Annotated in this window: 61 protein-coding genes (1 of these 61 running past the window's edge); 43 read left to right on the top strand and 18 right to left on the bottom strand. The window is 63.0% G+C overall.

What is annotated here, in order from left to right; translation table 11 throughout:
* On the top strand, positions 1-1,240 hold the 3' portion of the coding sequence (locus B9A19_RS23320) for a DUF8426 domain-containing protein (protein ID WP_084091427.1). It extends 632 nt beyond the left edge of the window; the window shows 1,240 of its 1,872 coding nt (coding positions 633-1,872); the start codon falls outside the window, past its left edge; the stop codon is at positions 1,238-1,240.
* Positions 1,240-2,559 (top strand): McrC family protein, encoded by a 1,320-nt coding sequence (locus B9A19_RS13985; RefSeq protein ID WP_084091426.1) that lies wholly within the window; start codon positions 1,240-1,242, stop codon positions 2,557-2,559. The genes B9A19_RS23320 and B9A19_RS13985 overlap by 1 nt, the downstream gene beginning before the upstream one ends.
* Positions 2,560-2,672: 113 nt before the next feature.
* Here B9A19_RS13985 and B9A19_RS13980 read toward each other — a convergent pair whose 3' ends face one another.
* Both B9A19_RS13980 and B9A19_RS13975 read right to left on the bottom strand, forming a co-directional pair.
* The gene (locus B9A19_RS13980) at positions 2,673-3,947 is read right to left on the bottom strand and encodes a hypothetical protein (protein WP_084091425.1); all 1,275 of its coding nucleotides are present in this window, start codon (positions 3,945-3,947) and stop codon (positions 2,673-2,675) included.
* 187 nt (positions 3,948-4,134) lie between these two features.
* On the bottom strand, positions 4,135-4,971 hold the full coding sequence (locus B9A19_RS13975; protein ID WP_084091424.1) for a hypothetical protein: 837 nt from the start codon (positions 4,969-4,971) through the stop codon (positions 4,135-4,137).
* Positions 4,972-5,557: 586 nt separating this feature from the next.
* Here B9A19_RS13975 and B9A19_RS13970 point away from each other — a divergent pair.
* From B9A19_RS13970 to B9A19_RS13960, 4 genes are all read left to right on the top strand, one after another.
* Positions 5,558-5,758, top strand: coding sequence for a hypothetical protein (locus tag B9A19_RS13970; protein WP_084091423.1), 201 nt, complete (start codon positions 5,558-5,560; stop codon positions 5,756-5,758).
* The gene (locus B9A19_RS13965; RefSeq protein ID WP_139798849.1) at positions 5,752-6,315 is read left to right on the top strand and encodes a hypothetical protein; all 564 of its coding nucleotides are present in this window, start codon (positions 5,752-5,754) and stop codon (positions 6,313-6,315) included. Before B9A19_RS13970 ends, B9A19_RS13965 begins: the two co-directional genes overlap by 7 nt.
* Entirely contained in the window at positions 6,315-6,464 is a 150-nt protein-coding gene (locus B9A19_RS22620) for a hypothetical protein (RefSeq protein ID WP_176216942.1), read from the top strand. The genes B9A19_RS13965 and B9A19_RS22620 overlap by 1 nt, the downstream gene beginning before the upstream one ends.
* 547 nt (positions 6,465-7,011) lie before the next feature.
* Complete coding sequence (locus tag B9A19_RS13960) at positions 7,012-7,554, top strand: hypothetical protein (RefSeq protein ID WP_084091421.1); 543 nt, start codon at positions 7,012-7,014, stop codon at positions 7,552-7,554.
* Positions 7,555-8,171: 617 nt separating this feature from the next.
* Here B9A19_RS13960 and B9A19_RS13955 read toward each other — a convergent pair.
* Positions 8,172-8,435, bottom strand: coding sequence for a hypothetical protein (locus tag B9A19_RS13955; protein ID WP_139798848.1), 264 nt, complete (start codon positions 8,433-8,435; stop codon positions 8,172-8,174).
* A gap of 478 nt (positions 8,436-8,913) precedes the next feature.
* On the opposite strand from B9A19_RS13955, the gene B9A19_RS13945 reads away from it, so the two are divergent.
* Entirely contained in the window at positions 8,914-10,875 is a 1,962-nt protein-coding gene (locus B9A19_RS13945) for a fibronectin type III domain-containing protein (protein WP_139798847.1), read from the top strand.
* Between the two features lie 262 nt (positions 10,876-11,137).
* On the opposite strand, the gene B9A19_RS13940 is transcribed toward B9A19_RS13945, so the two are convergent.
* Both B9A19_RS13940 and B9A19_RS13935 read right to left on the bottom strand, forming a co-directional pair.
* Positions 11,138-11,644 carry a hypothetical protein gene (locus B9A19_RS13940; protein ID WP_084091417.1) on the bottom strand — a complete coding sequence of 169 codons (507 nt, stop codon included), beginning with the start codon at positions 11,642-11,644 and terminating at the stop codon, positions 11,138-11,140.
* A 30-nt stretch (positions 11,645-11,674) separates the two neighbouring features.
* Positions 11,675-12,085, bottom strand: a complete 411-nt coding sequence (locus B9A19_RS13935; protein WP_139798846.1) for a hypothetical protein — start codon at positions 12,083-12,085, stop codon at positions 11,675-11,677.
* Between the two features lie 53 nt (positions 12,086-12,138).
* Here B9A19_RS13935 and B9A19_RS13930 point away from each other — a divergent pair, with 53 nt between their 5' ends.
* Positions 12,139-12,540, top strand: a complete 402-nt coding sequence (locus B9A19_RS13930) for a hypothetical protein (RefSeq protein WP_139798845.1) — start codon at positions 12,139-12,141, stop codon at positions 12,538-12,540.
* 368 nt (positions 12,541-12,908) lie between these two features.
* On the opposite strand, the gene B9A19_RS13925 is transcribed toward B9A19_RS13930, so the two are convergent.
* The 3 genes from B9A19_RS13925 to B9A19_RS13915 all read right to left on the bottom strand — a co-directional run bounded on the left by B9A19_RS13925 (position 12,909) and on the right by B9A19_RS13915 (position 15,118).
* Positions 12,909-13,142 carry a hypothetical protein gene (locus B9A19_RS13925; protein WP_084091414.1) on the bottom strand — a complete coding sequence of 78 codons (234 nt, stop codon included), beginning with the start codon at positions 13,140-13,142 and terminating at the stop codon, positions 12,909-12,911.
* A gap of 383 nt (positions 13,143-13,525) precedes the next feature.
* Positions 13,526-13,945: a hypothetical protein gene (locus B9A19_RS13920; RefSeq protein WP_084091413.1), complete on the bottom strand. Its 420-nt coding sequence runs from the start codon at positions 13,943-13,945 to the stop codon at positions 13,526-13,528.
* 198 nt (positions 13,946-14,143) lie between these two features.
* Positions 14,144-15,118 carry a hypothetical protein gene (locus tag B9A19_RS13915; RefSeq protein WP_084091412.1) on the bottom strand — a complete coding sequence of 325 codons (975 nt, stop codon included), beginning with the start codon at positions 15,116-15,118 and terminating at the stop codon, positions 14,144-14,146.
* 117 nt (positions 15,119-15,235) lie between these two features.
* Between B9A19_RS13915 and B9A19_RS13910 the strand changes: the two genes are divergently transcribed.
* Genes B9A19_RS13910 through B9A19_RS13900 form a run of 3 tightly spaced genes read left to right on the top strand, consistent with a single transcriptional unit; the run spans position 15,236 to position 16,410 of the window.
* A complete protein-coding gene (locus B9A19_RS13910; protein WP_084091411.1) occupies positions 15,236-15,532 on the top strand; it encodes a MafI2 family immunity protein in 297 nt (98 codons plus the stop codon).
* Positions 15,533-15,567: 35 nt separating this feature from the next.
* Positions 15,568-15,945: a hypothetical protein gene (locus B9A19_RS13905; RefSeq protein ID WP_084091410.1), complete on the top strand. Its 378-nt coding sequence runs from the start codon at positions 15,568-15,570 to the stop codon at positions 15,943-15,945.
* Positions 15,946-15,987: 42 nt separating this feature from the next.
* Positions 15,988-16,410, top strand: coding sequence for a hypothetical protein (locus B9A19_RS13900; protein WP_084091409.1), 423 nt, complete (start codon positions 15,988-15,990; stop codon positions 16,408-16,410).
* 116 nt (positions 16,411-16,526) lie between these two features.
* Here B9A19_RS13900 and B9A19_RS13895 read toward each other — a convergent pair whose 3' ends face one another.
* On the bottom strand, positions 16,527-17,483 hold the full coding sequence (locus B9A19_RS13895; protein ID WP_176216941.1) for an SPFH domain-containing protein: 957 nt from the start codon (positions 17,481-17,483) through the stop codon (positions 16,527-16,529).
* Positions 17,480-17,743: a hypothetical protein gene (locus B9A19_RS13890; protein ID WP_084091407.1), complete on the bottom strand. Its 264-nt coding sequence runs from the start codon at positions 17,741-17,743 to the stop codon at positions 17,480-17,482. Before B9A19_RS13890 ends, B9A19_RS13895 begins: the two co-directional genes overlap by 4 nt.
* A 519-nt stretch (positions 17,744-18,262) precedes the next feature.
* Here B9A19_RS13890 and B9A19_RS13885 point away from each other — a divergent pair.
* Both B9A19_RS13885 and B9A19_RS13880 read left to right on the top strand, forming a co-directional pair.
* Positions 18,263-18,742, top strand: coding sequence for a GNAT family N-acetyltransferase (locus tag B9A19_RS13885; RefSeq protein ID WP_176216940.1), 480 nt, complete (start codon positions 18,263-18,265; stop codon positions 18,740-18,742).
* A gap of 106 nt (positions 18,743-18,848) precedes the next feature.
* Entirely contained in the window at positions 18,849-20,633 is a 1,785-nt protein-coding gene (locus B9A19_RS13880) for an endonuclease/exonuclease/phosphatase family protein (RefSeq protein WP_084091405.1), read from the top strand.
* Positions 20,634-20,786: 153 nt separating this feature from the next.
* On the opposite strand, the gene B9A19_RS13875 is transcribed toward B9A19_RS13880, so the two are convergent.
* The 4 genes from B9A19_RS13875 to B9A19_RS13860 form a co-directional block, all read right to left on the bottom strand.
* Positions 20,787-21,425: a peptidoglycan-binding protein gene (locus B9A19_RS13875; RefSeq protein WP_217807068.1), complete on the bottom strand. Its 639-nt coding sequence runs from the start codon at positions 21,423-21,425 to the stop codon at positions 20,787-20,789.
* 190 nt (positions 21,426-21,615) lie between these two features.
* A complete protein-coding gene (locus tag B9A19_RS13870; RefSeq protein WP_084091403.1) occupies positions 21,616-21,876 on the bottom strand; it encodes a hypothetical protein in 261 nt (86 codons plus the stop codon).
* A 103-nt stretch (positions 21,877-21,979) separates the two neighbouring features.
* Positions 21,980-22,240 (bottom strand): hypothetical protein, encoded by a 261-nt coding sequence (locus tag B9A19_RS13865; protein WP_084091402.1) that lies wholly within the window; start codon positions 22,238-22,240, stop codon positions 21,980-21,982.
* 76 nt (positions 22,241-22,316) lie between these two features.
* The gene (locus B9A19_RS13860) at positions 22,317-22,619 is read right to left on the bottom strand and encodes a hypothetical protein (protein WP_139798843.1); all 303 of its coding nucleotides are present in this window, start codon (positions 22,617-22,619) and stop codon (positions 22,317-22,319) included.
* Positions 22,620-22,840: 221 nt separating this feature from the next.
* Between B9A19_RS13860 and B9A19_RS13855 the strand changes: the two genes are divergently transcribed.
* Complete coding sequence (locus B9A19_RS13855; RefSeq protein ID WP_084091400.1) at positions 22,841-23,275, top strand: hypothetical protein; 435 nt, start codon at positions 22,841-22,843, stop codon at positions 23,273-23,275.
* Positions 23,276-23,572: 297 nt separating this feature from the next.
* Here B9A19_RS13855 and B9A19_RS13850 read toward each other — a convergent pair whose 3' ends face one another.
* Together B9A19_RS13850 and B9A19_RS13845 are read right to left on the bottom strand one after the other, a co-directional pair.
* The gene (locus B9A19_RS13850; protein WP_084091399.1) at positions 23,573-24,259 is read right to left on the bottom strand and encodes a hypothetical protein; all 687 of its coding nucleotides are present in this window, start codon (positions 24,257-24,259) and stop codon (positions 23,573-23,575) included.
* A gap of 1,050 nt (positions 24,260-25,309) precedes the next feature.
* Complete coding sequence (locus tag B9A19_RS13845; protein WP_084091398.1) at positions 25,310-25,669, bottom strand: hypothetical protein; 360 nt, start codon at positions 25,667-25,669, stop codon at positions 25,310-25,312.
* 408 nt (positions 25,670-26,077) lie between these two features.
* Here B9A19_RS13845 and B9A19_RS13840 point away from each other — a divergent pair, with 408 nt between their 5' ends.
* From B9A19_RS13840 to B9A19_RS13735, 23 genes are all read left to right on the top strand, one after another.
* Positions 26,078-26,692: a hypothetical protein gene (locus B9A19_RS13840; protein ID WP_084091397.1), complete on the top strand. Its 615-nt coding sequence runs from the start codon at positions 26,078-26,080 to the stop codon at positions 26,690-26,692.
* Positions 26,679-28,088 carry a terminase large subunit domain-containing protein gene (locus tag B9A19_RS13835; RefSeq protein ID WP_217807067.1) on the top strand — a complete coding sequence of 470 codons (1,410 nt, stop codon included), beginning with the start codon at positions 26,679-26,681 and terminating at the stop codon, positions 28,086-28,088. Before B9A19_RS13840 ends, B9A19_RS13835 begins: the two co-directional genes overlap by 14 nt.
* Positions 28,089-28,311: 223 nt before the next feature.
* Complete coding sequence (locus B9A19_RS13830) at positions 28,312-30,543, top strand: portal protein (protein ID WP_084091396.1); 2,232 nt, start codon at positions 28,312-28,314, stop codon at positions 30,541-30,543.
* The gene (locus tag B9A19_RS13825; protein WP_084091395.1) at positions 30,540-30,749 is read left to right on the top strand and encodes a hypothetical protein; all 210 of its coding nucleotides are present in this window, start codon (positions 30,540-30,542) and stop codon (positions 30,747-30,749) included. Before B9A19_RS13830 ends, B9A19_RS13825 begins: the two co-directional genes overlap by 4 nt.
* A gap of 165 nt (positions 30,750-30,914) precedes the next feature.
* The gene (locus tag B9A19_RS13820; RefSeq protein ID WP_084091394.1) at positions 30,915-31,730 is read left to right on the top strand and encodes a hypothetical protein; all 816 of its coding nucleotides are present in this window, start codon (positions 30,915-30,917) and stop codon (positions 31,728-31,730) included.
* A gap of 15 nt (positions 31,731-31,745) precedes the next feature.
* Entirely contained in the window at positions 31,746-32,738 is a 993-nt protein-coding gene (locus B9A19_RS13815) for a N4-gp56 family major capsid protein (RefSeq protein ID WP_084091393.1), read from the top strand.
* A gap of 498 nt (positions 32,739-33,236) precedes the next feature.
* On the top strand, positions 33,237-33,614 hold the full coding sequence (locus B9A19_RS13810; protein WP_139798842.1) for a hypothetical protein: 378 nt from the start codon (positions 33,237-33,239) through the stop codon (positions 33,612-33,614).
* Positions 33,614-34,285: a phage adaptor protein gene (locus B9A19_RS13805; RefSeq protein ID WP_084091391.1), complete on the top strand. Its 672-nt coding sequence runs from the start codon at positions 33,614-33,616 to the stop codon at positions 34,283-34,285. The genes B9A19_RS13810 and B9A19_RS13805 overlap by 1 nt, the downstream gene beginning before the upstream one ends.
* Positions 34,282-36,015 carry a hypothetical protein gene (locus B9A19_RS13800; RefSeq protein WP_084091390.1) on the top strand — a complete coding sequence of 578 codons (1,734 nt, stop codon included), beginning with the start codon at positions 34,282-34,284 and terminating at the stop codon, positions 36,013-36,015. Before B9A19_RS13805 ends, B9A19_RS13800 begins: the two co-directional genes overlap by 4 nt.
* Positions 36,012-36,356, top strand: coding sequence for a hypothetical protein (locus tag B9A19_RS13795; RefSeq protein ID WP_084091389.1), 345 nt, complete (start codon positions 36,012-36,014; stop codon positions 36,354-36,356). The genes B9A19_RS13800 and B9A19_RS13795 overlap by 4 nt, the downstream gene beginning before the upstream one ends.
* A gap of 168 nt (positions 36,357-36,524) precedes the next feature.
* Positions 36,525-37,211, top strand: coding sequence for a hypothetical protein (locus tag B9A19_RS13790; protein WP_084091388.1), 687 nt, complete (start codon positions 36,525-36,527; stop codon positions 37,209-37,211).
* Between the two features lie 11 nt (positions 37,212-37,222).
* Entirely contained in the window at positions 37,223-38,395 is a 1,173-nt protein-coding gene (locus tag B9A19_RS22165) for a hypothetical protein (RefSeq protein ID WP_139798841.1), read from the top strand.
* Between the two features lie 278 nt (positions 38,396-38,673).
* A complete protein-coding gene (locus tag B9A19_RS22160; protein ID WP_139798840.1) occupies positions 38,674-38,877 on the top strand; it encodes a hypothetical protein in 204 nt (67 codons plus the stop codon).
* Positions 38,864-39,379, top strand: a complete 516-nt coding sequence (locus B9A19_RS13780; protein ID WP_084091387.1) for a lysozyme — start codon at positions 38,864-38,866, stop codon at positions 39,377-39,379. Before B9A19_RS22160 ends, B9A19_RS13780 begins: the two co-directional genes overlap by 14 nt.
* The gene (locus B9A19_RS13775) at positions 39,363-40,403 is read left to right on the top strand and encodes a hypothetical protein (protein WP_084091386.1); all 1,041 of its coding nucleotides are present in this window, start codon (positions 39,363-39,365) and stop codon (positions 40,401-40,403) included. The genes B9A19_RS13780 and B9A19_RS13775 overlap by 17 nt, the downstream gene beginning before the upstream one ends.
* A gap of 309 nt (positions 40,404-40,712) precedes the next feature.
* Positions 40,713-41,366, top strand: a complete 654-nt coding sequence (locus tag B9A19_RS13770) for a hypothetical protein (RefSeq protein WP_139798839.1) — start codon at positions 40,713-40,715, stop codon at positions 41,364-41,366.
* A gap of 4 nt (positions 41,367-41,370) precedes the next feature.
* Positions 41,371-41,808, top strand: a complete 438-nt coding sequence (locus B9A19_RS13765; RefSeq protein ID WP_084091384.1) for a hypothetical protein — start codon at positions 41,371-41,373, stop codon at positions 41,806-41,808.
* On the top strand, positions 41,808-42,293 hold the full coding sequence (locus tag B9A19_RS13760) for a hypothetical protein (protein ID WP_084091383.1): 486 nt from the start codon (positions 41,808-41,810) through the stop codon (positions 42,291-42,293). Before B9A19_RS13765 ends, B9A19_RS13760 begins: the two co-directional genes overlap by 1 nt.
* Positions 42,281-42,985, top strand: coding sequence for a hypothetical protein (locus tag B9A19_RS13755; protein WP_084091382.1), 705 nt, complete (start codon positions 42,281-42,283; stop codon positions 42,983-42,985). Before B9A19_RS13760 ends, B9A19_RS13755 begins: the two co-directional genes overlap by 13 nt.
* Positions 42,986-43,293: 308 nt before the next feature.
* Positions 43,294-46,962, top strand: a complete 3,669-nt coding sequence (locus tag B9A19_RS13750; protein ID WP_139798838.1) for a hypothetical protein — start codon at positions 43,294-43,296, stop codon at positions 46,960-46,962.
* Positions 46,962-47,318, top strand: a complete 357-nt coding sequence (locus tag B9A19_RS13745; protein WP_084091380.1) for a hypothetical protein — start codon at positions 46,962-46,964, stop codon at positions 47,316-47,318. The genes B9A19_RS13750 and B9A19_RS13745 overlap by 1 nt, the downstream gene beginning before the upstream one ends.
* Before the next feature lie 126 nt (positions 47,319-47,444).
* Entirely contained in the window at positions 47,445-48,614 is a 1,170-nt protein-coding gene (locus B9A19_RS22155) for a toxin glutamine deamidase domain-containing protein (protein ID WP_139798837.1), read from the top strand.
* Positions 48,615-48,998, top strand: coding sequence for a hypothetical protein (locus B9A19_RS13735; RefSeq protein ID WP_084091378.1), 384 nt, complete (start codon positions 48,615-48,617; stop codon positions 48,996-48,998).
* Positions 48,999-49,021: 23 nt separating this feature from the next.
* Here B9A19_RS13735 and B9A19_RS13730 read toward each other — a convergent pair whose 3' ends face one another.
* The gene (locus B9A19_RS13730; protein ID WP_176216939.1) at positions 49,022-49,363 is read right to left on the bottom strand and encodes a transposase; all 342 of its coding nucleotides are present in this window, start codon (positions 49,361-49,363) and stop codon (positions 49,022-49,024) included.
* A 9-nt stretch (positions 49,364-49,372) separates the two neighbouring features.
* On the opposite strand from B9A19_RS13730, the gene B9A19_RS13725 reads away from it, so the two are divergent.
* From B9A19_RS13725 to B9A19_RS13700, 5 genes are all read left to right on the top strand, one after another.
* On the top strand, positions 49,373-50,689 hold the full coding sequence (locus B9A19_RS13725) for a hypothetical protein (RefSeq protein ID WP_084091376.1): 1,317 nt from the start codon (positions 49,373-49,375) through the stop codon (positions 50,687-50,689).
* Between the two features lie 358 nt (positions 50,690-51,047).
* A complete protein-coding gene (locus B9A19_RS22795; RefSeq protein ID WP_217807066.1) occupies positions 51,048-52,211 on the top strand; it encodes a hypothetical protein in 1,164 nt (387 codons plus the stop codon).
* Positions 52,208-52,603, top strand: coding sequence for a hypothetical protein (locus B9A19_RS22150; RefSeq protein WP_139798836.1), 396 nt, complete (start codon positions 52,208-52,210; stop codon positions 52,601-52,603). The genes B9A19_RS22795 and B9A19_RS22150 overlap by 4 nt, the downstream gene beginning before the upstream one ends.
* Before the next feature lie 99 nt (positions 52,604-52,702).
* Positions 52,703-53,833, top strand: a complete 1,131-nt coding sequence (locus B9A19_RS22145) for a hypothetical protein (protein ID WP_139798835.1) — start codon at positions 52,703-52,705, stop codon at positions 53,831-53,833.
* Position 53,834: 1 nt separating this feature from the next.
* Positions 53,835-54,212 (top strand): PIN domain-containing protein, encoded by a 378-nt coding sequence (locus B9A19_RS13700; RefSeq protein WP_139798834.1) that lies wholly within the window; start codon positions 53,835-53,837, stop codon positions 54,210-54,212.
* A 39-nt stretch (positions 54,213-54,251) separates the two neighbouring features.
* Here the strand turns inward: B9A19_RS13700 and B9A19_RS13695 are convergent, their stop codons facing one another.
* Complete coding sequence (locus tag B9A19_RS13695; protein WP_176216938.1) at positions 54,252-54,773, bottom strand: transposase; 522 nt, start codon at positions 54,771-54,773, stop codon at positions 54,252-54,254.
* Here B9A19_RS13695 and B9A19_RS22615 point away from each other — a divergent pair.
* A partial coding sequence (locus tag B9A19_RS22615) for a hypothetical protein (protein ID WP_176216937.1) occupies positions 54,772-55,268 on the top strand: 497 nt, incomplete at its 3' end. The genes B9A19_RS13695 and B9A19_RS22615 overlap by 2 nt on opposite strands.

Here is a 55,268-nt window from a genome sequence, read left to right as displayed (position 1 = left end):
GCGCATTTGCGACGATGCGCGCTTTGGCAAGCCCGAGGCAGACGTCGGCATCCGGCCCAATCCAACCATCTGGAAAATGTCGATCAACAGCGCGGGCAACTCGCCCACCAAAACCTGGTGCCTGAATCACGGCGAGGCGCGCATCGGTTGGGGCGAGACCGGCGATTTGCGGCAGTCTGGCGAAGAGAATGCCTACCATGAGGAGCTGGGTTCGGGCGACAAGGGCACCTTGCGCTATTTCGCCGAGGAAATGGCGGTGGGCGACATTGTGCTGTGCATTCGCTCGGCCGATCTGATCGAGGCCATCGGCGTGGTCAGCGGCGATTACCGCTTTGATACCCAGCCGCACGAGGGCGTGCGCAGCGACTATAACCATGTGCGCCCGGTGCGCTGGCTGTACCGCGATTTGCAGCTGCCGATTGCCCCGCTCAATGCAGGCAAGCGCTTTACCATGAAAACGGTTTACCAGCTGGATCGCTTCAGCTGGGGCGAGCTGCAGGAACACCTGCAGGCGCATGGCGCTCAGCCGGTTGTGCAGGGCGTGGCTGCGCCGCGTCACGAGCCGCATGTGCTCATCATCGACGAAATCAACCGTGGCAATATCTCGCGCATTTTTGGCGAGCTGATCACCTTGATCGAGCCGTCCAAGCGCGCCGGGGCGGATGAGGCTTTGTCGGTGACCCTGCCGTATTCCAAAAAGCCGTTCAGCGTGCCGGCCAATGTTTATCTGATCGGCACCATGAATACCGCCGATCGCTCGCTGGCCGGGCTGGATGTGGCCTTGCGCCGCCGCTTTACCTTTGTCGACATGCCGCCGCAGCCCGAATTGCTGAACGATGTGCTGGTCGAGGGCATCAACATCGGCGCGCTGCTGCAGCTGATGAACCAGCGCATTGCCGCGCTGCTTGACCGCGATCATTGCCTGGGCCATGCCTGGTTCATGCCCTTGCAAAGTGATCCCACGCTGGCGCGGCTGACGGCCATCTTCCGCCAGAACATCCTGCCGCTGCTGCAGGAATACTTCTTTGAAGACTGGGAGCGCATCGCCTGGGTGCTCAATGACCAGAGCAAGGATGGGCAGGGCTTTATCGTGGAAGATGACGCGCTGGATGCCGCCGTGCTGTTCCCGGGCGTGGGGCAGCTCAACCTGGGCAAGCGCTGGCGGTTGAACGAGGCCGCCTTTACCAACGCCGATGCCTACCGGCAAATCCTCGCCCAGCCTGGCGGGGCGGCGGCCTGATGCCAGCCCCCATCGTGGTGCGCGAATACGCGCGCCTTACCACCGCGCCGCTGGCGCGCAACACGCTGGACGAAGCGCACATCAGCGCCAGCGCGTTTGACTGGCTGTGCGAGCTGGCCGGCCGCTTTCGCAGCAACGGCGCCAGCTTGTTGCAGGTGGATGGCCGGCGCTGGCTCAAACTCGATCACTACGTAGGCGTGCTGGAAACCCCGTGCGGCCAGGTGATCGAAATCCTGCCCAAGCACTGCGAGGAACAAGATTGCGTGCCCGCCGCGCGCGCCCTGCTGCAGCGCATGATTGCCGCCGCGCTGGAATTGCCCACGCGCAATGCCGAGCAAGCCAGCCTGGCGTTGTACGATGCGCCGCTGGCCGAATGGGTGATGCAGCAATTCTTGCTGGCGCTGGATCATCTGCTCAAGCGCGGGCTGCGTTTTGATTATCAGCGGGTGGAAGAAGAACAGCGCTTTCTGCGCGGCCAGCTGGATGTGGTGCGGCAAATGCGCCAGCCGCCCGGCCGTGCGCATCTGCTTCACCTGCGCCACGATATCTACACGCCGGATCGCGCCGAGAATCGCTTGCTCAAGGCCGCGCTGGATGTGGTGTGCAAGCACACGCAAGACAGCGGCAACTGGCGACTGGCGCACGAGCTGGCCGGCCTGCTGCACAGCCTGCCCGCCAGCCGCGATATCGCGCAGGATTTCCGCGCCTGGCAAAACAACCGTCTGCTGGCGCACTACCAGCCGCTGCGGCCGTGGTGCGAGCTGATCCTGTACCGCCACATGCCGCTGGCGGTGGCCGGCGGCTATCGCGGCATCAGTCTGCTGTTCCCGATGAGCACGCTGTTCGAGCGCTATGCAGAGCAACGCCTGCGCGCCGCGCTGCCGGCCGGCGCCAGGCTGGATCGCCAGGTGACCAGCCAGTACCTGTGCACGCACGCGGGCAGCAATTTCTTCCAGCTGCGCCCCGACTTGCTGCTGCAACAGGGCTCGCAGCGCTGGGTGCTCGACGCCAAATGGAAGCTGCTGGATGCCAGCCGGCGCAGCAGCAACTACGAGCTGAGCCAGAGCGACTTTTACCAGCTCTACGCCTACGGCCAGAAATACCTGCAAGGCAGCGGCCACATGGCGCTGCTCTACCCGGCCTGGGGGCGCTTCAACGCCGCCAAGCCCATCGCCCCGTTCCAGTTCGACGCGCGGCTGACCCTGCACGTGCTGCCGCTGGCGCTGGACGACCCGCAAGCGGGATTGGCGGTGCTGGCGCAGCTGATGCAGGCGGGGGCAGGCCAGACAGCCGCTGCGCCGGCAGCTGCCATGTGCTGAGCGGCGGTTTGCGCACAGGCGTGCACACCACGCAGACGCTAGTGCAGGAACCGATCGCGCCTGAATTGCGCAAGCTGCTTCAGCAGGGCTTGGGATCTGGGCCGGGTTTGGGGCTACTGTTTTACCGGTGCCGAGGCCCGTTCAGCGGGTTTGCTGCCGGGTTTGGCGTAGATGAGCGCGACGCCATTGCCAGCCAGGTTTTTCAGCACCAACTTGAGTGACGGTTTGTAGCCTGCCGCAGCCGGAGGGCTGCTGGCGTTGGTGCCGCTGGCTGTCTTCGTACCGGTGTCCGGTATCAGGTGCTCTGCTTGCTGCAGACCGATACTGACCCCGCTAAAGCCCACCACCACCGGGTGGACGAAGGTCTTGGACATGCTGATGCTGCCGGTGCTACCCACACTGATGCCTACTTTGGCGTTGGGCAGACTGGTGTCCTCTGATTGGGCGTTGCCCAGCGTGGTGAGCTTTTGGGTAATTTCGTCGGCCACGGTCTGCGGATCAAACTGGCCCGGGGGGACGGTGGCCGGGGCGCTGGCGGTGGGCTTGCCAGTGGGCGCGGCGGCAGATGCGGTCTGTGCCTGGTGCGCGGCCAGCACGCTCTTGATGGTGTTGGCGATAGTGCTGCCGGCGGCGGGAATAAAGCTGGTCTGTAGTTTGGCCGCCGTTTCGTTGTCGGTCTCCAGCTGCAGCTTGATGGTGTTGGCCAGATAGACTTCCTGCACCAGCATCAGCTGCAAGGTGCCATTGGTGCCGCAGGGCGAGGTTTGGCCGTAGGCGTCCAGTACGGCCAGCAGCGGGCTGTTGTCGGCTTCCAGCTCGGTCATCAGCGGTGGCAGCAGTACGGTAGTGGGCAGGCCATAAGACGAGGCCGACGGAATGCTGAGCGCGCCGCTGCGAAACTGCGATGCACCGATGGTGGCGTTGTTGAGCGTGACACCGGCCGGAATCACGGCGGCGATGTCTTCCTTGGCCAGCCGGGCGGCAAAGGTATCGGGGAAGGCGACATTGCGCAGCCGGTTGGCCTGCACGGGCGTGGCGTTGAAAATGTCGTTGCGCTCGGCCATGGCCCCGCTGGCAAGGTTCTGGTTGGGCGGCAGGTCGATGCTGTCGTCGGCGTAATAGTGGCCCAGCAGCGCCTTGATGCCGGGCAGCCGGTACAGGTGGGCCGAGATCGGCATGGTCTTGCTGCTGGCGCGGTTGTTGCACACCGCCAGAATGTCGCCGGGCTGCACGTCTTCACGCGGCGGGAACACCGGGTACATTTGCAGCGCGCGAAACTGCGTGCCCCATTGCTCGGCCACGCTGGGGGTGCTGCAGCCGGCCAGCAGCGCGGTGGCGGCGAGCACGGCGCAGGTGCTGGCCAGCAGGGTAGGGCGGAATGGGGGCATGGCAGATCCTGGGCGGTGTCATCAAACGGGATGACACAGCTTATGACGGGGTAATTTACCCGCCAACACTTGCTGACCGGGTGATGTGTGAATCAGACAGCTTGGGGCGTGGTCTATTGCTGCAAGACCAGCCCGGTGCCTGGTAGCGGCAGCGTGCCGGCATCTGGCAACGGGTGGGGCTGGCAGATCATGACTGTTTGCCTTCGGCCGCAGCCGCCTGGCTGGGCTGGGCATTGCCCGGGCACAGATAGCTGCTCATCACTGCGCCGGCAGTGCCGGGGTCGACCGGGGTGTAGGGGGTATCGAGCGGGTGGTTGGCGGCGCCAAAGCGCGGCGACTGGTTGTCTTTGCCGGTGAACAGCCGCGTGGCGGTGAAGCGGGCCAGCTGATCGGCGCAGCGCGCCTCGACGCGGTAGACGATGGTTTGCGGGCGGCGGCCCAGCGGATCGCCATCGGCCAGTGGCTGGGCCAGCGCCAGCTTGAACCAGCCGCTGGCAATGCCATCGCGCCCTTGCCGCAGCGATGGCGCATCGACGGCAATCTGGTCGCCCTGGCTGCCGGGCAGGATGGGCTGCCAGCGGTGCGCGGCCTCGACGTTGTCGGGCACGGTGCACAGCCAGGCGGCCATGGTGGCGGCCTGTGTGCCCGGCTGCGGCGGGGTGAACGGGCCGGCCAGCGGCCGGTTGTCGCCCGGCAGCAGCTGGCTGCGCCCGCCAGCGCTGACAATGGCATTGAGGGTGCGCTGGCGCGAAGTGCCCTCGCTGCAGCGCGCCTCGAACTGGATGGTCTCCAGCCAGCCCGCCGGCATGGCGCGCCGATCGCCCAGGGTGCCGGCCTGCGCGTGGGTGAGCCGGAAACGGGCCGACGAAATACCCGCCGGGTTGAGCACCTGGCTGTCTTCATCCACCGCCAATTCATCACCCTTGCCGCTGGCGCCCAGCGCCTGCCAGTTTTGCGCGGCGGCGGGGCCGGCCAGCAGGGCGAGGGCGATGAGGGCAGCAAGGCGGCGGTGCGGGGCGTTCATGCGGGCTTAAATCCGGAGCGATGGGGGCGGCGGGGCGTGCAGGCCCGCCAGCTTGAACCGGGCGCGCGGTAGCGTCAATCTGTCTGTGTTTGCAAATATTGGGGGTGGGTGGGTAGGTGCACTGCGGGGCTTCGATGATAATGGGTCATCGCCCCTCTCAGGGAAAACAACCCCATGATCTGGCATCACATCAAGGTATCGAACGGCAAGATTGCGGGATCAGGTCTTGCACATACATTTCTCGCCGCCATGAGAATCCGTCTTGCCGTGGCATCGTGCGCACCAAAGTGATTTCAATTTGAATTGTTGGGTTGCAAGACCTGCCCCCAAAATCCATGCAACCCCGCCCCGGCGGGGTTTTTTGTGGCTGGCGGTCTGGCAGGCGCTGCGTACGGCCCGTCCCCAACCCCGTAACACCACAAATTGCACATTTTTGTGTGTAATAAGATATGCTGGTACCGCTGATGTAATGCTACTGCGCAGTCCGGCGCAGTCAGGCGCAGCGCGGCAGGCAGGCGGGTTTTTGCCCGAGAATGCTTGCCGGTAACGCCTGGCCGCAGTGGCTTTCTATGTGAATGGAGGTGGAATGAAGCTGGTATTCAATTTCACGCCCTGCCGTGGTCGTGTGCAATATGGTGCGGCGGTGGGGGTGGCCGAGCGGGGGGCGTTGAACCGGGGCGGGGTGGTGTTGTTGCCGCGCCTGGCGGCGGGCAAGCGCTTGCGGCCGGCGGTAGCGGCGATCTGGCCGGGCATTGCGCAGCTGCGCCGCGAGGTGGCGTCGTGTTAAGCGTGCTGCTGGCCGGCTGGCAGGCGGTGTGGCCTGCCGGGGCGTTGACGCGGGCGTTGCTGGCGGGCGGGGCGGTGTTGCTGCTGGTGCTCGCCTTGTTTGCGGCCGGGTATCGCAGCGGGTTTGCGCAGCGCGATCAGGCGGCGCGGGCCGAGGCGCTGGCGGCGCGTGAAGTGCGGCTGGCGCAGGAAAACCGTTATCAATCATTGCTGGCTGCGCATGCGCAAACGCTGGCGGGGCAGGATGTGGCGCGCGCCCGCCTGCAGGCGCAGCTGGCCGAGGAGGTAAAAACCTATGCGCAAAATCATGTTGCCGTGCAGCTGCCTGCTGCTGCTCGCCGCTTGCACGACCGTGCCGCCGCAGCCGTCGCCACTGCTGCCCCGGCCACCGGCACGCCTGTTGCAACCGTTGCCGATGCTCAAGCCCCTGCCGCTGCCGGCGTCAGCGATGGCGAGCTGATGGCAACGGTGGCCGACAACTACGCCCGCTGCGCCGAGCTGTATCAGGTGGCCGCAGGCTGGCAGGCGTGGTGGCGCGATGTGGCGGCCACGCCGTGATGTTTACGGTGCTGTTGTGGTGGGGTTTGCTGATCTTGCTGGTGATCAAGGCGGGCTTGTTGCTGGCCGGTGCGTGGTGCTGGTGGGCCGATTGGCGGCGCAAGGGGCGTACGCCGGGTGATGTTGCGAGTGTGGGGCAGGTTGATTGATTTAATTACACGCTTTTGTGTGTTTCTCTGGGCAGGTGTGCGGCGCAATTCGCCGGGCTCATTGCGCCCTACGCGCTGCAGGCGTAGAGCAGGCCGATTGAGCTAATTACACGCTTGCGTGTGCTTTTGTGTGTCTTGGTGTGAGTTTGAGTGTGGGTGTGGGTGTGGGTGTGGGTGTGGGTGTGGGTGTGTGCGGCGCAATTCGCCGGGCTCATTGCGCCCTACGCGCTGCGGGCGTAGAGCAGGCCGGTTGAGTTAATTACACGCTTGCGTGTGCTCTTGTGTGGCTTGGTGTGAGTTTGGGTGTGGGTGTGGGTGTGAGTGTGTACGGCGCAATTCGCTTTGCTCATTGCGCCCTACGTGTGGTGGTTTGATGGTGCTGCGCCGTAGGGTGCAATAAGCGCAGCGCATTGCACCGGTTGTGTGCGGGAGCCGTACCGGGCGTGGTTTCTACGCGTCGTGGTCAAGCGGCGTGCGGCACAGAGGGTGCCGGGCGCTGGTGTCGTGGTGGGTAAATCGGGCGATAGGCAGAAAGGGGAAGGGACAGATGCAGTTCAGTGGTGTGATCAGGGCGGTGGCGTGGGCGCTGGAGTGTGTGAGCCGCTCGGGCTATGGCGATTCGGTGCTGGCGCTGCTGCGGGCGCGCACGGGCGGCAAGCCGGTGCCGGGCGAGCTGGATGGGCACGAGCTGCACGGCCAGGCGGCGCAGTTGCTGGCGCAGCTGGAGCGCGACGATTTTCCGCAGCTGGGCGCGGGCTTGCTGTTGGCGCGGGCAGGGTTTTTCGAGCGGGCTGCTGCGGCGCAGTGGCTGGCTGGCCTGCTGGAAATACCGCACGGCGAGGCGGCTGCCGCGCAGGCGGTGCTGATGTGGCTGGGCGGCGATGGCACTCGCCGCAGCGCGCATGGCGGGGTGGAGCGGCTGCGCAGCATCATGGCGCGCGGCAAGCAGACGGCGCAGCGCTACCGCGACGAGGTGTACGCCACGCTGGATGGCCAGCTGCACCAGGCCGAGCGTGAGCTGGTGCTGCGCAAGCCGGGCATGTTCACGGCGGGCACGGTGGCGCATTTCCGTGCGGCCGGTCCGTATTAAATTACACGCGGTGGTGTGTGCTTTATGGGTCGGGCAAGTGTGATGTGGCGCAATGCGCATTGCGCGCTGCGCAGCATCTCAACCACCACCTTGTCGGTAAACAGCGGCGGCAGGATGCAATAAGCGCCGCTGACAAAACCCTGCTGGCTGCGTTGCACTCACTTGCCGTACGTCTTGTACTGGCTGCGTTCCGCACGCCTTGCCAGCACCGTTCCACGGGGTTTTGTCAGCCGCTCCAGGCGCAGCGCATTGCATCGTGTGTTTGCGGTGGGTGCTGCTGTATATACGAACGTTGTCCCTGCGGCGCCATTCGCTTTGCGCATTGCACCCGGCGCGGCTACGCCACGCAGCGCGCTAGGGCCTGTTAACACTTATTTCACGCTTGCGTTCGGGGTAGTTCGGGATGGAGCGCAAGGCGCAGAACGCGCCGCGGTACGGGTACCGCAAGCGGTTTGCAACGCAGCGAACCGCCCGAAATACCCCGAACCCGCAGGGCTGGGCTGCCGTCATCTACGGCGTTACGTGCCTTGGCAATAACCGGTTATTGCCTGCGTTGCGTGCCTTGTAGCTGACCTCTTTGCGGCCCAGCGCAAGCGCGAAATAAGTGTTAACAGGCCCTAATGGATCAGGAATGGCAGCACTGCGCTGGCCGTGCCGATGGCAATCAGCCAGGCGCGTTCCGGCCGCAGGCAGAGGGTGGCCAGCAACAAGGGCAACAGCCCTGCACAGATCATCAGTTCCACCAGTCCCAAGCCCATGGTGATGCCGTCGTTCAGGCGCTGCAGCTGGCCCATGCGGTACAGATAGATATTTGCCGCAGCGACCAGCGTGAACACCAACGCAAAAAATGCGTGTCTTGCTACAAGCAGATGTCGTGGCATGGCTGCATCCCGTCTGATGCCGGGTGGCGCTGTATGGGGCGTGTTGTGGCGCGATTGGCCTGCGATTGGCCAGCCCCGCAGGCTGGCGCGTTGACGATGCGTTTCATCCCGGCGGCAGGCGGTTGTGCACCCGGCACACAGGCCGTCGTGCTTGCGGGCAGGCGCAGTCTGCGCCAAGCCTGCCACGTGCCCGGTATCCCGCTGGCTGGTGGCCGCAAATTGTCTCAGAAAGCTGACAAGCCCGCATTTGTCTTGCATAATCCTGCAAACTTCACCAAGTTTGCTTACAAAATATTGAGCCGCGGTTAAATCATGCCGCGCCGGCACCAGGCCGGGCCTCATGGTCTGCCCGGGGCAGGTGGGGCAAGCGGGTGATTTCTGCTGCGGCGGGCCGGTCTCGGTTGCACGCGGACGATCGCAGCCACCTTTTCGATCACCATGCCGTACAGGCCGACCACAACGAGTAAAGCGCATGACCATGCAACGACTTCGCGGACTGTTGTTTACCCTGATGCTGCTGTGCACGGGCTGGACGGCCGCTGCCAGTACTTATTCGGTCACCGCCACGCGGATTGCCGCGAACTTCTATCAGCTGGCCAACAGCAATATCATGCTGAAGACCAAGTTCTGTTTCGAGTTTGCCAGATCGTCGGCGGCGGTGTTGTCGATGAATTCGGGGCTGGGTTTCAGCGATGGGCAGATTCTGTTCCAGTCCGGCACCACCTGCGAGGTGGCTGGCGCGTACACGGCATCGTCATCGGTCACGGCGGGCAGCTATTCGGCCCTGCTGAGCTACGAAACCCAGTCGTTTTTCAGCGATTCGCTCCAGCGTGCGATTTTCCAGACCGACCCGCTGTGCCTGGCGCTGTACACCGGGCGAACGTCATTCACCCTCGATGCAACCGGCGCCACATACCAATACGGTTCGAAAATCGGCACCTTGTTGTTCCCCTCATACAGCTATCCGCCATCATGCACCCTGGTCGGCGTGTACTTCCTGACTGATCTGTCGTATTCCGCTACTGCACCGGCGCCTGTGCTGTCCAAGCTCGACACCAGCCTGCTCGGGGCCTATGGCATCTTCGTGACTGCGGTCTCCGATACCGCAGCCACCGGCTATTGGGTGGTCGTGCCAGGCGGCAGCGCCCAGCCGAGCAAAACCCAGGTGGTCAGCGGCATCGATGCCAGCGGCAAGGCCTTTGCCGTGCGCGGCAGCGCCAAAATGACCGCAGGCGCAACGACCCAGTTCGTGGTGACAGACCTGACCCCCAATACGCCGTACAGCTTCTATCTGGTAGCCCAGAATGCGGCTGGCCAGACCTCCAACGGCGTCGGCCTCGATTTCAAAACCTCGGCGCCGTTGACCCCCACCATCAAGCTGCAGAAAATCAAAGTGGATGCGGTGCGCAGCAGCAATGCCGTGCTGACGATCTCGGCCGACAAGGACAGCGAGGCCCACTGGCTGGTATTGCCTGCCAGCGCCGCCATCCCGAGCGTGATGCAGGTATTGCAGGGTGCCGATGCCGCATGGACGCCCAGCCCCTTGCGCGGCTACGGGCCGCTGAAGGCCAACACGCCGACCAACTATGTGCTGTCCGGCCTGCAACCGGGTACAACCTACAATGTGTTTGCCGCCACCAGCACGGCCAACGAATTCTCGGATGGCCTCTATGCCGTCCTGACCACCCCGGGCAGCGATACCGCCGCCCCGACGCGGATCAAGCCGGAAACGGGCTGGTGGTGGAGCCCGAGCGAAGGCGGCCGGGGCTATTCGCTGGAAAGCAATGCCGACGGCAAGCTCTACTTTGCCGGTTTCATGTATGACAGCGCCGGCAGCCCGGTATGGTATGTGTCCTGGCTGCTGCCCGACCCCGCCACCGGTTTTTACACCGGCGATCTGCAGTACTACCAGGGTGGGCAAACGCTGCAAGGCAGCTGGAGGGCGCCAATCGGCCCCAGCAACGCCGGCAAGGTCACGCTGATGCCCCTGTCTGATCGCAAGGCCACGCTCAAGTTCGAAAGCAGCAATTTCGTCACGCAGACGACCAATATCGAACGCTTCCCCATCGTCAGCGATGGTCTGGCGCAGCCGCCGGTGGCAGGCAATCCGCAAACCGGCTGGTGGTGGAACCCGAACGAAGGGGGCCGCGGCTATTTCATCGAAGTGCAGGGCGGCACCGCCTTCATTGCCGCCTATCTGTATGACGAGGGCGGCAAGCCCAACTGGTATATCACGCAGAATGCACTGGTGGCCGCCAATGCGTATCAGGGCGCGCTCAGCCTGTATGGCAAGGGCCAGACGCTGGGCGGCCTGTATGCCTCGCCGGTGGTGACCAATGCGAACGCTGGCGCGGTGATCGTGCAGTTCTCCAGCGCGACCAGCGGGCAATTGATTCTGCCGGGCGGCATTACCGTGCCGATCCAGCGTTACGCTTTCTGATCGTCACCAAGCCCGCGCGGGCGTGGCGCGCCAGCATGCCTGACTGCCACGCCACAGGAGATGCGCCGCATGCATCTGGCACCCCGCTGGCGCAGCCGCGCAGGGTGCAATCAGCGTGGTGCATTGCATCGCGGGTTTGCGGTGGGTGGCGCGGTATGGGGGGCGATTACGTCGGTGCAATTCGCCTTGCTCATTGCACCCTACGCTCCTGCGTCCCCGCTGCTGCGCGCGATTTCCAGCGCGGCCATGGTGTTGTTTGAGCTCATTTCGGGGCTGATGCAGGGGGTGTGGGCGCGTGGCGAATCTCGAGCGCACGTGGCGTGGTCTGCTCGGACAGCAGGTCTGTCCAGTTGTCTACCCGCTGGCGTTGCTGCAAGGGCAGTGCGTCGTATGCGTCGCTGAGCTGGTAGGCGCGCAGGTGCGCGTACAGGGCTGCGTCATCGGTGCCGACGACATCTTCGAGGAAGTAGACGGCAACGTAGTTGTCCAGCGCAAAGCGCTTGAGGATTTCGCGGTCGAACAGCAGCCGGTCGGCCAGCGGTTTGGCCTTGACCCGCTTGGCCTGCGGTAGCAGGTCTTCTTCGATATAGTCGTTGACAAATGCCTGCCTGAAGAACGCACCGCGCACGGCAGTGGCGACTTCATCGTGCACGCTGTCCGGCACGTCGGACAAGCCACGGCCGGCATACAGCCACAGCACGCCGGGCGTGGCAGCGGCCAGCAACAGCAGCATGGTGAGGGCGAGGGCAAATTGATGCAGGCGCGTCATGTTGCGGGGTGTGGGGGTGAATGAGCTGGATCAGGGGTTGGGTGTTGCGGGTGTGCGGCAGGCTGCCGGCACATCGCTGGCAGACCCGCCCGCGCAGGTCCAGACGACGTGGCCTGCTGCATCGAACTGTGGCAACAACACGATCAATTGCTGGTGCCGGCCCCAGGCCAGCAGCGTGCCGTTGTCCTGCACCTGCAGGGCGGCCGGCAAGGATAGATCATGCAGTGCCGTATTCAGGCCTTTGCCCACGCCAGAAAATGATTTGCTGGCCATGGCGCGGGCGGCAATCTGCTGTTGCAGCGGAGCCAGCTGGAGCAGCATGCCGCCGCTCTCGGCCCGGGCGCGATAATCTGCATATTGCGCGTGGCCGAGCGCCGCCAGCACCAGTGCGCTCAGCGTGCCGGCTGCGCCGGTGGCAAAACAGGTCCAGGCGGGTTTCAATCCGCGCTCCTTGTGCAGTTTGGGATGCAAGCTTGTGGGCGTTCGCTGCGGCATTGCAGAATGATGCCAGCGTTTTTACCGCCCCATATCGTGAGGCCCCGATGAGCAAGGCATCATACTTGGCAATCATGCCGGCGCTGGTCAATTTGATTGCCCGGGGCAAAGTCGAGTTCTTGTACCGCTACGATGAATTCAATCAGTGGATTATCGCTGGCGATATGGTGTTTGAATGCCGCGAGGAAATCGAGGGCTCGTTCAGCATTCGTCACCAGGGGCTGATCTTTTTGCTGATGCGCGAAACGCCCGGCTGGGCCGAGGTCGGCGCCGCATTGGCTCCTGTCGTTGAAGACAGCGGCTATGCCGACGACGCGCACGCGCTCGCTATTAGGCACAGATTATGGGATGCCACTGCTGCACGGCTGGCGGCGTTGAGCAGCCCGATGCAACAAGCGTAGCGCGGTCAGCGGGTCTTTGCGGTGGGCGGTGCTGTATGTAGGTGTTGTTTCGTGCGGCGCAATGCGCGTTGCGTATTGCGCGCCCTGCTGGCTGCTGGGCGAAGCGCCGCAAAGATCGAAGCAGCACACATCCGGCAGCTGAGATGAGAGGACGCCACCCGGCTTGCCGGGTGGCGTCCTCCTGATTACAGCGTCAGGCCGTGGCTTGCCAGTGCGACTGAGCGTGCGCGGCTGGCTTGCCTTGGCCCCGCTTTAGAGCCGCCAACAAAACCCAGTGAAGCGGTGCTGGCAAGGCACGCGAAACGCAGACAGTACAAGGCGTACGGCAAGTGCGCGTAACGCCGCCAGCAGGGTTTTGTTCGCGGCTCTTATCGTATTGCCTCCTCGGTGATGCGTGCGTGGGCATCCGTGATGTGCACGCCATAGGTCTGGATGTCGTCCAGGCATTCGTCGGCGTCGACGCCGGGTGTGGTTTCCCCTCGGCGCAGTTCGATGGCCTTGAAGGCGGTCCAGGGGGCGTATTTCTGCGGGAGATTCTCGCCCGCCGCATGGCTTGTAAAACCGAAGATGCGGCCTGGCCCTCTAAAAATGTGTATTTGCATGTGATTGACCGGAAGTTGTGAAGTAATGCATTTCCAATTCCTCCTTGCTTGAGTTGCGGAATGAAGACGGCGTAGTGCGCGAACTCAGCGGCCTGGCCGGGAACCGGGCACTCAAAAAGCGTTGATCAACAACGACATGCAGACCATGTTGCGGGGCTGGCCCGCAAGAGAACGCCAGTGTAGGGCCTGCCAGACTTCAAATCAAAGACACCTTTGTAAATAAGGTGGGCACTGTGTTTGACGTGTCGGGAGGGGTGCTCCAAAGGGGCGGCAAGCGGTGTTGGCCGGCGGTGCGGGATTGGGTGTGTTCAATGCGGCGCAATGCACATTGCACCCTGCAGGGCTTGATGGCGCATGAATGACAGCACTGTACCGCCTTGCGCTCAGACCGGCTTGACCGCCATCGCCGCCTTGTAGACCGCTGCGCTGCTTTTGACGATGCTGGACGGGTTGCCGCCGGCGATGGCGCCCATCAGGTCGAGAAAGCCGGCAAAGACGTCGATCTGCGCGCCGATGTTGTCGATGCGGGCTTGGGCCTGGGTGAGCGCGTCGGTGGCGCGGTTGATGCCGTCCACGGCGGCGCCGGCCTGGTGGTCGGTGGTGACGATTTGCAGCGTCTGGCTTTCCCAGTCTTTGAGCTGGCGGATCATCTGGTTGCAGAGCTTGGCGCGGGCGAAGTAATCGTCGCCATCGTCGTTTTCATGCGCCACCAGCCAGTCGGACATGTCGGCCAGCAGCGCGAGGGCCTGGCTGCGCAGCGCGAGTTTTTCGGCGGCGTCGATTTGCACGCTGATGGTGGGCATGAGTTGGCTCCGTGAAGGTGACGGGTGGTTTGCAAGCTGCTGCGTGCCGCTGGCGAGCAGAGCGAGGCCCCCTCGCGGCGGCGAGGGCGGGGGGCGCGGGATCGAAGGGGGCGTGCCGCTGTTTCACTGGCACAGCGGGCCGGAACCCGGCCTTGCCGGTTGATTGATCACGGCTGCCCGAGGGTGCATGGCAGGCGCTCAGAATGCATCGCCGATCTGGCGCTGCAGCTTGTACACCGCCTTGCCAAAATCCAGCACTTCTTTGGCGATGTCCTTGCGGTCGGGGTGCTGCACGGCGTCGCGCGCCTGGGTGAAGGCGGGCGGCAGTTGCTCGAGCGCGGCCAGCAGCTTGCCGAGCGCGGCGGCGCGTTGCTCAAGATCTTTTTGCCGGACCTCGAGCGCGCGTGTTTGCTCGGCCACGGCCAGTGGCTCGGGGAGGGTGCCGAGGTGCAGCAAACGCCGGTTGAACGAGGCGGTGATCCTGGTCTGCAGCGCGGCGGTGGTGAGTGATTGCTGGTAGGACTGCGTGATGGCCTGGAGCTGGCCCAGCAGCAGCGCAATGCGTTGTTCCTGTTCGTCGCCCAGCGCGCTGGCCAGTTGCGTTTGCCGGTAATGCCGCACCGCCATGTCGTAGACCAGCCGGGTAAGGCCCTGCACGGCCTCGACCTGCGCGTTGATTTGCGCCGGTGTTTCACCGGCCAGCAGCGGGGTGCCGCGCAGGTGGTTGCCCAGGTCATCAAACCTGGCGTTGTAGGTGACGAACTGATCGGAGGCGACCGCACCCAGCGCGCTGGCATAGTGCTGCAGTGCCTGGGCAAACACCTGCGCCCTGGCCAGCCGCACGCGGTCTTGCTCGCATTGCTGCCGGCCGGCCGCAGTATCGGCATGGGGGGAGAAGGCCTCGTCGGCTTCGTCCAGCGTGCGCAGCGCGTCGGTCTTGGCGGTGCTGGCGGGCTGGGCAGCCCAGTACAGCCGGGTCAGCTGCAGGATGCGGTTTTCCTGCTCGACATGGCCCACCACTTCGTCGCAAAAGGCGGCGTAGTGCTGCAGCATCTCGCCCGATTGCGTGGCCAGCGCTTCGGTGCTGTTGCCAAAGGTGGACACGGCGCTGAGGTTGGTGGCGCAGCCGGAGATGAGCAGCGCGGCAAGACTGGCGAGCAGCAGGCGGAGCATGGGGCGACCTTGTTCCGGGTTTGATGTTATTGTTTTAATCAATTTGGGGTAAGTAATGCAAGGAGTTATCTTGCCAGGGAGTGAAAGGCGCAGCACGCACCCGGCCAGGGGGTGGCGATGAATGATGCAGGCTTCAGGCTGATTCTGTTTACTGCCTTTCTCGGGGCTGTTCGGGAGGGTGTGCGCGCGATTGCCTATGCGTGCGACGGGCACACGCTGGCTATCCATGTTTATCTGGCCCGAGCGCCAGAGCCGGATGATCACGAGGTGGTGGATATCGCCATTACCGAGGTCATGGCGGCGTGCCCGCAGATCATGCAGCAAGACATCGTCTTGCAACACACCATGGCCCCCATCGGCAGGCTGCCTGCGCATCAGGGCTGGATCTTTGTGCGCTCCGAAGCTGGGGCGTAGCGGATCGCATGAACAACCGGTTCGCATTGAGTCAATTGACAGTTGCAAAGGCCTGGCTGGCAGGGGGCGCCATCATGCTGCTGCCGCAATGCCTGTTTTTCTGCAGCATCGCTACGCCGTGGCTGGGATTGCATGCAGGCTGGCTGGTCATGTGCCTGATGGGGGCATCGCCGCTGCTGGCTGCCGTGGCCATCGTGCTGATGCTGCGCAAGGATGTTGCCCATATGCCCTACCTTGTGGGATTGGCCTTTGCGCTGGCCAGCTGCTTGATGCAGTGGCTGGTGCAGCAGTTTGTTGGCCCGGTTGATCTGGCCGGGGCGGGGGCGGGTTTGTTTGTGTGGTCTTTTCTGGCAGGCACGGCGCTGGCGGCCGTTGGACGGGCCGCTGCCGGTTTGTTTGTTGCCGGGCATTGAGCCGGGCAACGGTGCATGGCGCACAAGCGCGCAGGGGGTGGAATGAAACAATGGCGCCGCGACTGGCGCACGGTCGTGGCCAATCTGCTGGCGGCAGCCGTGGTTGCCGCGTTGGTGCTGGGCACGCCATGGCCGCTGGCGCCCAATGGGGCGGACGCGATCACGCCGGGCATGACCTTGTGGCTGTTGTTGCCGGCGTGCGTGTACTACTGGGAGCGCAACCCCACGCTGGCGGGTGGGGAGTGGCTGGCTTTCTTGCTGGTGTCCACGGTCGTCACCGGCTTGTTCATGTGGCTCGATTGCCTGCACGACCAGCGTCGGGGTGCGATGAGCGCGGCGTGCACATCACTCGGCCTCGAGATCGGTTCGCCGAGTACCTTGTTGATGGTGGGGGTGCCGCTGGCCTGCGCAGGCGGGCTGGCCCGCCGGGTGATATTGCGGGTGTTGCCTGCCCGGCGGGGTTGAGGGGGCTGTGGCCCCAGATGTTTGCGCGGGGTGCATTGGTGTTTCTTGCGGCGCAATTCGCCGGGCTTATTGCACCCTGCGCGTGTGGCGGCGGCTTTTTGTGGCGGCGTTGCCCCCTACTTGCGATTCCCCAGCATCGCGCCGGTGAGCGCGCCGGCGAAGCCTTCGCCGCTGTTGCCGCCGATCACCAGCGTGGTGGGCAGTTGGCCGTTGAATTTGTGCATCATTTCCACCTGGGCATCGACCAGTTTCTTTTTCAGTTCCAGATCGACCATGGCGGTGGTGGCGGCCTGGGCCTTGGCGAATTCCTCGGCGGCGCGGGCTTGCTGGCGGGCGGTTTCGGCCAGCGCAGAGGCTTCAAACTGCTTGTCGATGGCTTGCTGGATCTGCTTGTTTTCGTAGCTCATGCCATCGGTGTAACCCAGGTTGTCGATGGTGACGCCCATGGCGGCAAAGTGCGCCACCGTTTCATCGCGGATGCCCTTGAACATGCTGGCGCGGGTGGCGCGGATTTCGTCCAGCTTCATGGCGCCGGTTTTTTCGGACAGCCGGGTGAGGATGAATTTGCGCACCTGGTCGTCGATGATGTGGCTGAGCGGCTGGCCGGCAAAGTAATACTGGAAGCGCGCGGCGTTTTCGTCGGCGACGTGGGCGGTCACGCTGGCGCCCATGTAAAAGCCGATGCTTTCCACCGATTCGACGTGCAGCGCATCGTCGGCCGGGTTGGAGCCGGTGCCCGGATCCTTGGTCCATTCGCGGCTGACGGGGGTGCGCGAGACCTTGATCAAGCGGTACATGGCCACATCGCGCAGGCAGTCTGCCGCCTGAAAGGTTGAATCGCACAGGCGCACCAGCTGGTGCGGAATCTCCACCGTCTTGGCCTGGATCTTGTTCTTTTCCAGATATTCGATCGAGTTGGTTTGCGTTTGCTGCTTGCTGTCGCCGCGCAGCGGGATCAGGAAGGCGGTTTCATTGGGCTCGACGGTTTCGATTTCGTTTTTGGCATAGTGGCTGCAGCCGGCCAGCAAGGTGGCCAGTGTGGCAACAACGAGCGGGGTACGGGTACGCATCATTTTTCTCCTTGATCTTGCTTGAGCAGGGCGATGATTTCCTTGTGCCAGAGCGCGGCCAGCACCAGCGCCAGCAGCAGCACGCATACGGCAGCCGGCGCGCCCTGCAGCGCGTGCAGCCACAGATAGCCGCTGTCGCTATCGTGCAGCTGGCTTTCCACCACGCTGCGCGTAGCCAGAAAGCCGAAGTTGCCGATCAGGCCGAACCACGCGCCGGTGGCCAGCAGCAACAGCAAAGAGAACAACACCTTGATGATTTTCATGACACCTCACAGCAGCACGGGCAGGCCCAGTGCAGAAACGCCGCGCAATACCGCGCGCGGCAAACGGCCGCGAATACGCCGGCAAGCCGCTGCCCTGGCGCAGCCACAATGGCAGCGCCCGGTCAGGCAGATGCAGCGATCAGCAGTAGACGGAAAGGGGCAGCAGACTCAGGCCAGCGGCCCGAGGCGCGCGCCAAAGCGGCGGCGCAGGTGATGTGGCGATTTGACAGCCCCGGCAGGGCAAATTGCGGTATGCATGATGCGGTTCGGCTTTAGCCCGACGCCTTCACTGTGGCGGCGGGAACGTGTAGGCCGTCCTCCTGAGCTGATTATTTGCCGGCCCCGGCGGGATGCAAACCTGTTGCGGCAAATTTTATGGCTTCTTTATACCGGGGGCATGGTGGCTTGTTTGGCCTGCGGGGGTGTTCTACAGTGCCTGCGGCTGGCCCCCGTTGTGGCCCGCCATGCCGGAGTGCCATGCCAGATCAGCCGCCCCCAGCCGCTACCCGCATTTGCCCCATGACGCAGGCGCATGCCGCTGCCCTGGCGCAGGCGGTGCTGCATCCGTCGTTGCGTGCAATACCGGTGGGGCGAATGGCGCACGAGTACGGCGCGGCGGCCTTGCTGGTGCGCCAGCTGCTGGATGCAGAGCGGCAGCTGGGTAACTGGTATGCGGTGCTGGATGGCAATGGCGAGTTCGTCGGCCAGGTGGGGCTGGTGGTGCGGCGCGGCGCGCAGGCGCAGCTGACCTACTGGATTGCCGCGCCGGCGCGCGGCATGGGGCATGCCACAGCGGCGGCCAGGTTGGCGGTGCAGCTGGCGTTTGCCGGGCCGGAGTTGCAGTTGCTGACCACGGTGGTGACGCCGGGCAATGCGCCGTCGTTGCGCGTGTTGCAGAAAACCGGCTTTGCGCGCGCGCCGGCGCTGGACAAGCCGGGCAGCCACCTGGGTTTTTGCCTGCAGCGGCTGGCCAAGCGCCGCGAACAAAACCCGGCGTAGCGGTGCTGGCAAGGCACGCGAAACGCAGGCAGTACCGGGCCGTACGGCCAGTGAGCGTAACGCCGCCAGCAGGGTTTTATTGGCGGCGCCAAGAAAGGGGTTAATCATGGATGTGCAGCAGTGCGAAGCATGCGGCGCCGCTTCAGCGGGCTTGGGTACGTGCGCGTATCACGAGAGCCGCAAGCCCTATCTGTGCAAGGCATGCAAGGCCCAATGGCTTTGCCCCGATTGCACCTGGCATGCGCTGTCGTTCGAGCTGGATACGGAGGGACTGCCCAAGGTGCTGGCCTGCGATGATCTGGGCCAGCCGCCGCCCGGCTCGGTGCGCATCGACAAGCGCTGGGCGTTCGAGCAGCAGATGCAAACCTATATGGCCTACCGGCAGAGCGAGCTGAACCGGCTGAAAAAGCCGCAGCCGCTTGATCCGCTGCACGAATATCTGCCGCCGCCGCAGGGGCCGGTGGTGAAAGCCAGCGGCAGCGGGGTGGATGCGCAATCGACCGGTGTGGGCGACACCATCGTGCTGCCGCCGCCCAAGCCCTTGCGGGTGATGTCGTGGAATTTGCAGGATCTGGGCGGCGGCCCCAGCCGCGGCGCGCAGCGCAGCGATATGGCCATCTTGCGTATTGCCTGCGTGATTGCCGAGGCGGCGCCGGACATTTGCGCCTTGCTCGAGGTGAAGTTGGCGGCGCATTTGCCCAAAAAGCCCGAACCGCCGCCCTTGCCACGCGAAACGCGCCGCACCCGGGGCGCAGCATTGACGCAAAAGGCGCAGGATGCGCATGACGAATACCTGCGCAAGCTGGACGAGTGGGAACAAACCAAGCTGGCGATTGCCGAGCAGCACAGAACCGGCGTGCCCACCGGCAAGAAGGAGGTGCTGCGGATTTTCGAGTGCCTCAAGCAGATTACCCACAGCAATTGGGGTTTGCTGCTAGACCCTGCGCTCCATACCGAGAGCGAAACCTATGCGTTTTTCTACCGCACCGATGGCGTGGCGGTGCAGGCCTTTGAATTGATCCACAAGGACGCCGGCAACAGCCGGGTCGAGTGGCCCGAGACGGGATTTCGCGCGCCGGCGCGGGTAACGTTCAAGCTGGGCGGCAGCCGGCTGGGCCGCACCTGCGGCAAGGTGGATGAGGACTGGTTGCTGGACATGATCGCCTTTCACGCCCCCGCGCCGCACCATGGCGAGAAGGTGCCGCTGGCGATTGCCAATTTCGCCAAGATTGCCTGGCCGCGCGAGACGGTATTTGCCGGTGATTTCAATGTCGACACCGAGGTGGGCGACGTGAAACAAGAAATCAATTATGCCAAGAAGATAGAAGAAGCCGACAGTGACGAAGAGGCCGAGGCGCTGTTCGACAGGTGGAGCGAGCTGGCCTACAACGTGCAGCTGGACAACAACCGCCAGCTGATGGCGCGTTTTTTCAGCGAGTTTGATGGCCTGATGCACAAGGTGATGGGCGATTGCCACTGGCTGGAGGGGGTGGACCTGGCACGCACCTCGATGCGTGCCAAGATCAAGCCCTGTGTTGAAGAGCACTTTGCTGCGGGCATGTGGTCATCAACCAATGCATTTCAGTGTGCGGCCTACGACAAGATTGCCTTGCTGACCCCGAAAAGCTGCGACGCGCGCCTGCTGCAGCCCCGCAACTTTGGCGGCTGGTGTTTTCCGCTGTTCGAGTTCTTGATGCCCAAGTCGCTGCGGCCGCTGTTCAAGGTGAAGTTCTTTGACGATGGCGCGGTAGACCGCTTTCAGGAGCTGGTGGTGCCGGTGAGCGGTGGCGGCGGCAATCCACAGCTGCAGCAAGTGCTCAATGGCGTGAAGGAGGTGAGCGATCACGTGCCGGTGCTGCTGGATCTGGAAATTCACCCCAAAACAAAATGAGCGGGGTGTTGCTGCCGCGCTGATGGCGCGCGGCAGCGCCTGGCGCCGCCAACAAAACCCGGTGTAGCGGTGCTGGCAAGGCAGGCGAAGCGTAGATAGAGCCCCGGCCCCAAGGCCAGTGAGCATAACGCCGCCAGCAGGGTTGGCGGCAGCTTAGCTGCGAAAATCGTGCGCCTGCGCCAGTGCAGCGCGCGTGGCGGCGTCGTCTTCGCCGGTAACGGGCAAATCATGCTGCACCTGGAAATCGATCAGCGCCAGCCGGGTGAGCATGCCGGGGGCGCCGTCTTCGTCGCCCAACACGTAGCCCAGATTGCGCAGGCGCATTTGCGTGCCGGTGGCGTTGGCGGGCGGCTGCAGGTGGGCCAGCGCAATGCTGATCTGCCGGCCGTCGCTGTCCAGCGTGAGCGTGAGTTGCTTTGCGCCGCAGGGCAGCGGGATTTCCAGCTTGCCGTCGCCATCGGTGCTGCCTTGCTGCGCCACCCCGTCGACATCGGCCACAAAGGCCTCGTTGGCGCGCGGTGTGCCATCGTGCGCCAGGATGCGCGCGCGGTAAAACGCCGGCACGCCATGGCGGCGGAACATGTGCCGCTGGCCGGTGGCAGCCGCCACGGCTTTGGCCTCGGCCTGCGGAATGCGCACCACATCGCCCGGCTGCAGCTGTTGCGGTACCTCGCGCTGGCGGCGCAGCGCGGCGTTGTCGGCATGGGTCCAGACGGCTTCGGCGCTGAGGCCGGCGGCGGTGGCCAGCGCGGCAATCGCGTCGCCGGGGGCGATGGTATGCGGGGTGCTCATGATGCGTTCAGCATACACCAGCGGCAGGTGATACATCGGCGCGCGCCGCTGCGCTGGCTGGTGCAGGCGGGTGCTTAGAGCCGCTAACAAAACCCTGCTGGCGGCGTTACGCTCACTGGCCGTACGCCTTGTACTGTCTGCGTTTCGCGTGCCTTGCCAGCACCGCTACACTGGGTTTTGTTAGCGGCTCTTAGAAGTACCCGATGTCGATGGTGTGCATCGAGAAGCCGCTGTATTGACCGAATTTGACATGCCCTGTCTGCAGGTTTCTTGCCGACCAGGAAATGTAGCATTGAGCGAGCCCATTCAGGTGCGGACGTACCACAATGGTCTGGTTGGGGCCCAGATGTGCGTCCGTGAGCAGCAGGGAGGCTGCTCCGCGTGCATAGCCGTCGTTGGCCAGCAGACTGATATTGAAGGGCCCTCTGTTGCGGAAGGTGATGCCAAGCATGTTGTTCTCTCTTTGGAGCCGCCAACAAAACCCTGCTGGCGGCGTTACGCTCACTTGTCGTACTGGCCAGTGAGCACAGCCAGCAGCGCTTTGTGAGCCGTGCTTAGAAAGGCCATATGTCGACGGTCTGTATCCAGGGGCCGGTGACATGGCCGGTTTTGACGTGCCCGGTGCGGAGGTCTCTTGCCGACCAGAAGATGCTGCAGTGGGCGAAGCGATCCAGGCGCGGGCGCACCAAGACTGGCTTGAAGGGGAGCAAATGAACGCCCGAGAGCAGGATGGCCGCGTGCCCCTGTGCATTGCCGTCATGGGCTGACAGGCTGATGCTGCTGGCCCCCCTGTAGCGGAAGGAAACGCCAAGCATGTTGTCCTCTTTTTGGTGTTGCTAACGTTGCTGGTGGTGCTGCCGTATGGGCCGGGGATGGCCGGCACAGCGTGGCTCAGCCCGGCTGCGGCAGCGCAGGAGTGCGGGTGGTAAGGCGTGGCCAGAACTGGAAGTCGATGACGGGGTTGCTGGGCTGCATCAGTACCTGGGTGCGGGAAAATCCGGTGCGCGTGTCGTCCGCGGTGCAGGACAGGAAGCATTGGCCGTATCTGTTCTGGCGCGCCATCACGCGCACGTGCTGGCCGGGATTGAGCAGTGTGTTGGTCAGAATGGGCGGACTGCCAGGCCTGTCCATGCCGTCATAGACCCACAGGGTAAACGGGTCGAAGCCGCTGTTGCGGATGGTAACGTAGATCATGTTGCCCTCGCTGTGCAGGACTGCCGGGGTGCGCAGCGCGCCGTGCCGGTACGCTGCCCGATGGCGTACCAGGTACTGCCAGCCTGTCGCCAATAGCTGTACAGCATATCAGTATGTTGCTGAAATGACTGACAAAAATGGCAAGTTTGTTCTGCGCAGCGGCATGCCTTTACTTATAATGGCTACGCTTATTTTTGAAGCGCCCCAGCCCGCGAGACCCGATGACTGACAATATCTATGCACCCTCAAAAGCCGACCTGAGCACCGCGCCGTTGCAGGGCGGTGAGGCCCCCGCGCTGTGGAACCCCGACGCTGCCGGCAACTGGAGCCTGCTGTTCACGCCGGTGTTTGGCGCCATCCTGGGCTACAAGAACTGGGTGGCAATCGGTGACGAGGAGGAAGCAAGACGGGCCAAAGTGTGGGTGATCGTCAGCGCGCTGGTTGTGCTGGTCATGCTGGCCATTCCGCAGCTGGCTTTTCCATATCTGCTGGTGTGGTATTTCGCGGCCAACCGGCCGCATGCCAAGTATGTAAAGGAGCGCTGGGGCAAGGATTATCCGCGCCGGGGCTGGGGCAAGCCGCTGGGCATCGGCGTGCTGTGCATCGTGGCAGTGTGGGCTGTGGTGTTTGGACTGGTGATGGCCGTTGCAAGGTGATGCCGGCGTGATGCGCAGGCGGACGGTTTTGCGGTGCTGGCGGCGCAATGCGCGTTGCTTGGAGCCGCTAACAAAACCCTGCTGGCGGCGTTACGCTCACTGGCCGTACGCCTTGTACTGTCTGCGTTTCGCGTGCCTTGCCAGCACCGCTACACTGGGTTTTGTTAGCGGCTCTTATTGCGCCCTGGGGGGGCGCTTGCGCGTCGGGATCGGGCGGCAGCGCGAGCACCTTGCTGGCCTTGGGCAGCGGGCTGGTGGTGGCGATGAAGCTGTAGCTAGCCGGAATCTGCATGGTGCTCAGGCGTAGGTATCGATTTTCGTCGGGGTGAGGTAATCGCCCACGACGAAAATGGCGTTGTAGTAGTGGCCGTCGTCCACTTTTTGCTGGCCGCGCCGGCCCAGATTGGTGGAATCGGCCATGATGGCTTTCAGGCGCAGCGCGCCGTCGTCGATTTGCTGCCTGGCCGTGGCATATTCATTGTTGGCATTGAAGCGCGTGGCCACCCGCAGGTTGTCTGGCGTTTGCTGATAGCGGCCTATGGCGGCATCGCTGAATGTCCTGGCCGCCTGCTGCATGGTTTTGTCGGCATTCAGGCGGCCTTCCAGCCAGGCCTTGTCCTGATCGGACAGATCATTGCTGACCACGCTGAGCTTGCCGCCCTTGAGCGCGAAATCCCACTGGGCATGGGCGAGATCGGGGCGCTGCTGGTTGAGTTTCTTTTGCAGGGCATCGAGGCGAACCTTGATGGTTTCCAGCGAAGTGCGTGCATTGTTCAGCGGGTCTGAAATATGCGTCTTGAACCATTGTGTGCGTTCTTCGTCCGTGTATTCCACCGTTTGCGCCGTGGTGCCCTGCGGCGTGCCCTCGGGCAGCGTGTGCAGCTTTTCCACTGCCGCTTGTACGTCGGCATTGGCCGGCAGTGTTTTGGCTGTCGTATCGATGACGGTGGCGCTGGCGGGGAGCCAGTTGGCGGCGATCTGCATTGCAATCTCTTGGGTTGCGGGTGCGGGCAATGACGGGTACCGACGCCGCAGGACGGTCGTCCTGTTGCGGCATGCTTGGCGCACGTGCGTATCCAAATCCTAACAATAAATTACAATAATACAAGTGTGATGTAATATTTGATTTTGTATGTGTTGGTGATGGCAAGGCTTTGGATGTTTTGTATCCGCTGGTGTGCTATTTCGTGGCCAACCGCCCGTATGCCAGGTGAAGGAGCGCTGGGGCAAGGATTACCCGTGCCGGGGCAAGCCGCTGGGTATCGGCGTGATGTGCATCGTGGCGGTGTGGGCTGTGGTGTTTGGAGTGGTGCTGGCCGTTGCACGGTGATGCCGGCGTGATGGGGGCTGCGGCTGCTTGCTTGAACTGGTGTAGTGGCGCAGGGGGCAATAAGCGCCGCGAACAAAATTCAGCTTGGCGGTGCTGGCAAGGCATGCGAAACGAGACAGTACAAGGCGTACGGCCAGCGACACAACGCCGCCAGCAGTGCTTTGTTAGCGGTACTAAGCGCAGCGCATTGCGCCGGGGTTTCTGCGGGGGTGATGTTGCCTTGGGCGTTGTTCCTGCGGCGCAATTCGCGTTGCTCATTGCGCCCTACGCCCCGGGGGCTTGGGCTGGCAGGGGCACCCCGGCTAGACCGGGGCCTTGGCCGGGGTGCCCGCTGGGTGCGGGCGGGTGTTTAGAGCGGCTAACAAAACCCAGTGGAATGGTGCTGACAAGGCGTGCGAAACGCAGACAGTACAAGACGCACGGCAAGTGAGTACAACGCAGCCAGCCGGGTTTTGTTGGCGGCTCTTGATTCACGTATCTGGCCAGGTAGGACAAGACCTGTTCCGGCTGGCGGCCGAACCAGTTGTAGCCATCGTTGACGCGCGCCGTGGTGCCCGCCGTTTCCGGGCTTTTATCTGTATGTCCCCTCACGCGCACAAATGCCCGCCAAGATACGGGCGCTGATCGATTTTCTGGTGGAACAACGCGAGCAGCTGGCGCGCCTGCTTTGAGCGCTGGCGCGCTGCGCCGGTTTGCGAGATTGATCAGGTTTTCACGCTGATGATTTCCCCGGCATTGAAGGAAACCGTCTCGATGCGTGCTCGATGTGTTTTGGCCGCTTCGGCAACCCACTCGATTTGTCCTCTACCGGCTTGGTCTGCAACAACCATCAGCAGCTGATGCTGGCCGTAGTCCAGTTGCGCGCGCACAAGAATGGGTTTGTCGCTGCCTGAATTGAGATCGGTCACAGTAAGAAATATGTCGTCGACGTCTAAATTATTGATCGTTACTTTCACCGTTGCTCCTCGTTTCAAATCGCCATGACCAGCCTGCTGCAGCCTTCTCAATATGAACCATCGCGAGGTGGTTTGCAGGTGCGAAAGCTTGGGGACATCGTCGGCCATTCCTGAATCTTGCATTGAGCGATGCAAGGCCAGTTCACTGTGCGATTGACGGCCTGTGCATCACTGCCTTGGTGTAGGTGCTACACACATTCGGCATATATTACACACTTGATGGTGTATTGGTAAACTGCTAAACTCTGTTTTGCTACCGTGCAATTGCTGCGTCTGCAGTGCAGTGGTAGCGCTGATCTGGTGAGCAAGTCAGCATCAAGATACCCGCCATCGCAAGGAAACAAGCTGCCTTGCACATGTATTGGGCGCTGTGCATTCATCATGTGTTACACACCTGAATATGCATCAGTCCGCTGTTAAACTCCATTTCGTTAGTGTGCAATTGCTGTGTCCATTTCAAGGCAGAGCGCTTGTACGGTTGCCCCGCGCTGGCGGGGTTTTTCTTTTGGGATGCTTATGACCGGCAACAAAACGGCCCGTGATTGGGATGGGGCGGTGGCGCTGCGTCGGGCTGGCATGCCGGTGGCGCGCATTGCGCTGGAGACGGCGATTCCGGCGACGTCGCTGGGGCGTTATTTCAAGCAGCACGGCGTGGTGCCCGATTTGACCGGGCAGATTCAGCAGGCCACGCGCGCCAAGCTGCAGGCAGGGCCGGTGGCGGGCGGCAGCGCGGCCGAGATTGTCGAGGATGCCAGCAACCGCGCGGTGGCGCTGGTGAGCAATCATCTGAAGCTGGCGGCGCGGGGCCGGGCGCTGCTGGAACGGCTGTTCGACGATCTGGAGCAGGGCATGCTGTGCCGCGCCGAAATCGAGGCGGACATCGAGGCCGATACGCAGGATGACAAGGCGGCCACGCGCCGCACGCGCATGCAGCGGGCGGTGGCCTTGCCGGGCCATGCCGGTACCTTGAACGAGCTGACCACGGTGCTGGCCAAGCTGGTGAATGTGGAGCGGCAGGCGCTGAGTGTGGACGAGCCGCGCGAGCAGAACCCGTATGCGGGGCTGACGCAGGCGCAGCTGCACGAGCGCGTGCGCGCCTTGCTGGAGGACAACGCCCTTGGCGACGCTTGATCTGCTGTTGTTGCTGGAGGAGCTGGACCGCCGCCGCCGCGAGCATTTGCTGCAGCATTACCAGCCGTATGCACGCCAGCGCGCGTTTCATGATGCGGGCGGGCGCTACCGCGAGCGGCTGTTCATGGCCGGCAACCAGCTGGGCAAGACCTATGCCGGCGCGGCAGAAATGGCCATGCACCTGACGGGTGAGTACCCGGACTGGTGGCAGGGGCGGCGTTTTGATCGCCCGGTGCGCGCGATGTGCGGGTCGGAATCGGCCGAGCTGACCAAGAAGGGCGTGCAACGCCTGCTGCTGGGCCCGCCCGAGGATAAGGCGCGCCACGGCACGGGGTATATCCCCAAGGCGGCCATCGTCAAGGTGGCATCCAAGCCGGGCGTGCCCGATGCGGTGTCGTCCATCGTGGTGAAGCACGCCAGCGGCGGGCAGTCGGTGTTGCAGCTCAACAGCTATGACCAGGGCCGCAGCAAGTGGCAGGCCGATACCGTCGACGTGGTGTGGCTGGATGAAGAGCCGCCGCACGATATCTATATGGAGGCGATCACCCGCACCAATGCCACCGGCGGGCTGGTGTATCTGACCTTTACGCCGCTGCTGGGCATGTCCAGCACGGTGATGCGCTTTTACCCCACGCCGTTCAACGACGATTGCGTGGTGATCAACATGACCATCGACGATGTGGATCACTACAGCGCCGAGGAGCGCGCGCGCATCATTGCCAGCTACCCGGTGCACGAGCGCAATGCACGCACGCGCGGCACGCCCACCATGGGGCGCGGGCGGGTGTTTCCGGTGGCGGAGGAATCGCTGCTGTGCACGCCGTTCCGCCTGCCGCCGCACTGGCCGCGCATCTGCGGCATCGATTTTGGCTGGGATCACCCGTTTGCTGCGGTGTGGCTGGCGTGGGACCGCGATAGCGATACGGTCTATGTGTATGACTGCTATGCCGAGCGCGAGACGACGCCGCTGGTGCACGCTGCCGCGATCAAGCCGCGCGGCAGCTGGATTCCGGTGGCGTGGCCGCACGACGGCCTGAACCACGAGAAGGGCACCGGCGAGACGCTGGCCGACCAGTATCGCCGCCAGGGGCTGCCGCTGCTGCGCGAGCGCGCCACCTTTGCCGATGGCAGCAACAGCGTGGAGGCGGGCTGCCTGGAAATGCTGGAAATGATGCAGACCGGCCGCTTCAAGGTGTTTTCGCACCTGGAGGACTGGCTGTTCGAATTCCGCCTGTATCACCGCGACGAGCAGGGCCGCATCGTCAAGCGCAACGACGACCGGCTGAGCGCCACCCGCTACGCGTGGATGATGCGCCGCAAGGCCATCACCAAGCCCAGGCCGCAGCTGCCGGCCGGCGGGCAGCCGCTGGTGGGGGATGCGTACTCGGGGTACTGAGCGCGCGTCTGCTTGATGCCACGCCCCCCGCCCTCGCCGCCGCGAGGGCGCCTCGCTCCGCTCGTCAGTGGCTCGCAGGGAGGGCATCCATTGTCGGTATGCATGGCCTGCCCTGCATGCCGCCCCCGCCCCCGCCCTCGCCGCCGCCACGCATCGGTGGCGGGCAAAGACACCCGTTGAATCACTCACCCGCGTGCATCGCAGCCCGGGGTAATGGAGACACATGGATAACGCATTTGCTGCACCGGGTTTGCCGGGCGGCCTGGCCGGCGCTGCGCCGGCCTTGCTGCTGGAACTGGACACCGCCGTGCTCGACCCGCAGGCGCTGCTGGAGCAGCAGCGCGAACGCGACGACGCGATCGACATGCTGGGCGGCACCCTGCAAAAGCTGGCCGAAGAGACGGTGGCCAGGCGCAGCACGCTGGAGGCGCGCTGGCTGGATGACCTGCGCCAGTTCAATTCGCAATATGACCGCGAGACACTGGCACGCATCGACCGCGTCGGCGGCAGCCAGGCCTTTGTGAACCTGACCCGGCCCAAGGTGAATACGCTGATCGGCCGGCTGTGCGACATCCTGCTGCCGACCGACGATACCAACTACGGCGTGCACGCCACGCCGCGCCCCGAGTTGCTGCTGTATGCCGACGAGCTGCAGGCCATGCAGGTCGACCCGGCGCAGCTCACGCCCGAACAGGCGCAAGAACTGGCGCGCAGCATTGCCGACAAGCGCTGCCGCGCCATGGCCGAAGAGATGCAGGATCAGCTGGATCAGGCCAATTACGCCGGCGTATTGCGCGACGTGATCGAGCAGGCGGCGATCTACGGCACCGGCATTCTCAAGGGGCCGGTGGTGGAAGCGCGCCAGCGCGTGAGCTGGGAGCCGCTGAGTGACGGCGCCACCACGGTGCACGTCGGCCGGCCCAGCACCGCGCTGCAGCCCACCTTGCGCATGGTGAACCTGTGGGATTTCTTTCCCGATGCCTCGGCGCTGCGCATCGAGGATTGCGATTTCATTTTCGAGCGCTCGTTTTTGACGGCCCGGCAGATGCGCCACCTGTCACGCCAGCCCGGCGTGATGGCCGACCGCGTGGCCAGCATACTGGCCGGCGGGGCCGAGCGCATGAGCGTGACTACCGGCCACCTGGGCGAGCTGCGCCGCATTGCCGGCCTGAGCGAAACCACGCAAAACCGCTACGAGGTGTGGGAGTACCACGGCGCACTCAGCGTCGAGGATTGGCGCGCCTGCGGCTTTGATCTGCCCGAGGGCGATGCGGCCGAGCTGATCGATCTGGACGTGATCGTGACCTTCGTCAACGGTACGGTGGTGAAGGCCATCATGAACCCGCACGAGGCGGGCGAGCGGCCGTACAGCGTGTTCGTGCTGGAGCGCTCGGATGTGTCGCTGTTCGGCATCGGCATTCCGCGCCTGATGCGCGGCAGCCAGGCATCGGCCAATGCAGCCTGGCGCATGCTGATGGACAACGGCGGGCTGGCGGCCGGCGTGCAGGCCATCGTCAACAAGCGGGTGGTGAAGCCCGAGGACGGCAACTGGTCGGTACGGCCGCGCAAGACCTGGTATGTGGATACCGACGAGCTGAACGCCGACGTGCGCGGCGCGATCAACTTCTTCGACGTGCCGTGCAATATCGGCCCGCTGCTGGAGCTGTTCAACCTGTCGCGCCTGTTGACCGACGAGGAAACCAGCCTGCCGCAGATTGCCGCCGGCCAGCAGGGTACGGCCACCAAGACCGCGCAGGGCATGACCATCCTGATCAACGCGGCCAATACGGTGCTGCGCCGCATCGTGAAGAACTTTGACGACGAGATCACCAAGCCGCTGATCACGCGCTGGTACAACTGGAACATGCAGTACAACCAGCGCGCCGACATCAAGGGCGATTTCCAGGTGATTGCGCGCGGCACGGCGGCGCTGATGCAGCGCGACGAGCAGATCCAGCGCCTGATGCAGGCCTACCAGATGGCCTCGCAGGTGCCGGAGATGGTGCAGTCGGGCAAGCATCTGGAAATGCTGGGCGAGCTGTTCCGCCTGCTGGGGCTGGAGGCGCGCTTTGTGCTGAGCGACCAACAGATCGCGCAGCTGCACCAGGCCACGCAGCAGCAGCCCCCGCAACAACCGCCGCCGCCCGATCCGCGCATTGCCGCGGCGCAGCTCGCGCAGCAAGGCCAGACCGAGCGGCTGCAGATGCAGTTGCAGCACGATGAGGCACAGCAACAGCTTGATGCACAGCTGCACATGCAAAAGCTGGCGCTGCAGCGCGAGCTGGCGGCGCAGGCCGCGCACGGCAAGCTGACCGAGCTGGGCGTGCGCCAGCAATTGTCGCTGGCGCAGGCACAAGCGCAGTCGGACAACATCCGCCTGCAGATCGATGCGGAAAACCAGCGCCAGAACGCCGAGCTGGCCTATGCCATTCATAACGGCGGGCAGGGCATATGAAAACGCCGGAATGGGATGACGTGAGCGCCTATTGCGCGCAGCAGATCGAACGGCTGCGCACCCGGCTGGAACAAAGCGGCCTGCCCGAGCTCGTCAGCGCCGAGCTGCGCGGCCAGATTGCCATCTTGCGCCGCTTGCTGGCCGAGCTGCCGGCCGCCGCCGCAAGCCCGCCGCCCCCGCCCGGAGGGGATGGCGGGATGTATTGATATCCGCAGCAGCACTCGTCTTTGCCGGGCGCTTGCTGTGGTTTGAACCACGCACAGTCTGCACTGGCCCTGGGCAGTGCAGGCACCCATCCACCGCCGCAAGGCGGTTTTTTCATGCCCGCTTTTTGCCGGCACCCACCGTCCGTGATCTGACGAGGAAACAGCATGTCCGAAGTGTATGAAGACCTGACGCACGACCCGCTCGATACGCAGGCCGATGCCGATTTTGCCGCTTTCAGCGACGCACTCAACGCCGGCGAGCCCGTACAGCCCGCCGCCGACGTGCCGCATGAGGGCGCCAGCGGCGACGGCTTGCCTGCCGGCGAGTCGGCCCGGCCGGCTGCGGCCGGCCAGCAGCAGGATGACCAGAGCGACGAAGAGCAGGTGCGCCTGCAGCACGAGCTGTCCAAGGTGCAGCGCCGGCTGGCGTCCGACCAGGGGCGGCTGACCGCGCTGCAAAAACGCCTGGGCCACGTGCAGCCGCAGGAGTTCGTGCGGCAGGACGAGCTGGCCGAGCTGAATCACGATTTTCCGGTGATCGCCAAGGCAGTGCACAACATGCAGCAGCATGAGGTGTGGCGGGCGCAGGAGGAGCGTGCGCGCATCGAGCAGGAAATCGTGGCCATTCACCATGACCACGAGGCGCTGCAGGCGCAGGCGCTGGATCAGGCACGCCCCGGCTGGCGCAACGAGATTGCCCGGCCGGAGTTTGCCCACTGGCTGCAGCACCAGCCGCCTGGCGTGCGCGCACTGGCCGCCAGTTCGGACGCCAGCGATGCCATGGCGCTGCTGGTCAACTTCGACAACCACACCGCGCGTTCTGCGCAGGTTTCCCGGGTGATTGCCCAACGCCGGCAGCAGCTGGCGCAGTCCGCCACGCCGCCGACGCGCCGCAACCCTGCCGCCGACGAGGTGGCCGATGACCCGGAAGCCCTCTTTTCCCACTTCGCCAATCAGCTGAACAAACAGCGGCGAAATTGATAAGGATGTTTCACGATGCCAGGTGCCAATTACACCGCGATCTCGCAACGTACCAATACCTATGCCGAAGCCAAGATGCTGGATACGGCGGCGGTGGTGACGGTACTCAACCTCTTTGGCGATACCAAACCGTTGCCGAAGAACAAGGCGGACAACATCAAGTTCCGCCGCCCCAACCTGCTGGCGCCGGCCACCACGCCGCTGACCGAGAGCGTATCGCCCACCACCAAGCCGATCAGCTACAGCGATGTATCGGTGCAGATCCAGCAGTACGGCGACATCATCGAAATCACCGACAAGATCGCCGACCTGTGCGAAGACCCGGTGCTCAATGACGCGTGCGACATCGCCGGCAAGCAGATTGCCGACACCATGGAAGCGGTGTGCTACGGCGTGCTCAAGGCCGGTACGTCGGTCTATTACGTGAACGGCGCGGCGCGCAATGCGGTGAACACGCCGATCACGCTGAACAAGCTGCGCGCAGTGGTGCGCTTTCTGCAGAGCAACCGCTCGCAGCCGGTGACCAAGATGCTGGATGCCTCGCCCAACTATGCCACCCGCGGCATCGAGGCGGCTTATATCGCGTTCTGCCATACCGATGTGTCGGCCGATGTGCGCAACCTGGCCGGCTTCGTGCCGGTGGCCTCGTACGGCAACCGCAAGCCGGTGAGCGAGTTCGAGCTGGGCACGGTGGAGAACGTCCGCTTCATTGCCTCGCCGATGCTGACGCCGTGGGCCGATACCGGCGGCGCCAAGGGCACGATGAAGTCGACCTCGGGCACCAGCGCCGATGTCTACCCCATCATCGTGGTGGGCCAGAGCGCGTATGCGCACGTGCCGCTCAAGGGCCGTGGCGCGGTCGAGCCCAAGATCATCAACCCGGACCAGATCGACAAGAGCGACATCCTGGGCCAGAAGGGTTATGTGGGCTGGAAGGGCTATTACGCGTCGGTGATCCTGAACCAGCTGTGGCTGGCGCGGGTTGAGACGGCGGTAACTGACCTTTAGGCGCCTGCTTTTTTGCTGTTTGTCGTTGCTGTTTGACATGGCATCAAGCCCCCGGCCAAGCCGGGGGCTGGCGTGTTGTGGCAAGCGAGGCAACGGCGCCTCCCAGATTGATTCCACACCCCCCGCCCTCGCCGCCGCGAGGGAGCCTCGCTGACGCTCGTTCGTGGCACAGGGTGGTTGTGGGGGAGGGTGAGGTGTGGGTTTTTGCCAGGGTTTGTGGTGTTGTTTGCTGCCATCGCGCGGTGGGGGCTTGGGCGGCGTCGCGCTCTTCAAACGTACTCTGCTCCCTCGCGCTGCGCCTGCTAGCGCATGCTCATGCATCGCTCACCGCCATCGTCTGGCGCCCGGCTGGGCCGGGGGCTTGATGCGCTGTGCGTCGCCATGGCCGTTCTCCGCCGCCCGCGACTGGGCTGCTGCTGGTCGCAGGCCCGGGGTGGGCCGCAGTTGCAATGCCAAATCAACCCGCCGCTGGCGGGTTTTCTTTTCTTCGGAGCCATCATGACCCGTATTGCCAAGAATGCCGATCCGGCTGTCGATCCGGCCGTCCTCAATCTGGACGGCGACGGCGCTGCCGTGCCGGCCGCCGAGCCGGCGACCGGCGCGGCCGATTTTGCCAACCCCGATGTGCGTGGCTACAAGCGTGCCTGGATCACCATTCCCAAGTCGTCCGATCCGCTGGCGGTGAAGGAGCCGACGCTGTCGATCAACGGCCAGACCATCCAGCTGCAGCGCGGCGTGAAGGTGGCGGTGCCGCTGCCCTATCTGGAGCAGCTGCAGAACACCTTGCAGACCAATTTCTATCACGATGGCCACGAGTTGCTGTCGCTGGATGTGCCGGCGCTGCCGTATCAATTCCACGGCTTTGCCGACGACTGATGAACTATCTGCAACTGGTTCAGCGCACCTGGCGCGAATGCGGGCTGGCCGGCGAGGGGCCGGCCGGGGTGAGTGGCCAGCGCGGCATGGAGCGGCGCATTGTCGACTGGGTGGCCGAGGCATGGAGCGAGATCCAGGGTAGCCGCCAGTCCGATCCGCTGCCTTTCATGTTGTGCCGCGCCTCGCTGCCGCTGGCGGCCGGGGTGCAGTCGGCCAGCCTGGCGGTGCTGACGCCGCCGCTGCGCCAGCCCGATATCAGCTATGCGCGGCTGGTTTATCCGGATCGCGTCGTGCCGCTGTCGTGGCGCACCTGGGACGAGCTGCGCCCGCTGGTGGAGCTGCGCAACGGCACGGCGGCGGGCACGCCCGCGTTGCTGGCGGTCGATTTCCAGCGCCAGTTGCGGCTGGACCGGCCGCTGGCGCGCGATGCGCTGCTGGAGTTCGATTATCTGCGCCAGGCGCAGCAGCTGCAGGCGGACGGCGATGTGCCCATCCTGCCCGACGAGCAGGATCATCTGCTCATCGTCTGGCGTGCGGCCATGCTGTATGCCGGCTTTGACAGCGCCAGCGAGGTCTACCAGACCGCGCAGGCCAATTATCTGCGCATGCTGGCGCGGCTGGTGAACCCCAGCGGCGAACTGGTGCGCTGGGATGTGAGGCCCCTGGCATGAAGTGGCAGCCGATTTCCTTTGCCCTGCGCGGCGGCTACAACGCGGCCGACCCGGCTGCGGCGGTGCAGCCGGGCGAGGTGCTGTTTGCCGAGAACTTCGAGGCGGTGCGCGAGGGTGGCTATCGTCGCATCGACGGCTATACCTGTTACGACGGTAGCGCCAGCCCGGTGGAAGTACCCGGCAGTGGTCCGCTGCGCGGCTTGATGTATCTGGGCGGCACGCTGTTTGCGGTGCGCGACAATGCGGCGGCGACGGCGGCCGTGCTGTACCGCGCCGGCAGCAGCGGCTGGCAGCCGGTGGCGCTGTCGCCGGCGATGGGCTTCAACAACGGCTTTACCAACAAGATCACCCAGGGGGCCACGATTACCGGCGGCACCAGCGGGGCGACGGCGCTGGTGCTGCGCGTGCTGGTCAACAATGGCGACTGGAGCGGCACGCCCAGCCGTGCGGCCGGCAGCGTGGTGCTGGGCAACATCACCGGCAACTGGCAGGTGGGTGAAACCATCAAGATCGGCGGCAATGTGTGCGCCAATGTGGCCAGCCTGCCCGCCGCGCCGGTGTTGCTGCCGGGCGGCAGCTATCGCAGCGCCAATTACAACTTTGGCGGCGCGGCCGGCAATGTGCGCATCTACGGCGTGGACGGGGTGAACCCGGCCTTCGAGTTCGACGGCACGGTGTTTGCGCAGATCCGCACCGGCATGCCCAGCGACAAGCCCTTTCTGGTGGCGGCGCACCGCAACTATCTGTTTCTGGCCTATGCCGGCGGCTCGGTGCAGTACAGCGGGCTGGGTGACCCGCTGACTTTCATGGCCAAAGTGGGGGCGGGCGAGCTGGCGCTGGGCGACGAGGCGACCAATCTGGTCAGCTATCGCGGCGAGGTGATGGTGATGACCTGCCGCGACCGCGTGCTGTTGCTGTATGGCAGCAGCCAGCAGGATTTCCAGGTAAAGATCGCCAGCCAGGCGGCCGGGGCAAGCCTGGACAGCGCGCGCGAGGTCTCGGGCGAGCTGTATTACATGAGCGGCGACGGCCTGACCACCTTGCAGGCCACGCAGGCCTATGGCGACTTTGCCTCGGCGGTGCTCAGCCGCAAGGTGCAGCCGTTGCTGGACGTAAGCCAGGCGCAGTTTGCCTTTGTGTCGCGCGACAAGAGCCAGCTGCGGCTAGTGATGGCCGACCGGGTGATCTGGACCTTTACCGTGATGACCGACGGCAGCGTGGACGCGATGCGCACGCGCTACCCGTCGCGTGTGGTGTGCGCCGGCAGCTGGCGCGACAGCGGCGGCAAGGAAGTGCTGTTTGCCGGGCTGGATAACGGCCGCGTGGTGCGCATCGACAGTGGCACCAGTTTTGACGGCGCCAGCATCACCGCCATCTTGCGGCTGGCCTTTGCCGTGCCCAATCGTGGCCTGCGTTGCCGCCTGCACCGGCTGGCCTTGCAGATGCTGCGCGGCAATCCCACCGATTTCATGCTGCGCGTCGATTACGACTATGGGCGCGGCACACCGTCCGACCATGCCTTGAGCGCGCTGGGCGCCGGCGGCCTGTACGACCAGGCGGCCTTCGACAGCGCCCGCTACGACGGTGGCATGTATGCCGAGGTGGCTGCCAACCTGAGCGGCGTGGCCGAGAGCTTTGATCTGATGCTGGTGCAGCAGTCGGCCGCATCGCCGGCCTGGGGCGTGGCCGCGGCCACGGTTTATGTGACACCGAGGGGGAGTGTGCGGTGAGCCGCTATTTCGACTGGACTTACAACTATCTGCCCGGCGCCATCGTCGGCAGCTACGAGGCCACCCAGCTGCTGGCGGCCACGCGGCGCGGCTTCGAGCTGACCGAGGCCGATTACCAGACCACCTTGCAGAGCTTTGCCACCCGCGCGCCGCTGGATTCGCCGCAACTGAGCGGCACGCCGCGCGGCCCGCATGCGCAGGCCGGCGACAACAGCACTCAGCTGGCCACCACCGGCTGGGTGGTGCAGGCGGTGAATCTGCAGGGCATCGCCGCCAGCGATCAACTGGCGTGGGCACGGCAGATGCGCCGGGCGCGGCTGGCGTTCTGGAACCTGCTGTGAGTGCCTGCGGCTTGCCGTATCGGCAGGGCGTGGCGGGCAGCTGACCCTGCCGGGGACTGGCCGGTTTTTTGAGCATGCAGCAGCGGTGCAGTTTTATTTCACATTCTTGGCCCTGGCCGCACGCGTCGTCGCGGCGGGCGGGGCTTTGCACATTCCGGGAGCACATTCATGGCCATAGAAGGCACTTTGCCGGCGGTATTCAAGGTCTTGCCGCCGACCACGTTCACGGCAGCCGGCGGCACCGTGGGCCGCGTGCTGGTTGACCAGCAACCGGCCGCGCCGGGCGCAACCCCGCCGCTGTATGGCGGCGCGACGCTGATCGACCTGACCGCCACCAGCAGCGATGCCACCGCGCGTGATCTGATGCTGTACACGGCCAGCGTGAGCACCGTGGTGGGCAGCGCCAGCACCGGCGCGGCGGCGGTGACGATACAGACCATTACCCGCGTCAGCGGCGATTTCATTGCCGACGGCTGGCGTGCCGGCGCCTTGCTGATGCTGTTTGCGCCGGCCAATGCCGCGCCGCAGGCCGCCGAGGGCGTGCTGGCCATCGTGACTGGCGTGGCCAGCCAGACGTTGACCGTCAGCGGCACGCCGTTTAGCGCAGTGGGCAGCCTGACTGCCGGCACGCGCATCTGCCAGCTGGCGCCGCGCTTTCGCGCCACCATTCCGGCCAGCGCCGGCAGCGACGGCCTGTCGGCCAGCGTGGGCCTGCTCAACCACGTACGCGACGGTGCGCTGATCCGCAGCGAGCTCAAGCTCGACGCCGGCACCTTGCTGGTGGCGGCGCCGGTGGCGGCGATCTCTGCACTGCCGACATGGCTGTCGCTATCGCCGGTTGTGGCCTTGTATTGAGGGGGGATGGGATGAGTGTTTATAACGCGGGCTTGCCGCAGGCAACCGCTACGTCGGGCGGCAGCAGTATCGGCGACATGAGCTGGCTGCCGGAATCGGGTGATACCGTCGTCAAGGCCGATGGTTCGGTGTGGCTGCGCAGCGGCTCTTTTTTGCCAGCTAGTGCTTATCCGGCTGCTGCCCAGCTGGAACATTTGAAGGTGTCGGGGTTGCTGGCCAGCAACAGCGCCAACATCACGGTCATCCAGGCGGCCGACAATGGTGCAGGGAGTGTTGTCGTTACGACTGGCAGCACTTCGGTGCTGGTATCGACCGACTGGGGGGCAAGCTACAGCCTGGTCAATCCTGGTTTGGGCCTGCCGGTGCATGCAGTGGCCTGGGTGGCCGCCAGCGGTCGCTTCATTATTGCCGGCAATGATGGTGCGACATCCAGGCTGGCCTGGTCGACCACGGGAACCAGCTACACTGCGGGTGCCAATGGCCCGTCGGGTACGCTGTCCGGCCAGATCCGTGCTGCGGCGACGGCGAATCAGGCGCTGTTCGTGGTGCAGAATGGCAGCACCGCCACGGCGGTCACCACGGTGGATGGTGCCACGGCGACGCCACGGGCAATTAGCATCGGTGCCCAGCCTGCGGTGTATGCGGGGGGCAATACCTTTGTCATTTTGCAGAGTGGTTCGCCCGGAGCGTACTGGTCGGCCGATGGCGTGACGTTCAACAGCTTCACCCTGCCCGCAACCTATGGCCAGGCAGCATGGGCTGCGGGCAGCTGGATGTTTATGACCAATACGCCGGCTTATCACACCACCAGCGATTTCAGCGGCTGGAAGGCGCGTACCTTGCCGTTCAACGCCACCTTGATCGGGCAGACCTTTTTCCGTCTTTCGCACGACGCCAGTCGTGCTTATCTTGGCTTCGCGTCGTCATACGGTGCTTTCCCTGCACTGGCCTGGAGCAACGATGGCATCAACTGGCGGCTGCGCTGGCTCAGCGTCAAACCGGCCATCTCGCAAGCCTGGTACTGCCATGCCGGGCGCTATGTGTTGCCGCACAACTATGCGGTGTCGACCATTCTGCGCATTCCCGATTTCAATCAGGCGGATTACGTGGGAGTTGCAGCGCCGGTGTACGACGACTACAGCAACCTGGCAACGTCTGCCGTTGGCTATTTGCGCGTGAAGTAGCTGCCGCTGATACAACCCGCTGCGGCGGTGCAGGCAAGGCAGGCGGCATGCTGGCGGAGCAAACCGTACCGTCAATAAGCCTGGCGCCGTCAGCTGGGTTTTGCTGGTGGTGCCAAGTACCGCGCTGCAGCTCCTGTCGTGATCTCAGGCTCTGCGCGGCCGGGCCGGGGGATCACTCGTGCCGGCAGCATGGCGCTGCCCGTCAAACCCTGGTGCCTCGCGCTTCTCAGCCAGTCCGGCCAACCCCTGGCCACCTCATCGAACCATCCGGAGCCCCCATGACCCCCAATGAAGACACGGCCAGCGCCGTGGCGCGTTCGGCCATTGGCCTCGCCGCTGCTGCGGCCAGCAGCATCACCCTCAATGACTGGGTGGCGATTGCCACGCTGCTCTATCTGGCGCTGCAGGTGGGCCTGTTGCTGCCCAAATACCTGCGCTGGTGGCGCGCCAGCCCGCAGGAGCACGGCAATGAGCGCGACTAAGACCCGTTTGCTGGCGCTGCTCGGTGCAGGTGCATTGGCCTTGGCCGCCAGCCTGACCAGCCATTTCGAAGGGCGCGTTGATCACACCTACCGCGACCCGGTCGGCATCCTCACCAGCTGCGTCGGCCATACCGGGCCCGAGCTGCGCATGGGTCAGACCTTCTCCGCCGCGCAGTGCGATGCCCAGCTGTATGCCGACCTGCTCAAGCATGCCGATGCACTCAACTGCATCAAGCGCCCGCTGAGCGACGGCCAGAAGGCGGCCTTCCTCTCGTTTGCCTTCAATGTCGGCAATGCGCGCTTTTGCGACAGCGGCATCGTGCGCAAGGCCAACGCCGGCGATCTGCCCGGCGCCTGTGCCGAGCTGGGCCGCTGGGTGTATGCCGGCGGCCGGCAACTGCCGGGGCTGGTGCAGCGCCGTGCGGCAGAACGCGCTGCCTGCGAAGGCCGCCCCATTCCCACCCTCACCAACAGGAGCCACCCGGATGGCCAGCACCCCTGATCAGCCCCTGAACCCCGTTATCGGCAGCCAGGCCCGCAATGACTGGAACAACTACTGGGACAACAGCAAGAGTGGCGATACGCAGAGCTGGGCCGGCGGCACGCTCACCCGCAATGCCGACGGCAGCGCCACCTTCAGCAGCGGCGGCAAGGACACTACCTTCAGCCGTGCCACCTCGATGGAATCGCTGGCAGCCGGCAACGCCAATATCGCCGGCATGTGGGGCAACCAGTATGGGACCACCAAGACTGAACCCCTGATGACGGTGGATACCAAGCTGAATTTCTCGCCGGAGAGTGGCTATCAAAGCGCCATGACGCGCGGCGTCAGCGCAGACGAGCTCACCAGCAACCAGCTTGGCAAGGTGCTATCGGCCGACAGCCCGGTTATCCAGCAGGCGCGCCGGCTGGCCATGGAGCAGGCCAACGGGCGTGGCTTGCTCAACAGCTCGATTGCCGCCGGCGCCGGCACCGAGGCCGCCATCGGCCAGGCGATCAATATCGCCAGCGCAGATGCCGGGGCCTACCAGACGGCAGCCAATGCCAACCAGAATGCCTTGAATCAGTTTGGCCTGGCAAAGAATCAAGGCTTGATCAATGCGCAACTCACCGGGATTCAGGGTGATTACAATTTGCGCAATCAGAAACAACAGCAGGAATTCACCGCCGGGCAGAATACGCTTGACCGTGAGCAAAAGCAGAGTCAATTCCAGCAGACCTATGATCAAACACAGCGAAATTATGATAAAGACTATGAATTAAAGCAGAAACAATTCGAGCAGCAGGTCAATCAGGCCAATATAACCAATGAATTGGCAAGAAAAACACTTGCGTGGCAGATAAAATACAATATTGCCAGCTTCAATGCCTCGAAAATGGAAAACTACCTGAACGCGGTGCAAAACATTCAGCTGTCGAATATCGATAACAAGGATGATGCAGTACGCAATATAAATAAATTGATATTTGGCAACGCGGAAGCGACCGGGAAGTATCCCTATTCGCTTGACGCCTTGGATATTTGAGGTCGGAAAATGGCGGATTCAGGTGGCACTCAGGGGGGGTATGGGTATGGCGGGGTTGGCACGACGGGTGGTTTTGACAGCGGCGGCCAGAGCACGGGCGCTGGCACGAAAGCAGTTGGTGGTGGCTATGGTGGTGGCGGCAGGCAAGCCGGCACGTTAACTGATGCGCTCAATGGCTACGACAATGATCGTGCTACGCAAGCCGCGCTTGAAAATGTCAATGGCAAGCACGGTACGCACGATGGGCCGATAGGCAGCCTGGAAAACGGCAATCCAAACTATACCAGGCAGCAACAGCGTGATGCCGTATTGAACAGCGATGACATGAGTTCATCGGTAAAGGCCTATCTGCTGAATAAAACCGGCATGAGTTATCTGGAGACGGCCGCCAATACCAATCCATTTTCCGCGCTGGTGACCTCTTATGACGGCGCGCAAGCGATGGATAGTGCATTGACCGTGGGGAAAATAGCATTGAGTTTCCTCAATCCCGGTCTTTCAGCGCTCGTGACCGGCCTGGATATCGCCCAAGATGCCGTCAACGGCAAACTGGGCTGGAACACGCTGGGCAAGGTCGCCAGTGTCGTGCCGGGCAACGGCTTGGTCAACGGCATCGCCAAAACCGGCCTCACCATCGGCGGGCAGCTGGGCAGTGGCGATACGCAAGGCGCCAGCGGCACGGTGGGCAATTTCACGGGTTCCTTGCTGGGCAGTTTGACGGGAACCCCGCTGGGTGGGCCGATCGGCGGCTGGGTGGGCACGCAAATTGGCAGGGGCATCGCCGACGGGGGATCGGATGGTTCCGCCTCCTCCGGCGGCAACCGTGGCGGCTATGGCAGCGGCAACGGGGCGCTGGTTGTCAATACCCCGGCCAGGCCCGCAACCTCCGCAACGAGTGCAACAACGGTGCCCAATTCGGTTACAGCCTATCAGCTGGCCAGTGCAAGCAATTTCATGGGGTAACGAGATGAGCGATTTTGGCGGTTTCTTTGACGACAGCGGGTCCGACTTCTGGAAGGACCTGTTCGGGCACGAGCCCAGCTATGGCAGCAACTCGGTGAACAACACGGACTCCAGCTATGGCGGGTCGCAAACCTATATCGATGCCCTTGCGCCGCTGACTGGCGGCGCAGACGCGCAGACGAACATGAGTTTCTTTGGCAGCGTCGGCTCTGCCCTGGGCGGCGCATACGACTGGTACAAGTCACAAGATACCGGCGCCAAGGGGCTGATCAATGCCGCGATTCTGGGCGGCGTCCAGGCGTGGAACAACGCGCGCGCGGCAGACGCGCAGCGCGATTATCAGCGACAGATGACGCAAGAAGCGCGTGACGAGCTGCGTCGCTATCGCACCGTGCCCAAGGATGTAGCACTGGGAACAGCAAGTAACTTCGGGGGCAAATAATGGCTGGATTGATCAATGCTGCCCTGTCGCAGCAACAACCGCAGCAACAACCGCAAGGCCGGCCATTGCCGCAACCAATGCAGATGGCGCTGATCGCAGCACGGATTCTTTACGGCCAGGGCGCTATGGACGTGGCCCGGCAGCAGTTGATGGCAGACGGCAAGGTGGACGAGGACGAAGGCGGTGACATGGCCGTGAATCTGCTGGTTGCCGCCAACCGGGATCTGCAGCAGCAGACCGGCCAGAATACCGATCCACGCTCGATCACGGTTGCCTTGCCGGCCATCTGCCTCGTGGTGGCCGAGTTCGCCGAGCATATCGGCGGTATCCCGCCGGGCACGGCAGGCCGGTTCGCACGCCAGATCCTGCCAGCGGCAATTGCCCGCTTCAAGACACGGCACCTCGCGCCGGGTGCAGGACCTGCGGCCCCCGCACCCGGCCCGCAAGCGGCCGCCGCACAGGAGCAAAACGCATGGCAGGGCTGATCGATGGCGTACTGGGCGCACTGGCCGGCGGCGCCGGCTGGAATGTGCAGCAAGCGCAAAACCAGCAAAAACTGGATGACTGGAAAACACAGCAAGACTACGTGGCAGCCAAGCAGGCGGCGCAGGCCGAGATGGAGCACAACTGGCGCGTTGACGATGCCACCACGGCCAACGAGCGGCAGAAGGAAATGCAGCAGATCGGCTTTGGCTACGAGCAAAAGACCCATGACCGCGACCGGGCGGAGCGCGTGAGCGACATTGACAACGAACGGCAATACAGCGACAAGGTCCGCGCGGAAGATTTCAGCAACCGCCTGAAGTTGCAAGGCATCAGCGACGGCGCGGCGAAAAGCCGCATGCAGGCGCAATGGGCGCATGATGCGAGCGACCCCGTCCGGCAAATAGCCAGCAAGCTGGCCGAGGCCCAATACATTCTGATGTCCGAATCGCCCGGCACCGCCGGCTACAACCCGGATCGCTATACCAATGCGGCCCGCGTGCTCAGCCAATACCGGACAATCAACCCCTCGACGCGGGACTATACGCTCAGCAACGCCCAGGCCGATGCGGTGCACGCCATCACCGCGGAAAAAGACCCGGCCAAGCGCCAGGCCATGGCGGCCGAATACCGCAACATCTTTGACGCCGTCCGCCCGTCGCAAGACAGCACGGGTGGCATGTCCAGGCCATAAGAGCCGCTAATAAAACCCTGCTGGCAGCGTTACGCTCGCTGGCCGTACGGCCAGATTCTGTCTGCGTTTCGCGTGCCTTGCCAGCACCGATACACTGGGTTTTGTTAGCGGCTCCAAGCACCACGCGCAACACCCGGCCTGCAGCGCACTGGCCGCACGTTTTAATGGCCTGCGCTACGCCTGCTTTGCCCGCACCGCTGCGCCGGGTTTTGCCGCAGCACCGGGCCATGGCCCGGCATGACCGGTTTCCCTCATTCAATACCAGCCCGACCGCCCAGTGCGGTCGGGCTTTTTTTTTGGGCGCGCGCATGAGCAACAACGACGCTTTTTTCAATCAACCAGTTCCCACACTGCAGGACGTGGTGACTGCGCCGGGCTATCAGCAGCTGGGCCCTGCCGGGCAGGCCCAGGCCCGCCGGACATGGTTCGATACCTACCGGGCGCCGGTGCTGGCGCTCAATGGCCAAGACCCGGGCAAGGCGTATGCGGCCATGCAGCCCGCCATCACCGATGCGGCAAACCTCGCCGTGTACGGCAGCACCGGCAATACCCCGCGTGCGCTGGAAGTACGCGCTTCTAAAGATATGCAGGACTTGTCGCCAAGAATGCAGGGGCTGCGGGATGACTGGCTGTCGTCGGGCGGCGTCGGTGATTTTGCCCAGTTCGCGCGCAAGCGCCAGATTCACGATGCGCTGGTTCGTGTGCAAGCCAACCCGCCACCCGGCCTCCTGGATCGGGCAGAAAACGCCGCCAAGCAGAGTTTCACCGGTTTCCTGTCGAGATTTGTGCGCACCCAGCTGGACGACGACGGGCACATCCGCCCATCCACCCTGGTTAGCCCCGGTGCTGCGCTGCTTGCTGCACTGGTTCCACCCGAGCAGGCACAGGACACCGCAGTCAACCTGGTCCAGGGCGCAAACTCGCTGGCCAATATGCTCACATGGGTGGGCAAAAAACAGGCGGATATTGCAACGCTGCCAGTACGCCTGCTTGCGCCGGGCCTGCTCGATCCGGTCGACAAGGGCTATGCCCTGGTTGCGGAAGGCTTTGACCGCAACCAAGCCAGCCTTGAGCAACTGAAATCGCCCGAATTGCAGCAGGCAGGCAGGGATGTCGACGAAGCGCGCGGCGTGACAGACACCCTGGCAGCGCTGGCGGCACACCCCAGCTATGTGCAAGGCATGATCGTGCAGCAACTGCCGCAGCTTGGCCTGGTTGGTAAAGCCATGCTGGCCGCACGCGGCGGCGCGACGGCAGCGCAAGCGCTGGGGCGCATGGCGCTGGCCAATGTCGGCGTCAATACAGTGCTCGGCGCCGCCGACGCCGGCACCTCTGCCCAGCAGCAAGCGCGGCAGAACGGCCGCAGCGATGCCGAGGCCGAGCAGGCCGGGAACGTTGCCGGGCTGGTCGCAGCGCCGATCTCCGCGGTGGCTTCAACGCTGGGCGGCGGTGTTGAAGCACGCTTCCTCAACCACATGGTGGCCGGCGAAGCGGCAAACCTGACCCGTGGCCAGCTGGCCAGGCAGATTGCCGGCACGCTATTGAAAGAGGCAGGCGAAGAAGGCCTGGATGAAGGTGGCGGCCAGTTTGCCCAGAATGTGGGTGCTCGGATTACCTATGCGCCGGATCAGGACTTGACGTCCGGCGTTGGCAAAGCGGCAACCCTGGGCGGCACCCTCGGCGCGGTAATGGGCGGCACGATCAACACCGCCGATGCAGTGCAGCACGCGTGGCAAAGCCGGACCGCGGCCATGCAAACGGCCGCCCAGACCGTACAACTGGCGGGTGCGCTGGCCGAAACACGCGGCCAGGCCCTGCAAGCACAGATCGACCCGGACACCGGCATCTCGCGCCCACTGTCTGCCGATCAAATCGGCATGGCCATGCAGGCACAGCGTGGCCTGAATGCCGTACGCGATGCGCTCGACAACCATGCCGATGAGGCGCTCATGGCGCACGACGTCGAGCAACGCGCCGACGCGCCGGCTGCAGCCAATCAGCCGGCTGCCAGCCCGGCCCGGCCGCACCCCTCAGTCGGGCCGGTCGATGACGTTGCATCCCTGCCGGACCCGCGTGGTCGCCAACTGCCACCGGCAGGGCAAGAGGGCGTTGCCGCTGACCGTGGCGACGCTGTTGCCGCGCGCCGGCAGCTGGCAAGCGACGAGCAGGCAGCGCAGCAAGAAGCGCCACGCATCGACCCGCCAGCCAGCCAGAGCGGCCGCCAGTTCGACCCGGCAACCGCCGATACCGGCGCGCAGCGGGGTACGGTGCATGATGTGCTGGATGCGGCGGCGCCACTGATCCGTGCCGAACACACCGACGGCCGCACACACATCGCTGCGGCAGACCTGCAGCAGGATTCCGGGAACGAACTCCCGGCCAATAGCCCGCTTGCCGGCCGCCCCATGCATCCGCTAACAGCAAGCAACGCGGCCGAGCAGGTTCAAGTCCCAGCATGGGCCGCTGCCGAAGCGGATGCGCGAACATCGACCAAGGCCGACCCGCACCTGGCTGGGCTGGCGGCACAGGAAACGCCGCTTCTCAACCCGGCAGCAGCGCCAGACAGCGACCTGCAGGCCAGCCACAGCACCACAACGCGCACTGCGGGCATCAATGAACGCACCCAGCTAAACCGTGACACCCAGCAGATCGGCAACGCCATCCTGGCTGCACCTGTACTGCAGCGCACGCTCGACCACGCCCTTGCCGGCTGGCGCAACGGCACCCTGCGCGTGGTGCAAAGCACCGAGCAAGCACACACCTTGTTGCAGAACACCGACGCCGTACCGCTGGGCGGCCAAGGTACGGCAAGCGCGCACACCACCGCGCAAAGCCAAGGGTATTACCTGCCGGCCAGCGGCGACATCATCCTGATTGCCGACCACCTGCCCAGCGCCGAGCACGCCGTCTGGGCGGCCGCGCACGAGTTGGGCCAGCGCCACGCCGACCGCACAACACTGCCCGCCGCCGCGCGCGAATTGCGCAACCTGGCGCTGGTAGCACGGCAAAACGGCAGCGTGAACGCACTGGCCAGCGCCATCGCCCGCCAGCACGGGCTGGACGACAGCCTGCCGTCACAACGTCAGCAAGCCGCCGAAGCCGCACTGGCCGAGCTGGCTGCCACCCGCCACAGCGGTGATTGGCATGCACTGCAACAGCGCTATGGCGTGCGCGTGCCACTGGCCCGGCGCGACGGCGCACTCGGCGTGCAAGCGCGCTTTGCCGACAAACTGCGCGACTGGTTTGGCCGCTATGCCGGCATGCGCCAGAATGAGGGCGCGCAGGTCAGTGCGGTGCTGGCAGGGATGCTGGCTGGTGGGGATGGGGGCCGCACTGAGCGAGGGGTGGGTGATGTTGGGCTGGTCGGGGCAAAGGAGAGTGCACAAAAAGTCCCTGCTCCAAACAGCACTACGTTGTTAGGCGCTGCGACTCGACGTGGGAGTTACGCTACGGGTGAGATCCCCCAAGTTACCGAACACCTTTTTACTCGGGATAGGACGTCAGTACCAAGCATGGAAAATGCGTTGAATTTTGCCGACGAAAGGGGGGCATTCAACGAAAATCTTGTTGACTATCGAGTATTAGACTCGCGTAGAGTCCTCGTAGATCATGGTGGAGGCATGATGGTTCAATATAACGCTGTGCCCGACTCTATCTTCGCAGAGCTATATGGTGGAAATAAGCTAGCCGCCTACGGTAAGAATTTACAATTCTTTGATAACGAGCGCATCGGCTGGCAGCAGATGTTCGGTGGAAATTCTGTAGTGAGTATTCCTGAGAGTACTCTCCTGAGTAGTCGCGGTACCGTAGCTGCTTTTGCACACGAATACACGGAAATGCAGGATCTGTGGAATGCACTAAGTAGAGGGAAAATGACGCCACCTAAGATACAGGGCCTCATTGACAATGCGCACTTCGGGGCTGTTAAAAAAGTAGATAGACTTATTGGTCATCTAATAATTAGTGGAGGCATGTGATGTCACTGATAGAGTTGGCTCATCAACGAGAAAAGGAGTGGGAGGACTACAATCTACCTTCCACATATCTTGAAGGTTTTGTATTTCAAAATCTTTTGGAAAAGAATACGTCAGAATACGTTCTCTATGAGTTGTTTTCAAAGAAAGCAATTCAGGCCGTTGCTGATTTGGGAGCGATGCTGATTACCGCAAAGCGGCAAGGCAGGTCTGTTTGGGAAATCGGTCCAGGCGGAGGCGAAGTTGGCGAGGAAAAGACAAATAGCTACGAGAAGCTATTCTCTTTGTGGCAAAAAGCTGGGTGGGTGGAATTAAATATTGATGAAAGTGCAAATGGTGTGCATGTCATGGTAATTTGATTTTCCAAAAAATTCCACTGTAGAAATCCAGAGTCAGATACCGTCTTGAACGCCAAGCCCTGGCATCGCCGTTTGTGCTTGAACGGTCGTCTGCGCGTGGTGTAAAGCACCGAGCAAGCACGCACCTTGCTGCAGAACACCGACGCAGTACCGCTGGGCGGCCAAGGTGCGGCAGGCGCGCGAAACACCGCGCAAAGCCAAGGGTATTACCTGCCGGCCAGCGGCGACATCATCCTGATTGCCGACCACCTGCCCGGCGCCGAGCACGCCGTCTGGGCGGCCGCGCACGAGTTGGGCCTGCGCCACGCCGACCGCACAACACTGCCCGCCGCCGCGCGCGAATTGCGCAACCTCGCGCTGGTGGCGCGGCAAAACCGCACTGTGAACGCACTGGCCAGCGCCATCGCCCGCCAGCACGGGCTGGACGACAACACGCCAGCGCAGCGCCAGCAAGCCGCCGAAGCCGCACTGGCCGAGCTGGCTGCCACCCGCCACAGCGGCGATTGGGATGCACTGCAACAGCGCTATGGCGTGCGGATGCCGCAGGCCCAGCGCGAAGGCGTACTCGACGTGCAGGCGCGCTTTGCCGACAAACTGCAAGGCTGGTTTGGCCGCTATGCCGGCATGCGCCAGAATGAGGGTGCGCAAGTTGGTGCGGTGCTGGCTGAGATGCTGGCTGGTGGGGATGGGCAGCGTGCTGCGCGGGGGGCGGGTGATGTTGGGTTGGCAGGGGAGGCGGGGCGAGAAAACCGGGTTCCAAACAAGGGACTATTGGTACAAAACGGCGATCGTGATTTTGCTGCGAATGAAGCAAACATGGAGTCGCATATCGGTGCCGCATGGGACGCGCCAACTACGACGCGGTGGAATCCATCTGCAAAGAAGCAAAATTGCATTGCGTGTGTGGCATCGTATATGACCGACCGGCTAGGCGGCGTATTTATGACAGCTGATGATGTAGAGCGCATCGTGGCATCAGTCGATCCTTCGCGAGGAATTCAAATGCCAGAGGCTGTGCGCATAATTCGAGTCGCAACAGGTGCAAAAGAGAAGCCGTTGGCTATATCACCTTATGCCGAAGATGCACCTGTTGGTCAATATGCAATGTTTGTTGGTCCTAAACGTAATCAGTTGAGCCATGTATTCAGTGCGGAGCGATTTGCCGACGGTACCGTTAATATGTTTGACCCTCAAAACGGTCAATCTGTCTCTGTGGATGATTTGCTGTCAATGAGGGTTTATTGGGGTGGAAATAGTACTGCACCCGTAATTCCAGTCTTTATAAGCGAGATGTAAATGAAAGGCGACAAGATAATTCAACCGATTGGCAAGTATACTTGCTACGCATGCCTGAAAATGTCGAGCAACCCTGATGTCTGCACGCATTGTGGTGCGGAGATTGGGGGGGGGGATATAAATGAGGCCATATTCAAGCCTCCGGAAATGGGGGAGTACGTTGTTCCGCTCAATTTTTTTTCAGAGGCAGATGTGCATAATGCAATTGGTGAAGTATCAAATTTATATTTCAATAGTTTGAATGTTGCTAGTCGTGGTATTGATCAATTGCGGATTGTATCTAGCGATATTGCATATGAAAGGTTTGTTCAGGTGTTGAGCAATGTAAGTGGCATTGCGCTAGATCAGCTTCAAACTTGGATAAAATTCGTGCCGTTTGATTGAGGGAAGTAAGTGGAAGTCAGGGGTCAGATACCGTCTTGAACGTCAAGCTTGGGCATTGCCATTTGTGCATCGAATGGCATGCCTGAGCGCACCACCCCGAAGATCAGATGCGCGAGCTTGCGCATGGCCGCGCCAACCACGGCCTTGGGTGCCAAGCCGTTGGCGCGCAGCCGTTCGCCGAAGGCCTGCAGGGCAGGATTGTGGCGCAGCGCCACCAGCGCCGGCATGTACAGCGCGGTGCGGGCGCTGCGGTGGCCGGTGCGGCTGAGCATGGTCCGGCCTCTCACCGAACTACCCGATTGCCGCTGTCGGGGCGAGACGCCCAGCCAGGCCGCCAGCGCCTTGGCAGATTCGAAGCGGCGCACATCGCCCACATGCTGGACGAAGCCGAGCGCCGCAGCGCTGCATCACACCGCATCGCGCCAGCACCAGGCAGTGTGCGCGGCATGGCAGCCTCCGCACTGCAGCGCACGCTCGATCGCGCCTTTGCCGACTGGCGCAACGGCCGCCTGCGCGTGGTGCAAAACGCCAGCGAAGCGCGCACCTTGCTGCAGGGCGCTCCCGCCGTGCCATTGGGCGAGGGCACGGCAGGCGCGCGCAACACCGCGCAAAGCGAGGGGTTTTACCTGCCGGCCAGTGGCGACATCATCCTGATTGCCGACCACCTGCCCAGCGCCGAGCACGCCGTCTGGGCGGCCGCGCACGAGTTGGGCCTGCGCCAGGCCGACCGCACAGCGCTACCTGCCGCCGCGCGCGAATTGCGCAACCTGGCGCTGGTAGCACGGCAAAACCGCAGTGTGAACGCACTGGTCAGCGCCATCGCCCGCCAGCGTGGGCTGGACGACAGCCTGCCGTCACAACGTCAGCAAGCCGCCGAAGCCGCACTGGCCGAGCTGGCCGCCACCCGCCACAGCGGCGATTGGGACGCGCTGCAACAGCGCTACGGCGTGCGCATGCCACTGGCCCGGCGCGACAGCGCACTCGGCGTGCAAGCGCGCTTTGCCGACAAACTGCAAGACTGGTTTGGCCGCTATGCCGGCATGCGCCAGAATGAGGGCGCGCAGGTCAGTGCGGTGCTGGCCGAGATGCTGGCTGGTGGGGATGGGCAGCGTGCTGCGCGGGTGGCGGGTGATGTTGGGTTGGCAGGGGAGGCGGGGCGGGAACACGATATCCCAAAGAGTACTGTTGCAAGAGAATTGCTGGGTACTGGACAAGCCCCCAAGCTTGTTTATCAACAAAATGCAGGCAATGTAATCCGGACCCGCGAATATATGCTTAACCTTGCCAGAGAGATGGGCGTGTACATTCCGGATGATGTGTATGTTATTTTTGTGGATCCATCGTTGCTTTCAAACAAAGTTGGGGCAATGGCGGAATATGGGCAAACTGGTAACTATTTGGGCGCTAATTTAGCGGCGATCATGACTTGGGATGGTATGAAGAATATTAATAATATGATTCCGGTTCGCTTAAGTGAGAATTTGCTGTCCAGCGATGAGGCGGCGGTGGCGCATATCGCTCATGAAATGTACGAGTTAGAGAAATTTGAGAGCTTGGGGGTGTGGAATCAGCGTACCTTTATTAAACAAACTGCATCTCCAGAGTTTGGTGGTCTTCAAGATAGCTGGCATTCTCAGGCTTGGGACTATGCAGACCAAATAGTGGAAATCATGAGGGGATATGCACGGTGAACGCAGATTCTAAACGAATTAATTCGTACGTTGAGGCATATAATTCTGGCATCTACACCAAGGATGAGACCATTGGGGCGATAATTGATGTTTTAAAGAATTTCCCAGAAAATTCGAGCTTGTGGGCTGACATCCCCAATTGGGGGCAGAAAGCGATATGGGAGTTTTTGAAGGGATGCGACACGAGCACTCAGCTCTACGATGTTTCCACTTCATCTAATGATGTTATCGCACCCGGCTTGATCGCATTGAAAAATTGGCTTGCCCAAGAGAAGAACTATAAATAGTCCAGAAGTCCGGGGCGAAGCCTGTCAAAACCCACCAAACTTGGGGTCAGATACCGTCCTGAACACCAAGTTTGGGCATCGTCATTTGTGTATTAAATGGCGGCCTGCGTGTGGTGCAAAGCGCCGCCCAAGCGCGCGCCCTGCTGCAGAACACCGATGCAGTACCGCTGGGCGGCCAAGGTGCGGCAGGCGCGCACACCACCGCGCAAAGCCAAGGGTATTACCTGCCGGCCAGCGGCGACATCATCCTGATTGCCGACCACCTGCCCGGCGCCGAGCACGCCGTCTGGGCGGCCGCGCACGAGTTGGGCCAGCGCCACGCCGACCGCACAACACTGCCCGCCGCCGCGCGCGAATTGCGCAATCTGGCGCTGGTGGCGCGGCAAAACCGCAGTGTGAACGCACTGGCCAGCGCCATCGCCCGCCAGCACGGGCTGGACGACAACACGCCGGCGCAGCGGCAGCAAGCCGCCGAAGCCGCACTGGCCGAGCTGGCCGAGCTGGCCGAGCTGGCCGCCACCCGCAACAGCGGCGATTGGGATGCACTGCAACAGCGCTATGGCGTGCGCATGCCACTGGCCCGGCGCGACGGCGTACTCGGCGTGCAAGCGCGCTTTGCCGACAAACTGCAAGACTGGTTTGGCCGCTATGCCGGCATGCGCCAGAATGAGGGCGCGCAGGGCAGTGCGGTGCTGGCCGAGATGCTGGCTGGTGGGGGTGGGCAGCGTGCTGAGCGGGTGGTGGGTGATGTTGGGTTGGCAGGGGAGGCGGGGCGGGAGTACCGGGTTTCAGACGGAGCGGCTCCAAGCTCGGACGCGGAAGTAGATGCCGGAAAAAATGCTAGTGCACCTGGCCGGTTGAGCGATCTTAAGGCCCCAAATCGTCGACATTACCTGGAAAAGATCAATCAAAAGTCACTACCGAAAGAGCAGAATACGGTTATTGCTCCCACGGTAAATGTTGTAGAGGACGTGGCGGCGATCCGAGCTGGCCGAGGAATCGTCCGGGGGAACACCATATCTGTGAATAACCGTGTTTATGGATACCATGACGGAACCCTGTTTCCAATGTCTGGTGATGGCTTTTACACATTGAGTCGAGAGGCTTTCAAGGCGCTCGGCGTGTATAATCAGTTTGGTAATACCGCAAGGGCTAAATTGATTCTTGATAATATGAAAATCGATGCATCTGCAAGACAAGGTGCATTAGAGATTTTGGGGTTAAAAAGGCAATGAGCGGATTTGATTTGATTGTAAAAAAAATGGTTTCCCTGTCAGAGGTAAGGGAAAGCCTTTCGATTGTCTTTGGGGTGCCTGAGAACTTTGTAGTTTCTATAAATGGGTACCCCGAAGAGACATTGCCAAGTGGCATAAAGATACTTTCCATTAGTACGGAGGTTGCCGGCGACTTTCAAATCCATTTGTCTGTTGAATTATTGGCCCCTGAGCTGAATCCCGATTTTTCTTTGATTGCAGCAAATTTTTCTCGTGTATTGAATTCGGAGTGCTTGCTTCCCGATTCTAGTGATAATCCGTATTCGATGACCCTGGTCTCTCCTGATTCTTCAATTCGGAGGGTTTATTTGCGTGCAGATGACCTTGATAATGAAACATATCGATTGATCTAGGAAATTCGAGAAAATCTGGACAATTCTGCAATAAGGCCGACCGCACTGCCTGCCGTCGCGTGAGAAATCAGGGGTCAGCTACCGTTTTGAACGCCAAGCTTGGGCATCGTCGTTTGTGCATTGAACGTTCGCCTGCGCGTGGTGCAAAACGCCAGCGAAGCGCGCACCTTGCTGCAGAACACCGACGCCGTACCGCTGGGCGGCCAAGGTACGGCAAGCGCGCACACCACCGCGCAAAGCCAAGGGTATTACCTGCCGGCCAGCGGCGACATCATCCTGATTGCCGACCACCTGCCCAGCGCCGAGCACGCCGTCTGGGCGGCTGCGCAGACGCTGGGCCACCAGCAGGCCGACCGCACAGCACTGCCCGCCGCTGCGCGCGAATTGCGCAACCTGGCGCTGGTGGCCCGGCAAAACCGCAGTGTGAACGCACTGGCCAGCGCCATCGCCCGGCAGCGCGGGCTGGACGACAACACGCCAGCGCAGCGCCAGCAAGCCGCCGAAGCCGCACTGGCCGAGCTGGCTGCCACCCGCCACAGCGGCGATTGGCATGCACTGCAACAGCGCTATGGCGTGCGGATGCCGCAGGCCCAGCGCGAAGGCGTACTCGACGTGCAGGCGCGCTTTGCCGACAAACTGCAAGGCTGGTTTGGCCGCTATGCCGGCATGCGCCAGAATGAGGGTGCGCAGGTTGGTGCGGTGCTGGCTGAGATGCTGGCTGGTGGGGATGGGCAGCGTGCTGCGCGGGGGGCGGGTGATGTTGGGTTGGGGGTGGAGGCGCAAAAGGACCTTGTTCCAAACAAGGCTAGAGAAGTAAAAACAGACACAATCCAAGTGCCGGCAGGAGTTGGACGTGAGGCTTGGATTAGACCAAATGATATTCGCTTTAGTCAGCGTACGATTACTGAAAATAACTATCTCCAGATTATGGAGTCTGGTGGTTGGAAATGGTCGCAAGAAAATCCATTGATTGTTATTGAGCGCCCCGACGGAACATTAATTACCCTTGATAACCGCAGGCTTTCGGCGGCTCAACAAGCATCTAATGTGGATATCGTTCCTGTTCGAATTTTGAAGGAAACTGAAAAGTATTTGGATTACAAAACTTGGCGGACCGCAAAAGAGGCATTTGATTGGAGAGCAACACATCCCAAGACTCTTGCCAATGGTGGACTTATTCCACAGTCCGGTCTTATTGAGCGCCCAACTGTTCTTTCAAAGGATAGATGATATGATACAACTGACTAAAGATTTTTTTATCTTTGAAAACGGACTTTGGGCGTGCCAACTTGATTATAAGGGTCGAGAGTTGCTTGTATATATAAGAGGGGGTGATCGGTTTCTTGATGGCGAGGAAAATCTGAGTCTATTAAATGACTTTGTTGAGCGGCTTGAAGTGTTTGACGCCTCGGCGCAAAATTTTGCTAGAACCTCCGAATATCGAGATGAAATTATCGCTGCGGGGGAGTTGACTTTGTCAACTGTATATGTTGAGGGTTGGGTAGATGTTCGCTTTTGGTTTTCTCTTGGGAAGGGGGCGGAGCAAATGCTTGGAGTCCATCGTATGGAAAATGATTTTGTTTCAGTGTATTGCGACGAACCAATGTAAGTTATGCGTCGAAATCCGAAAACTGAGCAAAAATTGGGGTCAGATACCGTCTTGAACGTCAAGCTTGGGCATTGCCATTTGTGCATCGAATGGCACGCCTGAGCGCACCACCCCGAAGATCAGATGTGCCAGTTTGCGCATGGCCGCGCCAACCACGGCCTTGGGTGCCAAGCCGTTGGCGCGCAGGCGTGCTCCAAATGCCTGCAGGGCAGGATTGTGGCGCAGCGCCACCAGCGCCGGCATGTACAGCGCGGTGCGCGCACTGCGGTGACCGGCACGGCTGAGCATGGTCCGGCCTCTCACCGAACTGCCCGATTGCCGTTGCCGAGGTGACACGCCCAGCCAGGCCGCCAGTGCCTTGGCAGATTCGAAACGGCGCACATCGCCCACATAGGCCAGCATCTTGGCGGCAGTGGTGTTGCCGATGCCGGGAATGCTGGTTATCAGCACCGCATCGCGTTTCAGGCCGGGGTGATGATCGTCGATGTCTTGCGCGATGCGGGCGATCTCTTGCGCCGGCCCCGGCCGGCCGACCACATGGTGGCGCAACCGCCCCGGCATGGATGGCCGGCGTCTGAGCGTGCCGCAAACCGTGCAAGCGGTCGCACGCGCACGACAAGGCCGGCCGCTGCGCCCGCTGGAACGCGCCACCCTTGCCCACATGCTGGACGAAGCCGAGCGCCGCAGCGCTGTGCCACACCGCACCGCGCCAGCCCAGGGCAGCACGCGCGGCATGGCTGCCCCCGCACTGCAACGCACGCTCGACCACGCCCTTGCCGACTGGCACAACGGCAGCCTGCGCGTGGTGCAAAGCGCCAGCGAAGCGCGCACCTTGCTGCAGGGCGCCCCCGCCGTGCCATTGGGCGAGGGCACGGCAGGCGCGCGAAACACCGCGCAAAGCCAAGGGTTTTACCTGCCGGCCAGCGGCGAAATCATTCTGATTGCCGACCACCTGCCCAGCGCCGAGCACGCCGTCTGGGCGGCCGCGCACGCGCTGGGCCAACGCCACGCCGACCGCACAACACTGCCCGCCGCCGCGCGCGAATTGCGCAACCT

Source organism: Andreprevotia lacus DSM 23236, from assembly GCF_900176275.1.
Taxonomy (GTDB): Bacteria; Pseudomonadota; Gammaproteobacteria; order Burkholderiales; family Chitinibacteraceae; genus Andreprevotia; species Andreprevotia lacus.
This window is presented reverse-complemented; position numbering and strand designations above follow the sequence as displayed.

Bases quoted from the DNA above. Each gene is read 5' to 3' on its own strand.
- B9A19_RS13985 (WP_084091426.1), top strand. From the start codon at position 1,240: ATGCCAGCCCCCATCGTGGTGCGCGAATACGCGCGCCTTACCACCGCG.
- B9A19_RS13980 (WP_084091425.1), bottom strand. From the start codon at position 3,947: ATGCCCCCATTCCGCCCTACCCTGCTGGCCAGCACCTGCGCCGTGCTC.
- B9A19_RS13975 (WP_084091424.1), bottom strand. From the start codon at position 4,971: ATGAACGCCCCGCACCGCCGCCTTGCTGCCCTCATCGCCCTCGCCCTG.
- B9A19_RS13970 (WP_084091423.1), top strand. From the start codon at position 5,558: ATGAAGCTGGTATTCAATTTCACGCCCTGCCGTGGTCGTGTGCAATAT.
- B9A19_RS22620 (WP_176216942.1), top strand. From the start codon at position 6,315: ATGTTTACGGTGCTGTTGTGGTGGGGTTTGCTGATCTTGCTGGTGATC.
- B9A19_RS13960 (WP_084091421.1), top strand. From the start codon at position 7,012: ATGCAGTTCAGTGGTGTGATCAGGGCGGTGGCGTGGGCGCTGGAGTGT.
- B9A19_RS13955 (WP_139798848.1), bottom strand. From the start codon at position 8,435: ATGCCACGACATCTGCTTGTAGCAAGACACGCATTTTTTGCGTTGGTG.
- B9A19_RS13945 (WP_139798847.1), top strand. From the start codon at position 8,914: ATGCAACGACTTCGCGGACTGTTGTTTACCCTGATGCTGCTGTGCACG.
- B9A19_RS13940 (WP_084091417.1), bottom strand. From the start codon at position 11,644: ATGACGCGCCTGCATCAATTTGCCCTCGCCCTCACCATGCTGCTGTTG.
- B9A19_RS13925 (WP_084091414.1), bottom strand. From the start codon at position 13,142: ATGCAAATACACATTTTTAGAGGGCCAGGCCGCATCTTCGGTTTTACA.
- B9A19_RS13920 (WP_084091413.1), bottom strand. From the start codon at position 13,945: ATGCCCACCATCAGCGTGCAAATCGACGCCGCCGAAAAACTCGCGCTG.
- B9A19_RS13915 (WP_084091412.1), bottom strand. From the start codon at position 15,118: ATGCTCCGCCTGCTGCTCGCCAGTCTTGCCGCGCTGCTCATCTCCGGC.
- B9A19_RS13910 (WP_084091411.1), top strand. From the start codon at position 15,236: ATGAATGATGCAGGCTTCAGGCTGATTCTGTTTACTGCCTTTCTCGGG.
- B9A19_RS13900 (WP_084091409.1), top strand. From the start codon at position 15,988: ATGAAACAATGGCGCCGCGACTGGCGCACGGTCGTGGCCAATCTGCTG.
- B9A19_RS13895 (WP_176216941.1), bottom strand. From the start codon at position 17,483: ATGATGCGTACCCGTACCCCGCTCGTTGTTGCCACACTGGCCACCTTG.
- B9A19_RS13890 (WP_084091407.1), bottom strand. From the start codon at position 17,743: ATGAAAATCATCAAGGTGTTGTTCTCTTTGCTGTTGCTGCTGGCCACC.
- B9A19_RS13885 (WP_176216940.1), top strand. From the start codon at position 18,263: ATGACGCAGGCGCATGCCGCTGCCCTGGCGCAGGCGGTGCTGCATCCG.
- B9A19_RS13880 (WP_084091405.1), top strand. From the start codon at position 18,849: ATGGATGTGCAGCAGTGCGAAGCATGCGGCGCCGCTTCAGCGGGCTTG.
- B9A19_RS13875 (WP_217807068.1), bottom strand. From the start codon at position 21,425: ATGAGCACCCCGCATACCATCGCCCCCGGCGACGCGATTGCCGCGCTG.
- B9A19_RS13870 (WP_084091403.1), bottom strand. From the start codon at position 21,876: ATGCTTGGCATCACCTTCCGCAACAGAGGGCCCTTCAATATCAGTCTG.
- B9A19_RS13865 (WP_084091402.1), bottom strand. From the start codon at position 22,240: ATGCTTGGCGTTTCCTTCCGCTACAGGGGGGCCAGCAGCATCAGCCTG.
- B9A19_RS13860 (WP_139798843.1), bottom strand. From the start codon at position 22,619: ATGATCTACGTTACCATCCGCAACAGCGGCTTCGACCCGTTTACCCTG.
- B9A19_RS13855 (WP_084091400.1), top strand. From the start codon at position 22,841: ATGACTGACAATATCTATGCACCCTCAAAAGCCGACCTGAGCACCGCG.
- B9A19_RS13850 (WP_084091399.1), bottom strand. From the start codon at position 24,259: ATGCAGATCGCCGCCAACTGGCTCCCCGCCAGCGCCACCGTCATCGAT.
- B9A19_RS13845 (WP_084091398.1), bottom strand. From the start codon at position 25,669: ATGGCCGACGATGTCCCCAAGCTTTCGCACCTGCAAACCACCTCGCGA.
- B9A19_RS13840 (WP_084091397.1), top strand. From the start codon at position 26,078: ATGACCGGCAACAAAACGGCCCGTGATTGGGATGGGGCGGTGGCGCTG.
- B9A19_RS13830 (WP_084091396.1), top strand. From the start codon at position 28,312: ATGGATAACGCATTTGCTGCACCGGGTTTGCCGGGCGGCCTGGCCGGC.
- B9A19_RS13825 (WP_084091395.1), top strand. From the start codon at position 30,540: ATGAAAACGCCGGAATGGGATGACGTGAGCGCCTATTGCGCGCAGCAG.
- B9A19_RS13820 (WP_084091394.1), top strand. From the start codon at position 30,915: ATGTCCGAAGTGTATGAAGACCTGACGCACGACCCGCTCGATACGCAG.
- B9A19_RS13815 (WP_084091393.1), top strand. From the start codon at position 31,746: ATGCCAGGTGCCAATTACACCGCGATCTCGCAACGTACCAATACCTAT.
- B9A19_RS13810 (WP_139798842.1), top strand. From the start codon at position 33,237: ATGACCCGTATTGCCAAGAATGCCGATCCGGCTGTCGATCCGGCCGTC.
- B9A19_RS13805 (WP_084091391.1), top strand. From the start codon at position 33,614: ATGAACTATCTGCAACTGGTTCAGCGCACCTGGCGCGAATGCGGGCTG.
- B9A19_RS13800 (WP_084091390.1), top strand. From the start codon at position 34,282: ATGAAGTGGCAGCCGATTTCCTTTGCCCTGCGCGGCGGCTACAACGCG.
- B9A19_RS13790 (WP_084091388.1), top strand. From the start codon at position 36,525: ATGGCCATAGAAGGCACTTTGCCGGCGGTATTCAAGGTCTTGCCGCCG.
- B9A19_RS22165 (WP_139798841.1), top strand. From the start codon at position 37,223: ATGAGTGTTTATAACGCGGGCTTGCCGCAGGCAACCGCTACGTCGGGC.
- B9A19_RS22160 (WP_139798840.1), top strand. From the start codon at position 38,674: ATGACCCCCAATGAAGACACGGCCAGCGCCGTGGCGCGTTCGGCCATT.
- B9A19_RS13780 (WP_084091387.1), top strand. From the start codon at position 38,864: ATGAGCGCGACTAAGACCCGTTTGCTGGCGCTGCTCGGTGCAGGTGCA.
- B9A19_RS13775 (WP_084091386.1), top strand. From the start codon at position 39,363: ATGGCCAGCACCCCTGATCAGCCCCTGAACCCCGTTATCGGCAGCCAG.
- B9A19_RS13765 (WP_084091384.1), top strand. From the start codon at position 41,371: ATGAGCGATTTTGGCGGTTTCTTTGACGACAGCGGGTCCGACTTCTGG.
- B9A19_RS13760 (WP_084091383.1), top strand. From the start codon at position 41,808: ATGGCTGGATTGATCAATGCTGCCCTGTCGCAGCAACAACCGCAGCAA.
- B9A19_RS13755 (WP_084091382.1), top strand. From the start codon at position 42,281: ATGGCAGGGCTGATCGATGGCGTACTGGGCGCACTGGCCGGCGGCGCC.
- B9A19_RS13750 (WP_139798838.1), top strand. From the start codon at position 43,294: ATGAGCAACAACGACGCTTTTTTCAATCAACCAGTTCCCACACTGCAG.
- B9A19_RS13745 (WP_084091380.1), top strand. From the start codon at position 46,962: ATGTCACTGATAGAGTTGGCTCATCAACGAGAAAAGGAGTGGGAGGAC.
- B9A19_RS13735 (WP_084091378.1), top strand. From the start codon at position 48,615: ATGAAAGGCGACAAGATAATTCAACCGATTGGCAAGTATACTTGCTAC.
- B9A19_RS13725 (WP_084091376.1), top strand. From the start codon at position 49,373: ATGCTGGACGAAGCCGAGCGCCGCAGCGCTGCATCACACCGCATCGCG.
- B9A19_RS22150 (WP_139798836.1), top strand. From the start codon at position 52,208: ATGAGCGGATTTGATTTGATTGTAAAAAAAATGGTTTCCCTGTCAGAG.
- B9A19_RS13700 (WP_139798834.1), top strand. From the start codon at position 53,835: ATGATACAACTGACTAAAGATTTTTTTATCTTTGAAAACGGACTTTGG.
- B9A19_RS13695 (WP_176216938.1), bottom strand. From the start codon at position 54,773: ATGCCGGGGCGGTTGCGCCACCATGTGGTCGGCCGGCCGGGGCCGGCG.